Below are 40,934 nucleotides of genomic sequence, written 5' to 3'. Positions count from 1 at the left end.
ATCATTCCGCCGCGCAAGAACGCCAAGCCATGGAAACCCGACACTCCTGGCGCGATCGCGCGGAACGAGGCCCTCCGCGCGTCGAAACGCTTCGGCCGGACGATATGGCGACGATGGAGCGGCTATCACCGCCGAAGCCGCGTCGAAACAAAGATGCACTGTGTCAAACTGCTGGGTCAGCGCCTTATGGCGCGGGACTTCGACCGTCAGGTCGCGGAGTTCCAAGTTCGTGTTGCCGTCCTGAACGGCTTCACCACTCTCGGCACGCCCATTACAGAAGTCGTGGGATAAGTCTGTCCGGGGATAGGGGAACCCTCACCGTCAGACCATTTGTGCAACAGAGCCAGTATTAATCATAAAAAAGAAGAGCCGCAACAGCGACTCCCCTTTCAACATTTACCGTAGGGGCTGGGGGTTAGGACGCCTTTTTTAATTCAAGGGCGTGGGGGTTAGCCGCCCCAAGAGCGAACCGGGCCGCAATCCATATGCACGAAGTTGGAGCGGCTGTATTTGCCAACCCCGCCAGAGGCACAGGCCGCAGCCGCCTTGGCCATTTGCCCGGTGGAGCGGGATTTCAAACGCAGATCGGCCGCTTGGCCTTTCATATGCAAGGAATTGCGCGCAACGCCACCAGATTTGGATCGCAGCATCGCGTTGGTTTTGGGGCTGCGATAGCCTGACAGCATCATATAAGGTTCGGACGCGTCCATCAGACGGTGCGAGGCGGCCATGATATCAACCGTGCGCGGGTCCATATTTACGGTATCACCCGACCGCCAATCGCGCATGAAGTGGTTGATTTCTTTCAACGCTTCTTTGATGTACTCGCCTTCGACCCAATAAATGGTGTCGATGCTTTCACCTGTGCGGCCCGAATACATCTTGATGCGCCGAATATCGCCGGCGCCGCGCAAAAACCCGAAAGCATTGCTGTAGGTGGGGGTCGCGATCAACGCTGTCGCTGCGAAAGCCCCAAGCAGCCCACGTCGCGTGATCATCGTTCCAGTATCATTCGTCATAAAAGCGCCTGTCCCGTCGCTGGTATTCTACCACTTATCGCGGTCTTTGCTGCACTTTGTCCCGAGTGCCCTTGCCTTATGGCACAGGTCGAATCGCAACCCAAGCAAAGATTGACTTGGTTCCCCAACATGCCACCCGATAGGCAAATACTTGCTTAAATTGTTCCGAGGTCGTTAAAACTGTGGCAAAAAAAAGCCATGTGCCTGGAATGTGACACTTGGCGCCCTTTCTACGGGTTTGTGAGTGGACAGACACATCATCTTGATGCCTTTTTTCCCAAACGCGCTGATGCTTGAGGTTTTTTATGGTTCTGTCTGCTGTCTCTCGTCCTGCGATTGTTCGCGGTGCTTCTATATTTATGCTTTCTGCCTTGATGTGTGGGACGGCCATGGTGCCGGGATTTGCGCAAACCAAGGTGGTGTTTTCAGCGCCGCAAACGATTGGGGCGTTCAGTCAGTCTGTTGCGGCGGCGGCATCTGACGATGAAGCGGTGGCAAGGTTTTACCGCGACAGCGATTACGCACCAATCTGGACGGGTCCGGGACAAGAGGCGCGGCGGTCTGCGTTGCTGTCTGCCTTGGCCGGGGCGCGCGCGCATGGATTGCCGACCAATCGCTATGATCCGGCGCAGTTGATAGCGCTTGCGGCGGCGGCGCGGACCGAAGGCGACCGGGGGCGGTTAGATGTGACCTTGACCCGCGCACTGCTGGATTACGCTCATGACGTGCAAACGGGTGCGTTGGAGCCGGGCAAAGTTATTCCGCTGATCAAGCGTGAGGTGCCGCTGCGCGACCGCCGCGCCAACCTAGAGGCGTTTTTGGCCGCAGAACCTGTGGCGTTTTTGAAATCACTGCCGCCGCGCAGCCCGGCCTATGCGCAATTGATGCGCGCCAAGTTTGAGCTGGAGGCCCAGGTGGCCGCTGGCGGTTGGGGGCCAAAAATTGCGGCGGCCAGCCTGAAACCGGGGGCAACGGGGCCCGCGGTGATCCAGATGCGCGACCGTTTGGTGGCGCTGGGGTATCTGTCACGTTCGGTCACCGCAAGTTATGATGGGACAATTTCCAAAGCGGTGCAGGCGTTTCAGACCGACATGGGGCTGGAAGCGAATGGCGTTGCCGTGGCCAGCACGATTGATGAGTTGAACATTGGGCCAAAGGCGCGGCTGGAATCGGTCGTGGTGGCGATGGAGCGCGAGCGTTGGATGAACATTCCGCGCGGCGACCGCCATATCTGGGTGAACATGACCGATTTCACCGCAAAAATCGTTGATCATGGGCGTGTGACCTTTAGCACCCGGTCGGTGATTGGCGCGTTGGACAAAGATCGCCAAACGCCAGAGTTTTCCGACGAGATGGAGTATATGGCGATCAACCCATCGTGGAACGTGCCACGGTCGATCACCACCCGCGAATATTTGCCGATGATGAAGCGCAATGCGGGGGCTGCGGGGCACCTAAAGATTATCGACAGCCGGGGCCGGGTTGTGCCGCGCAGCGCCATCAATTTTGCCAAATATACCGAACGCAGCTTTCCTTATTCCATGCGCCAGCCGCCATCCGACAGCAACGCGCTGGGGTTAGTGAAGTTCATGTTCCCGAACCAGTACAACATCTATTTGCACGACACCCCGTCCAAGTCGCTGTTTGCGCGTGAAGTGCGGGCGTTCAGCCACGGCTGTATCCGCCTTGGGGACCCCTTTGATTTCGCCTATGCGCTGCTGGCGGCCCAAAGCGATGACCCGGTGGGGATGTTCAAATCGGTGTTGGCGACAGGTGTTGAAACCAATTTGCGCCTTGATGTGCCGTTGCCGGTGCATTTGGTGTATTTCACCGCCTATCCATCGGCCAAAGGGCGGATGGAGTATCGGCGCGATGTTTATGATCGTGACGCAGCGATTTTTCGCGCCTTGCAAGAGGCCGGGGTGGTGCTGGAGGCGCGGGCGGGCTAAATCCCTTGTGATTGGCCCGGTTGGCCGTTGGTAAGGGAGCCGCGTGATGGCCCATACGATTGCGGAAATTGCGGCGGCCCTTGGCGCGCAAGCGGTGGGGGATGTAACGCTGCGGGTAAGCGGCGCGGCCGAGCCTGCGGCGGCGCAGGTGCATGAATTGGCGCTGGCGATGGACCCCAAATATGCGGGCGGATTGGCGCAAGGGGCTGCGGTGGCAGCGCTGTTGTGGCAAGGGGCCGATTGGCATGCGCTGGGGTTGAAGGCCGCGATATTTGCGCCGCGCGGTCGTTTGGCGATGGCGGGATTGTCGCGGATGATGGACGCGGGGCCAGCGATTGCGCCGGGTGTGCATGCGATGGCGATTGTGGATGCGTCCGCACAGATTGGTGCTGGGGCCGCGATTGGGCCGTTTGTGGTGATTGGCGCAGGCGTGGTGATTGGCGCTGGCGCGCGGATTGCCAGCCATGTGAGCATTGCGGACGGTGCGCGGATTGGCGTTGATGCGTTGATATTGCAAGGTGCGCGGATTGGCGCGCGGGTTGTGATTGGCGACCGCTTTATTTGCCAGCCGGGTGCCGTGATTGGGGCGGATGGGTTTTCGTTTGTTACGCCCGAAAAATCGGGGGTGGAGGAGATCCGCGAAACGCTGGGGCAGCGCGATGTTGGCACCGCGCAATCTTGGACGCGGATACATTCACTTGGCGCTGTAACCATCGGGGATGATGTGGATATTGGCGCGAATGCCTGTGTGGACCGCGGCACCATTCGGGATACGATGATTGGCAGTGGCACCAAGTTGGATAACATGGTGCATATCGGGCATAATGTGCAAATTGGCCGCGATTGTTTGCTGTGTGGGCAGGTTGGGATTGCGGGCTCCAGCCGGATTGGTGACCGCGTGGTGTTGGCGGGGCAATGCGGGGTCAATGACAATATCTTTGTGGGCGACGATGTGATTGCGGGCGGTGGCACCAAGATTTTCACCAATGCGCCTGCCGGGCGGGTGTTGCTGGGTTATCCTGCGGTCAAGATGGAGACGCATCTGGAAATGCAAAAAGCGTTGCGCCGCTTGCCACGCTGGATGAAGAACGTGGCGCAAGCCACTGATAAAGGGGAATAAAGCGTGACTGTGGAAGAGCGCGTGCGCGCGATTATTGCCGAGCAAGCGATGCTGGATGTGGCGGACATAAGCCTTGATTGCACGTTGGAAAGCTTGGGCGTGGACAGTTTGGCGCTGGTTGAGGCGATATTTGCGATAGAAGAGGCGTTTGATATTTCCGTGCCTTTCAACGCCAATACGCCTGAGGACAGCGGGTTTGACCTGACATCGGTGCGCACGATTGTGGCGGCGGTGCAGGGGTTGATTGACGCGCAAACCGCATGAGGCGGGTTGTTATCACCGGGGCGGGCACGGTCAATGCGCTGGCGCAGGATGTGGTGGGCACGTTTGCCGCCTTTGCCAATGGGCGCTGCGCGATTGGGCCGCTGGATGTGCCGGATGTGGAACGGTTGACCATTCGCATTGGCGCGCAAGTGCAGGGCTGGCAGCCGGAGGTGCATTTTTCGCGCGGTGAGCTCGGGCTGTTTGACCGATTTACGCAATTTGCGGTTTATGCTGCGCGCCAAGCGGTGGCGCAATCGGGGTTGGTGTTTCAGGGCGATCTGGCGCTGGAGGCGGGGGTGGTTTTGGGCACCGCTGGCGGTGGATTGATCACCCAAGATGAGAGTTTTCGCGCGGTCTATGCCGAAGGGAAAAACCGGGTGCATCCGTTTGTGGTGCCGCGCTTGATGCACAATGCGGCAGCAAGCCATGTGTCGATGGCGTTTGGGCTGCAGGGCCCGAGTTTCACGGTGTCGACCGCTTGTGCCAGTTCCAACCACGCCATGGGGCAGGCGTTCCATCTGGTGCAGTCGGGGGCGGCGCGCGTGATGGTCACCGGCGGGTCCGAGGCGATGCTGAGTTTTGGCGGTATCAAAGCGTGGGAGGGCTTGCGCGTGATGTCCAAGGATGGATGCCGCCCGTTTTGCGCAACCCGCAATGGCATGGTGCAGGGCGAGGGGGCGGCGGTGTTTGTGTTTGAGGACCGCGACCATGCGGTGGCACGCGGGGCCGAGATTTTGGCGGAAGTTGTCGGGTTTGCAATGACTTCGGATGCCAGTGATATTGTGATGCCAAGCGAGGCGGGGGCGGCGCGGGCGATTGCGGGGGCGTTGCGGGATGCGAAACTCGCCCCCGGTGATGTGGGCTATATCAACGCGCATGGCACGGGGACGGCGGCGAATGACCGGACCGAATGTGCGGCAATTATGCGCGTGTTTGGGGCGGATACGGATGGTTTGATGGTGTCATCGACCAAAGCCGCGCATGGGCATATTATTGGCGGGACGGGGGCGGTGGAATTGCTGGCCTGCATCATGGCGTTGCGCGATGGGGTGATTGCGCCAACGGTTGGATATGTGGCGGCGGATCCGGATTGCCCGCTGGACGTGGTGCCGAATGAGGCGCGACAGGCGCGGGTGGCGGTGGCGCTGTCAAACGCCTTTGCCTTTGGCGGGATGAACGCAGTTTTGGCGTTGCGCCGGGGGTAACGCCGCGCGGATCAGGCGCGGCGTGTGTTGGCTTTAGTTGCCGTTTGCCGCGTTCACCGCGTCATAACCTGCGGTAAAGCCGGTCAATGGCACAGTCAATTCCACCTTTTGATCGGGGGCAACGGCGGGCACGATTGTTAGCTTTGCCTCATTCCCCTTTTTGAAACCATCCACTTCGGCTTGGGTAAACCCGATGCGCGCGATGCAGCCTGCGGGTGAACACCACGCAAAGGGATAATTGCGCGCCTTGCCAGTATCGACAGCCAAGACCAGATCGGCGGTGAGCAACGTTTCCAACGGCACGATCACAGTTGCACCTGCGGCCGCTTGTTGACCCTGTGGCAGACCAAACAACGAAATCTCGGCGACACTGGTGCCATCGCTGTCTTTCAGCAGGTGGTAAAGTTGGCAGGGGGCAGGGTTTTCTGTGTTGATGTCGCAGCGCTTTGTCCAAGTGCCAAACAATTCATCGGTGAATTGAGGCGCGGCGGCAGCACCCGTGCCCGCTTCGGTGCCCATCGACAGGCCATCGGCGGCGGCGGTGGTCCCAACCACTGGGGCGGCGGCTGCATCGGCGGCTGCATTGGCGGCGGGGGCATCTGCTGCGGGGGCAGCGGTGCCTTGGGCAAAGGTGGCTGTGCCCAGAAGTAAGCAAAGGGTTGTTGCAAAAAACGGTGTGGATTTGGTCATGCGTTTGGTCCTTTAACGACTGGCCTTTAACGACTGGCCTTAAATGGTCTGATGGTCGCATTAGCATGGCGGCCGGGTGAAGTCAGGCCCGAAAACGTCGCGCGATGGGGGTGCGATGGCAATATACCGCGCATACAAGGTGGGGTGCAAAATGCGTGTTTGGGATGTGCGGGGACGCATTTTCTGGGGAGGCGGGGAAAAAGCGAAAGGGCCAGCGAACCGGCCCTTTTCTTGAATTTTTTTGCTCCCTGTCGGACTGGCCGACTTCATTGGTAGAGAACTTAGGGCCTAATTGTGCATGCGTCAACAGGGGAAATTCACGGCTTTGTGCGGTGGGGAATGAAAAAAACCGCGCCTTTTCAAAGGGCGCGGCCAGTTTAACAGGGAGGAAGTCACACCAACCGGGCCTTTCGACTGGGTTGGTGACAACAGTTCTGGCACAGAACGGTTAACAATGTATTTTGACAGCGATGGGCGGCGCGGCGAGGCGTTGCACCTAAAGGTTGAAAGGGGTTTTTGTGACGGTTGAGAGCAGCATTTTTGTGGGCGGTGGCGGGGCGACTTATGGTGAGGCGCAAAACCTGTTGTTGGGGTTTGGCAACCGGCATGGATTGATCGCGGGGGCGACGGGGACGGGTAAAACCGTGACGTTGCAAATTTTGGCCGAGGGGTTTTCAGCGGCGGGTGTGCCTGTTTTCATGTCGGACGTGAAGGGCGATTTGTCGGGCGTGGCGCTGCCGGGGTCGGCGGATCACAAGCTGCACGCGGCGTTTGTTAAGCGTGCGGAAACAATCGGCATGGATTTGAAGTATTGTAGCTTTCCGGTGACGTTTTGGGACCTGTTTGGCAAGCAAGGCCACCCGGTGCGCACCACCGTGGCCGAAATGGGGCCACTGTTGTTGTCGCGGTTGCTGGAGCTGACGGAGCCGCAAGAGGGCGTGATGAACGTGGCGTTCCGGCTGGCCGATGATGAGGCGTTGCCGATGTATGATCTGAAAGATCTGCGCGCAATGCTGACGTTTATTGGTGAAAATGCCAGCAGCATCAGCACAGCCTATGGGTTAGTTTCGACCAGTTCGATCGGGGCCATTCAGCGGCGGTTGTTGGTGTTGGAGAATCAGGGTGGGGCCAATTTGTTTGGCGAGCCGGCGCTGGCGCTGTCTGACATGATGCAAGTGGACCCGGATGGGCGGGGGCGCATTAACATCTTGGCGGCGGACCAGTTGATGGGCGCGCCGCGGCTTTATTCGACGTTTTTGCTGTGGCTGCTGTCGGAATTGTTTGAGGAATTGCCCGAGGTGGGCAACCCGGACAAACCCAAACTGGTGTTTTTCTTTGACGAGGCGCATTTGCTGTTTGATGGCGCGCCCAAAGCGTTGGTTGATAAGGTTGAACAGGTGGTGCGCCTGATCCGGTCCAAAGGTGTTGGGATTTATTTTATCACGCAAAAACCGGCAGATGTGCCCAATGATGTGCTGGCGCAATTGGGCAACCGGGTGCAGCACGCGCTGCGGGTGTTCACGCCGCGCGACCAACGCGATTTGGTGTTGGCGGCGCAAACCTACCGCGAAAACCCGCGTTTTTCGACGGAGGATGCGATTAAAGAGGTCGGTACGGGGGAGGCCGTGACATCGTTTTTGCAAGATAAAGGGATACCGGGCGTGGTGGAGCGCACACTGATCAGGCCGCCGAGCAGCCAGTTGGGGCCGATTGATGCGGGCGTGCGGGCGATGTTGATGGCCGCATCGCCCATTGCCGGGAAATATGAAGCGGTGATTGACCGCGATTCGGCGTTTGAACGCCTTCGTGCGCGGGCCGAGGCGGCGGCAAAAGAAGTGGCGGCTGGTGAGGCGGCGGAAGCGCGGGCGGTGTTGGAGGCCAAGGAAGAGCGCGAGTTTAAAGCGGCGCGGCGGTACGATGGCGGGGCCGCAAAACCTGCAGCGCGGCGGCGGACTGCGGGCACATCTGGGTCGGCGGATTCGGTGGGGGAAGCGTTTGCAAAATCATTCGCGCGGCAATTGGGCACGCGGGGTGGCCAAGCGATTGTGCGCGGGATTTTGGGGTCGTTGTTTAAGAAACGCTGATGGTTGGGGTGATGTGCGCGCGCACATCACTCCCATTCGATAGTGCCGGGCGGCTTTGATGTAATGTCGTAAGTTACCCGGTTAATCCCTTGAACTTCATTGATAATCCGCGTTGCGGTTTCACCCAGAAAATCATGGGTGAAGGGATAGTAATCGGCGGTCATGCCGTCAACGCTTGTCACCGCGCGCAACGCGCAAGCGAAATCATAGGTGCGCGCATCGCCCATCACGCCCACGGTGCGGACGGGCAGAATTGCAACGAATGCCTGCCAGATGTCATCGTAAAGCCCGTGTTTGCGGATTTGGTCGATGAACACCGCATCGGCCTTTTTCAAGATCTCCAGCTTTTCGATTGTAATCTCGCCGGGGCAGCGGATGGCGAGGCCGGGACCGGGGAACGGATGGCGACCGATGAAGGAGGCGGGCAGGCCGAGTTCGCGGCCAAGCGCGCGGACTTCGTCCTTGAAGAGTTCGCGCAAGGGTTCGACCAGTTTGAGGCCCATTTTTTCGGGCAAGCCGCCGACATTGTGGTGGGATTTGATGGTGACTGAAGGCCCGCCAGAGAAGGAAACGCTTTCGATCACATCGGGGTAAAGGGTGCCCTGGGCAAGAAATTCTGCGCCTTCGATGCCGTTTGCGTATTTTTGGAACACGTCGATGAACAGGCCGCCAATGATTTTACGCTTGGTTTCGGGGTCTGACACGCCGTTGAGTTTGCCCAAGAACAATTCGGATTCGTCGGCATGGATAAGTGGGATTTTGTAGTTTTCGGTGAACATTTTAACGACCTCAGCCGCCTCATTTTCACGCAGTAACCCGTGATCGACGAACACGCAGGTGAGTTGGTCGCCGATCGCCTCATGTATCAAAACGGCGGCCACGGAACTGTCCACGCCGCCAGATAGGCCGCAGATTACGCGTTTGTCGCCGACCTGCTGCTTGATTTTGGCAATCGCATCCTCGCGGTAGGCGCCCATGGTCCAATCGCCGGTAAAGCCTGCGATGCGGATGAAGTTTTCATAGAATTTCGCGCCGTTCGGGGTGTGATGCACCTCGGGGTGGAATTGAACGGCGTAAAAGCGGCGCGCAGGATCGGCGATGATGGCAAAAGGCGCGTTGGGGGAGGTGCCATACACCTCAAACCCCGGGGCGATTTTGGAGACGTGATCGCCGTGCGACATCCAGACCTGTTCGCGGTCGGTTTGAAACCAGCCATCCAACAGGTCGGTTTTGGCAGGCGTCGGCGTGACAAACGCACGGCCAAATTCGGCGGTGCCGTGGCCGCGTTCAACATGGCCGCCCAAGCAATGCATCATCACCTGTTGGCCATAGCAGATGCCAAGGATGGGCACGCCATAATCCCACAGGCTGGCGGGGGGCATGGGCGCACCATCGGCGAACACCGAAGCCGGGCCGCCAGACAAGATCACCGCTTTTGGCGCGAAATCGGCCAGAAACGCGTCTGTCACCTTATTGAACGGGTGAATTTCGCAATAAACACTCAACTCGCGCAAGCGCCGCGCGATGAGCTGCGTGACCTGAGAGCCGAAGTCGATGATGAGGAGGCGTGCATGATGTGTCATGCACGGGGGATAAGCAAGGATAGGGCGAATCGCAAGGGGCCAAACGCGGGGCGCGGGGTCATGGTGGGGGTTGGATCCGGGGAATGTCGGTTTTGGGGGATATATGACGGAAATGTGGGACGCTTGGATGCAGAATGGCGGCATAAGGGCTGCGAATGGGCCGCGTGTTTGCGGGCAAAGATGGAGTGATCGTGATGAATGAAGCGGCAGGACGGCGGGCGCGGGGCGGTGGTGGGTCTGTGCGGCGGGCGGAACGGACGGCCGTTAGCTTTGACGTGGCGAAGTTTATCACACGCAACATTCCGAATTTTGAGATTCTGAATGAAGAAGCGTTGCAGATTATTGAATACAACGCGGAAACAGTGCTGGAGGAGATTGGTGTTAACTTCATCGACAATCCCGCAGCGTTGGACCGTTGGCGCGCGGCTGGGGCCGATGTGAAGGGCGAGCGGGTGCATATTCCGCGCGGGTTGGCGCGGCAGTTATGCGCCACGGCCCCGTCGATGTTCACGCAACACGCGCGCAACAGCGACCGCAACGTGGACATTGGTGGGCGCAATTTGGTGCTGGCCCCGGTCTATGGCCCTCCCTTTGTGCGCGACCGTGAAGGCGGGCGGCGTTACGCCACGATGCAGGATTTTGAGAAGTTCGTAAAACTGGGCTATATGTCGAAATGGGTTCACCATTCGGGTGGCACGGTTTGTGAGCCGACCGATATTCCGGTGAACAAGCGGCATTTGGACATGTTGCGCGCGCATATGGTGTTGTCGGACAAGCCCTATATGGGGTCGGTCACGGAGCCAGAGCGCGCGGCGGATTCGGTGGAGATGTCGAAGCTGCTGTTTGGCGCGGATTTCGTCGATCAAAACGTGGTGATGACCAGCCTGATCAACATCAACAGCCCGCTGACATTCGATTCGACCATGATGGGCGCGTTGGAAGTCTATGCAAAAGCGGGCCAAGCGGCGATTATTTCGCCCTTTATCGTGGGGGGGGCGATGGCCCCGGTGACGGTGGCGGGCACGTTGACACAAGTGTTGGCAGAAGTGTTGGCGGGGGTTGCCTATAGCCAGTTGGTGCGTGCGGGCGCCCCGGTGATTTTCGGGGCGTTTGTGACGTCGATTGACATGAATTCGGGTGCGCCGACGTTTGGGACGCCGGAGGCTGCGCATATCACCTATGGTGCGGGGCAGCTCGCGCGCAGGTTGAATTTGCCGTATCGTTCGGGCGGGTCGTTTTGCGGGTCCAAACTGCCGGATGCGCAGGCGGCGTATGAAACGGCGAACAGTTTGAACATGGCGCTGCTGTCTGGGGTGAACTTTATGCTGCATGCCTGCGGCTGGTTGGAAGGCGGCCTTGTGTCGTCGTTTGAGAAGTTCGTGATGGATGCGGACCAGTTGGGCACGCTGCATCATTTGGCCCAAGGGGTGATGATGGACGACAACGGGCAGGCGATGGACGCGCTGCGCGAAGTGGGGCCGGGCGGGCATTTTCTGGGCTGTGAGCATACGCAAAAGAACTTTAAATCGGCGTTCTGGCGGTCGGAACTGTTTGATTATAAACCGTTTGAGACGTGGTATGAGGAAGGCGCGCGCGATACCGAAACGCTGGCGGCCAACCGTGTTGCCAAGATGATTGGCGATTACCAAGCGCCTGTGCTTGATGAAGCCGTGCGCGATGCAATTGATGATTATGTCGCGCGCAAAAAGGCGAGTATGCCTGACGCGTTTGTTTGATGCGTGTGCCTGCGTTCACCTAAAACGGGTTTTGCGTTTATGTGACGTTAAGGTTTGACGGTAAAACGGCCCCTCCGGCAGCGGGGGGGCCTTTTTTGCATGTGGCGTTAGGCTGCGGGGCGCAGCAGCCGCGCCTCGGACATTATGGCGATGAGAAGTTCGATGTGTCGGGCGATGGAATAGCCGGCATCGCCGTTGCGGCGGGTTTCCTCGGTCTGTTCTTCGGCATCGAACAGGCGTTTTAGGGCGGATTCGGGGCTGGGCGGGGTGGCTGCGTTGATAAGGCGGCGCAAATCGCGGTCACGGCGGTAGTCGCCCATGCCATGGCGGGCAGCGCGGACCAAGAGGCGAGGGCGGCGCAAATTGGCGAGAATGGTGCTGAGATCGGACATAAAGCCTCCTGTTGAAATGTGATTGCATGTTGCATCAAGACAACCGGGCGTTGCGCGACTGTCCCTTTCAGCGCACGCTGCTTTTCCATTTGTTTATGATTTGGAAACAATTATGGGCGAAAGCGAAGATATTAACGAACAGGTAACCAATGCTCCGCAAAGTTGAAAATGTCCAAGACGGGATCAAAAGCTTGGCAAGAGCGGCACAGGACGGTGTGATGGGATCAAATCTGAGTTCGGAGTTTTCGCTGCCTGCATGGCTGCCCGATGCGGCACGCCTGTACCTGGACCACACAGAACAAGGGGTTTCCCTACGACAATTGGCAAAGCGTGAAGGCTGCCATGCGTCGACTGTGCTGCGACAGGTGCGCCGCACGGAATGCCGCCGCGACGACCCTTTGGTGGATGAAGCGCTGTGCGCGCTTGGGCGGGTGCAGGACAACGACCCTTGCAACTCCAGCGATAAGGAAGCCAGCCCCATGACCGCCCCGATCAGACAAGAGACAATGACGATGGATGAAGCCACAATTTTGCGCGAAGGCCGCACGGTGTTGCGCCGGTTGGCGGAGGTGGACACAGTGCTGGCGATTGCGCACGATATGGAAAAGGCGGCAGTGCTGCGCAGTTTTGCCGATGGGCGCACGGTGCGGCTGGCGGTGATTGACCGGGCCTTGGCGCAGGCGTTTGCGTTGAAGGAGTGGATCGGGTGCGAAAAGCAAGGGCGGATTTCCAGCTATCATATCACAGCGGTGGGGCGGGCGGCGTTGAAGCGGATGCAGGCGGGGCCGGAGGGGATGGCCGAGGCGCAAACGGCGTTTGGCGACCAGCATCGCGACTGGGAGCCTTTGGGTTCGGGGCGCGATACGGGGCGCGATCTGGGCGAGGACAAGCGTGGGCGGTATAATTCGGCGGAAAGCCCGGTGCAGGTTTTGGCGCGCCGGCGGGACCGCGATGGCAAGTCGTTCTTATCAGCCGAATTGGTGACGGCGGCCGAGCAGTTGCGGATGGATTTCGAGTTGGCGCAGATGGGGCCGCGCGTGACCCAAAACTGGGAGCGGTTTTTGACCGGGGGTGATCGGGGTGGGTTTGCGCCGGGGGGCGGCACGGGCGGTGCAGCGGATGCGCGCGAACGGGTGTCGGGCGCGTTGCGCGATTTGGGGCCGGGGCTGGGGGATATGGTGCTGCGCTGTTGTTGTTTTTTGGAGGGGTTGGAGGTGGCGGAGCAGCGGATGGGCTGGTCGGCGCGGTCGGGCAAGATTGTGCTGCGGATCGCGTTGCAACGCCTGCGGCTGCATTACGAGACGTTGTATGGCAAACACGGCCCGATGATTGGGTAAGGGGATAGGGGGGGCCGGGTTGGACCCCCCTTTTTTTGGGTTTAGGCCGGGTTGCGGGTGATGTTGGCCTTGTTCAAAAGGCCTGCCAGCGCGCCGCCCACCAAAGGTGCCACGATAAACAGCCACAGATCGGCCATGGCCTTGCCGCCGACAAACACTGCCGGGCCAAAGGACCGCGCGGGGTTCACGGAAACGCCGGTCATGTTGATGCCAACCAAGTGGATCGCAGCCAAAGTAAGGCCAATCGCCGACCCGGCAAAGCCTGCAGGTGCGTCTTTTTGGGTTGCGCCCAAGACCTCGGTGACGAAGATGAAGGTTGTGACGCATTCAAACGTCAGCGCCGCCATTATGGAATATTCGCCCAAATAGCTCGCGCCATAGCTGTTTTGGCCAAGACCGTTGGTGGCCAGATCATAGCCCGCCTTGCCCGATGCGATGATATAGATCACGCCTGCGGCCAGCACGGCGCCGATCAATTGCGACACGACATAGGCGGCGAAATCGGATGTCGACATCTGGCCAGCCATCAGCGCGCCCAAGGAGACGGCGGGGTTAAGATGTGCCCCCGAAATTGCGCCAAGCCCGTAAGCGGCGGCGACGATTGCCAGACCAAAGGCCATTGCAATGGCGTGGAAACCGATAAATTCGCCCATCAGCACAGCCGCGCCGCAGCCGAAAAACACCAGAATGAAGGTTCCCAAAACCTCTGCGATCATTTTGTTAAACTGTAAAACCTGCCATTTTTTAAGTTTGCGCCGAGTGCATAGGGCCCCGGCATTTTTGAGGGTGCGGTTATAGGCCGCACTGGTTGTTTGATCCCTGAAAAAAGGGTAATTGGGAAAAAGAATTTTTGTCAGGGGGAAAAATAGATGCGTGATCTCAAACTGCCGGAACAGCGCCACCCCGAAAAAGCGCATCGCGTCGACAATGCGCAGCCAAAAAAACCCGATTGGATACGGGTGAAAGCGCCCACGTCCGAGGGGTACAAGCGGACGCGTGACATTTTGAAAGAGCAAAAGTTGGTCACCGTCTGTGAGGAGGCGGGTTGCCCGAATGTGGGCGAATGTTGGGGGCAGGGCCATGCCACTATGATGATCATGGGCGAGATTTGCACGCGCGGCTGTACGTTTTGCAACGTGGCCACGGGCAAGCCGCAAACGCTGGATGCGTTTGAGCCGGGGCGCGTGGCCCATGCCGTGCAGCAATTGGGGTTGAACCATGTGGTGATCACAAGCGTTGACCGGGATGATTTGGCAGATGGCGGGGCCGATCACTTTGCGCAAACCATTCGTGCGATTCGTCACCGCAGCCCGGATACGACGATTGAGATTCTGACCCCCGATTTCTTGAAATGCGCGCCCGAGGTTTTGGAAAAAGTGGTTGAGGCGCGGCCCGATGTGTTCAACCACAATTTGGAAACCGTGCCCGGCCTGTACCCCACGGTGCGGCCCGGTGCGCGGTATTTCCATTCGCTGCGTTTGTTGCAGCGGGTGAAGGAGTTGGACCCTGCAATGTTCACCAAATCCGGCATTATGGTGGGATTGGGTGAGGATGCCCAAGGCGTGCGGCAGGTGATGGACGACATGCGCGCGGCGGATGTGGATTTTTTGACCGTTGGGCAGTATTTGCAGCCAACGCCAAAGCATCACCGGGTGGACCGCTTTGTGACGCCGGATGAGTTTAAGGCCTATGAAACCGCCGCTTATGGCAAGGGGTTTTTGATGGTGTCGGCGACGCCGCTGACGCGGTCATCCTATCATGCGGGGGATGATTTCGCGCAGATGCGCGCTGCGCGCTTGGCGAATCTTTCGCAGTAAAGTGCGCTGCGGGGTTAAATGGCGCGCGCCGGGGGCCAGCCCCCGGACCCCCGGGATATTTTCAAACAGAAAAAGCGCTAGTCTGCGATTGCGGGGACGCGCTTTAGGTAGGAGGAGATTGCTTGCACGTCGTCGAGTGGCAGGCGGGCCATGTTTTGGACCACATGCACCATATGGCCGCCTGCACTGTCATATTCGGGGGTGAAGCCGGTGGTGAGGTAGGCTGTGATGTCGTCTGTTGACCAATCAAGTGCGCCGGGGGTGATGTTGGGCACGCGGCCTTTGCCGGACGGGTCGGGGGCGCCAGCCATCCATTTTGCGCGGTCGAGCCCGCCAAGCGCGTTGCGTGGGGTGTGACATTCCGCGCAATGGGCGAGGGATTCTGCAAGGTAGCGACCGCGTTCCTCTTGTGGGGTTAGGGGGGTGGGGATGGTCCATTCATCCGTTGCGAACAGGAACTTCCAGCCGCCAAGGTTGCGCCGGATGTTGAAGGGAAAGCCGATGTCATGCGGTTGGCTGGGTGTTGTGCTGGGGGGCAGCGTGTCCATGAAGGATTTGAGGTTGGCCACGTCTTGCAGTTTCATCTTGTTATACGAGGTGTAGGGGAAGGCGGGGTAGTAGTGTTGCCCCGTGGGCGAGACGCCGCGCGTTACCGCGTTGGCGAAGGTTTCCAAGGACCAACCGCCGATGCCGTGGATGGGATCTGGGGAGATGTTGGGGGCGATAAAGGTGCCGAAATTAGACGGGAATTTTTGCCCCCCCGCAAGGATGAGTTCGGCGTTGCTTGTTGCATTGGGGGCCATGTGGCAAGACGCGCAGCCCGCGGTCCAAAAGATGTCTTTGCCCGCCATTGCATCGCCCATGAGGCCCGCTGTGGCGACGGCGGGCAATGGGTTTGGTGTGGTGATCACCCAGAATGCAGCGCCACCAATAACGGTAAGCGTTGCGGCGGAGATAAGAAGGCGGCGCATGATGGGACTTTCCCCTAAGGAGTGGTCAGTTTGCTGTGTGCTGCGGCGTGGTGCAATGGGGCCAGCGGTATTGTGATTGGCGTGGGTTGTCAGGGCAATCTGTGGGCGCGGCCGCCGCCGTTGGGGGTGAGCCATTCGGGCCAGCCGAACATATATTCAAAGCCAAAGATCAACAAGCTGACGGCGATCACGCCGATGACCAGTTTGACCATTTGCGGTGAGGGCGGGTTGCGGACCCAGCGGGCCATGCGCAAAAACCAGATATAATTCATGTGAGGTGCCTGATGTGGGTGGCGAGGTCGTGCCACGGGGTCGCGGTAAAGGTGGCGCGGGCGGCGCCGGAGGGCGAGGGGAGGACCCAGATGGGGATGTTGGAAAGTGCCGGATGGGTGGTTTTGCCTGCGGGATGGCGGGCGCCTAGGGCTATTTTAGCGGCGGTAAGGCTGGTGAAAGCAAGGGTTTGCGGGCGCAGGGTGGTGATGAGTTGGTGGAGGCGGTTCGGTGTGTAGGCCGTGCGCGGGATATCGTGGTCCATGCCGGAGGCGGTTTTGGCGAGATCGGTGAGCCCGATGCCAAGGCTGGGCAGCAGGTGATCATCTGCGGGTTGGAACAGGCGGGGGGTGAGGCCGGTGTCAAACAAAAGGGGCCAAAAGCGGTTGCCGGGGCCTGCGTAATAATGGCCGCGTGTGGCGGACGCGTGGCTGGCGGCGGTGCCGCAGAAAATGAGTTTTAAGCCCTTGGTGACAAGGTCGGGAAGGATCATGGCGTGTCGGTAAAGCGCACTTTGCCGATATAGGGCAGGTTGCGGTTGCGTTGGGCAAAATCAATGCCGTAGCCCACGACAAATTCATCGGGGATGGTGAAGCCGGTCCATGTTGCCGATACTTCCACCTCGCGGCGGGTGGGTTTGTCGAGCAGCACGCACACCTCCATCCTTGCTGGGTTGCGCGATTGCAAAAGGTGCAGGACATGGGTGAGGGTGTGGCCCGTGTCCACAATATCTTCGACCACAAGCACATCGCGGCCTGCGATTTCACCGCGCAAATCTTTCAGGATGCGAACCTCGCGGCTGCTGTGGGTGGCGTCGCCATAGCTTGACGCCTCAAGAAAATCGACCTCGACGGGCAGGTCGAGTTCGCGCACGAGATCGGCGATGAACACGAAAGAGCCGCGCAGCAGGCCCACGACGACCAGTTTGTCAGTACCGTGAAAATGGTCGCGGATTTGGGTGGCGAGCGCTTCGATTCGCGCGGCGATGGATTTGGCGGAGATCATCTGATCTATGACATAAGGTCTCGGTTGCATGCTGGCCCCTTGATTTCTGGGGCTTGTTTATCCAAAACCAAAGGCCAAGTCACGAAAAAGCCTGAGCCACGGGAAAGCCTGATTATGCCACGCCACAGTGAGACAAAGCGCCTGCCCTATACCGCCGACCAGATGTATGGGTTGGTGGCCGATATTGAGAGTTACCCGCAATTCTTGCCGTGGAATTCGGCGGCCCGTGTTCGGTCGCGCAAGGCGGTGGGCGAGAGTGAGGTGCTGGAGGCGGATTTGGTGATCAGCTTTAAGGTGTTTCGGGAACGGTTTGGCAGCCGGGTCGTGTTGTGGCCGGGCGCGCGCAAGATTGACACGGAATATCTGGATGGGCCGTTTCGGTATATGCGGTCAAACTGGGCATTTCGCGATGCGGAGGGCGGTGGTTGCGAAGTTGATTTCATGGTGGATTTTGAATTCAAGAACGCGATTTTGCATGGAATCATTGGGGTGGTGTTCAATGAGGCGATGCTGCGGGTGGTGCGCGCGTTTGAGCGGCGCGCGGCGGCCCTTTACGGGTCAGCTTAGGGCGGCGGCGATCAGGGCAAGGGCGTGGCTGGTGGCGGCTTGGCGGATGTTTTCGCGGCCCAAGGGGCCAAATTCCACGGTTTCAGTGCGGGTGGCATGCCCGCGCATTGCGAGGCCAAAGCACACGCGCCCTTCGGGTTTGTGGTCTGACCCGCCGGGGCCTGCGATGCCTGTGATCGACAGGGCAATGCCCGCGCCCGAATGGTGCAGCGCGCCTGCCGCCATTTCCACGGCCACCCCTTCGGACACCGCGCCATAGGTGGCAAGGGTTTCGGGCGACACGCCGAGCATGTCGATTTTGGCGGCGTTGGAATAGGTGATATAGCCGCGATCATACACATCGGATGAACCGGGCAAGTCGGTAAGGGCGGCGCTGAGCATGCCACCTGTGCAGCTTTCGGCGGTGGCGATGCGCAAGCCGCGCGCGCGGGCGGCGGTAAGGATGCGCGCGGCGGTTGCGGTCACATCAGCACCAAATGGGCGAAAATGGCGAGGACGACCACGCCGAGGCCTGCAAACAGCCCCGCCCACAGATCATCCAGCATCACCCCATCGGCATCGCCACGCGCATCGGCGCGGCCCACCAGCCAAGGTTTCCAAATATCGAACAGACGGAACAAAAGGAAGGCGGCGACCCAGCCGGGATAGGGGAAGTTATCGCTTGGAGAGCCTACATACCAAAAGGCAAAGGAGGGAAAACACAGCGCAATCCATTGGCCTGCGACCTCATCAATCACGATTTCAGACGGGTCATCACCCGGTTTGTCCGCCAATTCGCGGCGGCAGGCCCAAAAGCCAACGGCGGTGACCAATAGGGTGGCGACCAGCAGCAAAGGAAAATGGCCGATGCGGTGCAAGATCAGGCCCACGCCGATGGCCGCCGCAGACCCCCATGTGCCTGGGGCAGGGCGCAACAGGCCAACGCCAAAAAAGGTTGAGATGAGGCGAGAGAGGGTCATGGTTTCACCAAGGTGGCTGTGGCGAGGGCGGCGATGCCTTCCTCTCGGCCCGTAAAGCCGAGTTGTTCGCTGGTGGTGGCTTTGACGGAAATGCGGGTGATGTCGACGCCCATGATGTCGGCCAAGGCCGCGCGCATTTGCGCTGCGTGGGGGCCGATTTTGGGGCGTTCACAGATCAGCGTCACATCGGCGTTGCCCAAACTGTATCCGCGCGCGCGGGCGGTTGCCATGGCGTGGCGTAGGAAGATGTGGCTGGCGGCGCCTTTCCATTGCGGGTCGCTGGGCGGAAAATGCTGGCCGATATCGCCATCGGCCAAAGCGCCGTAAATCGCATCGGTCAGCGCGTGCATGCCCACATCGGCGTCCGAATGGCCCAACAGACCGCGCGCGTGAGACAGGTTTACGCCACACAGCCAAACATGATCACCATCGCAAAAGGCGTGTACGTCAAAGCCATTGCCAAGCCTTACATCCATTTTTACGCCTGCTTTCTGTGCTGTAATATCTGTTCTGCGCGGGCCATATCGCCGGGCAGGGTGATTTTTATGTTGTCTTCATCGCCCGCGACGATGGCAACTGCAAGCCCTGCGGCACGCGCCACCTCTACATCATCGGCAGCATTTCCGGGATGGATGCGGTGCGCGGCGAGAATGGCAGCGAGGTGAAAGGCTTGCGGGGTTTGGGCGCGAAACAGGTTGGTGCGTTCAGCGACACCGGTGACAAGGCCATTTTCGCCGCGCCACAGGGCATCGGTGACGGGCAAAGCGGGGGCTGCGGCGGGCTGGGTTTGCAGGGCGGTTTGCAGGCGGGCGATGAGGGCTGCCGTGACGAAAGGGCGCGCACCGTCATGGATGAAAACTTGGGATATGTGATTTATATCAATCGACTCCAGCGCGTTCTTAACAGATTTGGCGCGGGTGTCGCCGCCGATAATCAGGCGCACATCGGGGCCAAGGTAGGCTGCGTGCGGCGTGTCATCGGGGTGGATTGTGACCAGAATTTGCGTAAATCCCAGCGTTTGAAACGCCGCAACCGTGTGAGCCAGCACAGGTTTGCCGCCCAAGTGCTGCCATTGCTTTGGGATTTTGCCCCCGGCGCGAAGGCCACGCCCGGCGGCAGTGATGATGACGGCGCTGGTCATTTTTGCGTCCTTTGGCTGGGGGATTGTTTAGGCGATGCGCTTTGCAAGGGCAATCGGGTGCTTTGACAATTGCGGTTGATTAAATTTTAGGCAGTTGCGGTTTTCGATTATTTTTTGGGCCGGGGCGTTTGTGTTTTGGTCGCGGCGCGGGTATTTGTTGACCTTGTTCAGCCAAAGGCAACCATCCGTCGTGCAAATAGGTCCTTTTACCATCGCGCCCCCTGTGCTGCTGGCCCCCTTGGCCGGGATTACAGATTTACCGTTTCGCCGTTTGGTAGCGCGGTTTGGCGCGGGGTTGGTCGTGTCCGAAATGGTAGCCAGCCAAGAGGTGGTGCAGGCCGGGCCACTTGCGCGTGCGCGCGCCGAGTTGGGGTTTGAGGAACAGGCGACATCGGTGCAATTGGCCGGGCGCGAAGCCTATTGGATGGCCGAGGCCGCGCGGTTTGTAGAGGCCAATGGTGCGCAAATCATTGATATCAATATGGGATGCCCGGCCAAAAAGGTTACAAACGGTTATTCCGGGTCGGCGTTGATGAAGGACCCGGACCATGCGCTGTCGCTGATTGCGGCGGTTGTGGGGGCGGTAAAAGTGCCTGTGACGCTGAAAACCCGGCTGGGCTGGGATGACGGGATGCTGAACGCGCCCGACATTGCGCGGCGCGCGCAGGATGCGGGCATTGCGATGATCACCATTCACGGGCGCACGCGCTGCCAATTTTACAAAGGGGCGGCGGATTGGCGGGCGATTGCGCGGGTCAAGGCTGCCGTGACGATTCCAGTGGTGGCGAATGGCGATATTGTGGACGCGGCATCTGCGCGCGCGGCCCTGGCACAATCTGGGGCGGATGGGGTGATGGTGGGGCGCGGGGCGCAAGGGCGGCCTTGGGTGTTGGCGTCGATTGCGGCGGACCTGTTTGGCGCTGCGGCCCCGGTGATCCCGCAAGGGGCGGCGCTGGCCGATATAGTTTTGGGCCATTATCACGATATTTTGCAGTTTTATGGGGTGGATTTGGGGGTGCGGGTCGCCCGCAAGCATCTGGGCTGGTATTTGGAGGTGGCGGGGCTGGCGGCGGCGCGCGCCGAAATTATGGTTTTGAATGACCCGGCGCAGGTGGCCGTGCGTGTGCGCGCAGCCTTTGCCGATGCGCGGCAGGTGGCGGCATGAGGGATGCGGGTGTGATTTGGGCGGCGCTGCCTGTTCCAGCGCTGGTGATCACTGCCCAAGGGCAGATATTGGATATAAACCCCGCTGCAGAGGTGTTTTTAAACATGTCAGCGCGCAGCCTGACGGGCCAAAGCCTGTTGGAGCGATTGCACATCAACGCCCCGATGGAGGATGCGATGGCGCGGGTGCGGACCAATCAATCCGCGCTTGTTATCAACGACATAGAGCTGACCACGGGAGAACGTGCGCCAGTGCATTGCAGCATCCAATTGGCCCCGATGCAAGATAAAACCGATCTGTTGCTGCTGCTTATTCCGTTGGAAATTGCGGATAAACTGGGGCGCGCGTCGGCTGCAAAAACCGCGACAAAATCGGCGATTGGTATGGCAGAAATGCTGGCGCATGAAATTAAGAACCCGCTGGCGGGGATTTCTGGGGCGGCGCAATTGCTGGCCATGAACCTGTCGGCGGAGGACCGCGAGTTGTCGGACCTGATTGTGGAGGAAACCCGGCGCATCGTGAAATTGTTGGAGCAGGTGGAGCAGTTTGGCAACTTGCGCCCCCCCGAACGCCGCGCGGTGAACATCCATGATGCGCTGGACCGGGCGCGGCGGTCGGCAGTGGTGGGCTTCGCGCGGGGGCGGGTCATTCACGAATCCTATGACCCGTCCTTGCCCAATACATTTGCCGATATGGATCAGTTGATGCAGGTGTTTTTGAACCTGATCAAAAACGCGGTAGAGGCGGGGGCGCAGACCATCAAACTGCGCACGTTTTATGATTTGTCGCTGCGGTTGCGGCGCAAGGATGGGTCGGGCAGCCCGCTTGCCTTGCAGATTGAGGTTATAGACGATGGGCCGGGGATTGCGCCCGAACTTGCGGGCCACATCTTTGACCCGTTTGTGTCAGGGCGCGAAAACGGCACGGGGCTGGGGTTGGCCTTGGTGTCCAAGATCATCGCGGATCATGACGGCTGGATCGCGGTGGACAGTGTGCCGGGGCGCACGGTGTTTCGCGTATCGCTGCCGCTGGCCCCAAAAAATAGTGTTAGTACAGGAGATTGACCAATGGATGGAACGGTTCTGGTTGCCGATGATGATCGCACAATCCGCACGGTTTTGACCCAAGCGCTGACGCGGGCGGGATGCAAGGTGCATGCCACGGCCAGCCTGACCACGCTGATGCGCTGGGTGGAGGAGGGCAAGGGCGATCTGGTGATTTCCGATGTCATCATGCCAGATGGCAACGGGCTGCAGGCGCTGCCGCAAATTGCCAAGCTGCGGCCGGGCTTGCCGGTGATCATCATATCGGCGCAAAACAATATTATGACGGCAATACAGGCGGCGGAGGCGGCGGCATTTGATTATTTGCCAAAGCCGTTTGATTTGCCGGACCTGATGAAACGGTCGGCGCGCGCGTTGGAGATGAAGCGGCGGGTGTCGCAATCCGCACCCATGCCCGCGCGCGAAGTGGGCGATGATTTGCCCTTGGTCGGGCGCACGGCTGGGATGCAAGCGCTGTACAGGCTGGTGGCGCGGGTAATGAACACCGATTTGGCGGTGTTGGTAACGGGCGAATCGGGGACCGGAAAATCGCTGATTGCGCGGGCGATCCATGATTTTTCAGATCGTCGCAGCCAGCCGTTTGTGGTGGTGCAGGCGGATGATTTGGCGGGGGTGGATGGGCCATCTGCGTTGTTGACGCGGGCCAAGGGCGGCAGTTTGGTGTTTGATGAAATTGCCGATTTTGACGATGACACCCAATCGCGGATCGTGCGGATGCTGGATATGTTTGGGGACAACGCGCCACGGGTTATGGCAACATCGCAATCGGATTTGACCGCCGGCATGGAAACCGGACGGTTTCGCCAAGATCTGTATTACCGGTTGGGCGGGGTCACGGTTCAGGTGCCCAGCCTGCGCGAACGGGTGGAGGATATTGACCTGCTGGCCGCGCATTTCCTGACACGCGGCGCGCGAGATACTGGGGTGATGCGCAAATTGTCGGGCCAAGCGCGTGATATGTTGCGCAATTACAGCTGGCCCGGCAATGTGCGGCAATTGGAAAATGCGATGCGCCGCGTGCTGGTTACCGCAACCGAGCCGGAGATTGCGCGCGCAGAGGTGGAGGCGATTCTGAGTAATCAACCCTTGATGGAGCCGTTGCGCGAGGGCGGTGAAGGGGAAAAGCTGTCGGCATCGGTGGCGCGGCATTTGCGGCGGTATTTCGATTTGCACGGGGCGGCCTTGCCTGCGCCGGGGGTGTACGGGCGTATTTTGCGCGAGTTTGAAGCACCGCTGATTGAAATAGCGCTGGATGCGACGGCGGGAAATCAGGCTAAATGTGCTGATCTTTTGGGAATCAACCGCAATACCTTGCGTAAAAAGATCACAGATCTGGAAATTAGCGTGACACGGCGGCGCAAACTGATGTAAAAGCGCCACAGAGGCGTGTCTTTCAGGTTTTGCTTGACTGATCTGCTCTGTGTTTTGATTTTGCAGCGGGGTTTTGGGTTTGTCGGCAGTCATGCGAAGCAACACTTGGCTGCGACTGTCCCGCTTGCGGCGGCAACGGCGTTTTCAGACGATTATGACTTTGGTCTTGGTGACGTTGGGGCCGGTTTTGGCGTTTGCGACGTTTATGGCGCTGGGGCCGTTTGACCAAGGGGCGGCGTCTGCCTATTTGCGGCTGATTTTGCTGGCAGATTTGGTATATGTGTTGGTCGTGGCGTCGCTGGTGTTGGCGCGGGTGTCGCGGATGATATCAGATCGACGCAGCCAATCGGCGGGGTCGCGGCTGCATTTGCGGATGTCGGGGATTTTCGCGCTGCTGGCGCTGACGCCGACCGTATTGGTCGCGGTGTTTGCGACGATTACCTTCAATGTGGGGCTGGAGGGGTGGTTTTCTGAGCGCGTGCGCGCGGTGGTGGGCAATTCGCTGGCTGCGGCCCAAGCCTATGACGGGGAGCATCGGCAGGATTTGACCGAGGATGCGCTGGCGTTGGCGGCCTATTTGAATGTGACCAAGCAAAGCACGTTTTTTCTGGATGATGACCAGTTGCGCCCGCTGTTGACCGAAGGGCAAGCGGCAATCCAGCGCGGGTTGAAAGAGGCATATTTGACGGATGGCACAGGCGTGCTGCAAACGCGGGGCGAACGGTCGTATCTGTTTGGGTTTGAGGCGCTGACGGCCGACGAAATCGCGCGGGCCAAAGCGGGTGAGACGGTTTTGATCGACGATTGGCAAAACAACGAGTTGCGCGCGCTGGTGTTTTTGACCGCTTATGTGGATCGGTTTTTATATGTGTCACGCGAGGTGGATGGTAATATCCTAAGCCTTTTGGACGAAACGCGTGAAACTGTGTCTCTTTATCAACAGCTTGAAGCAGAACGGGGGCGGTTGCTGTTTGAATTTGGGCTGCTGTACCTTGGGTTTGCGCTGATCTTGATCTTGGCCGCGATTTGGTTGGGGCTGTGGTTTGCGGAACGCCTGTCGCGGCCCATTGGGCGGCTGGCGGGGGCGGCGCAGCGCGTGGGGTCGGGTGATTTGAACGTACAAATCATTGAGGAGGAAGGCGACGACGAGATTGCGATGATGGGTCGTTTGTTCAACCAAATGACGCGGCAATTGAAAAGGCAGCGCGATGCGTTGGTCGACAGCAACGTGGAAACCGAAGGGCGGCGGCGGTTGTTTGATTCTGTGCTGTCGTCGGTGACAGCGGGGGTGATCGGGCTGGATGCGGATGGGCGCTTGGATTTTGTGAACCGCGCGGCAGAGCGTTTGTTGGACGTGAAAGGCGCGGGGCATGGGCTGGGGCTTACCTTGATCGTGCCCGAATTTGAAAGCCTTTTCATAAAGTTGCGAGACGGCCTTGGGGCATCTGTGCAAGAGGAATTGCGCCTGACGCGCAAAGGCCGCATGGAAAGCCTGTTGGTGCGGATGAGCGTGCGACGGTCTGATACGGGCGCGCTGGAAGGCTATGTGGTAGCGTTTGACGATGTGACCGACCTGGTATCGGCGCAGCGGATGGCGGCCTGGGGCGATGTGGCGCGGCGGATTGCGCATGAGATTAAGAACCCGCTGACGCCCATTCAACTGTCGGCGGAGCGCATTAAGCGCAAGTTTCGCGCCCAAGTGGCCGAGCCGGAGGATTTGGACCAGTATGCGGATGTTATTATTCGCCAAACCAATGACTTGCGCCGCATTGTTGATGAATTTTCCAAATTCGCGCGGATGCCTGAACCCGTGCGGCGCGAGGAGGATTTGGTGAAAATTCTGACCGATGCGGTTGTGTTGCAAGAGGCGGGACAGCCGAATGTGCGGTTTGTAGCGGACATTCCGCAAGGGCCGGTCTTGATGGATTTGGATGCGACAATGATTTCGCAGGCTTTGACAAACTTGTTGAAGAACGGCGGGGAAGCCATCGAAACCTATGTTGAAAAGCAAGGGGATGTCGCTGCGCAAATTCAGGTGGCATTGGTGTGGGCAGAGGATGAAGTGACCATTCGCATTGCGGATAATGGCATAGGCTTGCCACCCGACCGCGCGCGGTTGTTTGAACCCTATGTCACCACGCGCGAAAAGGGCACGGGGTTGGGCCTGCCGATTGTGAAAAAGATCATCGAAGAGCATGGCGGGACGCTGGCGCTGCTGGATGCTGAGGTTTTTGAAGGAAATACCCATGCTGGGGCGATGGCTGAAATCATCCTCCCCCGGCTTTGGGCCAAAAACGCGGGCCGTAAGGCCGAGGGGGAAAAATGAGCAGTATTTTGATCGTGGACGATGAACGCGATATCCGCGAATTGATCGGGGATATTTTGAAGGACGAAGGCTATGCCATTCGACTTGCAGGGAATTCTGATGATTGCATGGCGGAGATTGCGAGCGAAGCGCCATCGCTTATGATCTTGGATATTTGGTTGAAAGACAGCCAGATGGACGGGATCGACATTCTGAAAACCGTCAAGCGCGACAATCCGGATGTGCCTGTGGTGATTATTTCGGGCCATGGCAATATTGAAATTGCGGTCGCAGCGATAAAGCAGGGCGCGTATGATTTCATTGAAAAGCCGTTTAACATTGATCAGTTGATGGTCGTTGTCAGCCGCGCGATGGAAACCAGCCGGTTGCGCCGTGAAAACACCGATTTGCGCCGGCGTGATGTCACATCGTCTGAGATGATTGGATCAAGTACGGCCTATAAGACGTTGAAATCGCACTTGGATAAAGTCACCAAATCCAACGGGCGCGTGATGCTGTCTGGCCCTGCCGGATCGGGCAAGGAGCTGGCGGCGCGGTTCATTCACGGCAATTCCAACCGGTCGGCCGCGCCCTTTGTCACCGTTACTTCGGCCACGATTGAACCGGACCGGATGGAGGAAGTGCTGTTTGGCCGCGAAACGCCGGATCGGGGATTGGAAAAAGGGCTGTTGGAGCAGGCACATGGCGGCGTCGTTTACTTCGACGAGGTGGCGGAAATGCCACTGGGCACGCAATCCAAAATCCTGCGTGTGTTGGTGGACCAGCAGTTCACACGGGTGGGCGGCGTCGATAAAGTGCGGGTGGATTTGCGCGTTATATCTTCAACCACCCGCGATTTGCGCAGTGAAATCGCCGCAGGGCGGTTTCGCCAAGAGCTGTATGACCGCCTGAACGTGGTCCCGATCTCGGTGCCCAGCTTAGAGGATCGGCGCGAAGATATTCCCGAACTGACCGCTTATTTCATCGACATGTTCCACCGCACCCAAGGCCTGCCCGTGCGCAGCTTGACCACCGAAGCGGAGGCGATGCTGCAAACCATGCAATGGCCGGGCAACGTGCGCCAATTGCGCAATGTGATTGAACGGGTGTTGATTTTGGGCGATGCGGCGGGCCCGGTCGATGTCAAGGAACTGCCGGGGCATGAACCTGCCGGGCGCGAAGATGGGCGGCTGGTGCTGGGTGGCGCGCTGGCCACGTTGCCGCTGCGCGAGGCACGCGAGTTGTTTGAGAAGGAGTATTTGCTGACGCAAATCAACCGCTTTGGCGGCAATATCAGCCGGACCGCCAGTTTTGTGGGCATGGAACGCAGCGCGCTGCACCGCAAGCTGAAATCGTTGGGCGTGGTGACCACCAGCAAGTCGGGGTCGCGCATGGCCCGGTTGGAGGATTTGGACGACGAGGGCGACGAATAGAGCCCAGATTGACCATTCCGCCCGCATCTGCGACATAGGGCGATCAATGCCACGGAGTATAGGCCCATGAAAGTGATCATCTGCGGTGCGGGGCAGGTGGGGTGGCAAATCGCACGCCACTTGTCTGGAGAAAACAACGACGTAACGGTCGTTGATTTCAACGCCGATTTGGTGCGTCGGGCCACCGATACGCTGGATGTTCAGGGGATTGTGGGCTTTGCCAGTTACCCTGACGTTTTGGCGCGGGCGGGCGCGCGCGACGCCGACATGATTATCGCCGCCACCCATTCGGATGAGGTGAATATGGTGACCTGTCAGGTTGCCCATTCTGTGTTTTCGGTCCCGCGCAAAATTGCACGCCTGCGGTCGCAAAGCTATTTGGATGCGATTTATTCCGACCTGTACCGCCGCGATCACATGCCGATTGATGTGGTGATTAGCCCCGAAAAAGAAGTGGCGGAGGCGGCGTTGCAGCGGCTTGCGGCACCCGCGACCTTTGATACCGAAAGTTTCATGGGCGGGCGCGCGCAACTGTTGGGCATTGTGCTGGATGAAGATTGCCCCGTGCTGAACACACCATTGCGCCAATTGTCGGAGCTGTTTTCGACCCTGCGCGCAATCGTCGTGGCGGTGCGCCGGGACGAGCGGTTGTTTGCCCCAGAACCGGGGGACCAGTTGTTTGCAGGCGACCGGATTTATGTATTCGCCCATACCGAAGATCTAAACCGCACGCTGGAGATTTTTGGCAAAACCACCCGCAAGCAAGAACGCATTGTGATTGTGGGCGGTGGCAATGTGGGGTTGGCCGTGGCGCGGGCGCTGGAGGCGCGGACCGACCGTTTGCGCGCCAAGGTGATTGAGAAAAACCGCAGCCGCGCCGAAAAAGCCGCCGATGGTTTGGAACGTACCATCGTTTTGCATGGTGATGGCATGGATATGGACATTTTGCTGGAGGCGGGGATTGACCGGGCCGATGCGGTTTTGGCGGTAACCGATGATGACAAAACCAATCTTTTGGTCGCGGTGCGCGCAAAACAGGCGGGCTGTCCCATGGCGATTGCGCTGGTCAATGACCCGACATTGGTGCCACTTATGGGCGCGTTGGATATTGATGCGTTCATCAACCCGCGCGCGACCACAGTCTCGTCGATCTTGCGCCACATTCGCCACGGCCGGGTGCGCGCGATTTATTCGATTGGCGATGCGGAAGCCGAGATGATTGAGGCGCAAGTGCTGTCCACATCTCCGCTGGCGGGCAAGTTAATCCGCGACACGGAATTTCCCGAAGGCGTGTTGGTGGGGGCTGTGATGAAGGGCGACCGCGTGATGAAACCCACGGGCGATTTGCGGATGGAGGAGGGCGATGTGATCGCGCTGTTTTGCATGGCGAAGGACGTGCCCGAGGTAGAGCGTTTGCTGCAAGTTTCCGTTGATTTCTTTTGATCTGATATGATCCGCCGTATTTTGGAACTGCCGCTGCTGGTGATCCTTTCGGGGGTTGGTGCGCTTGCCATGCTGTTTCCGGCGGCGCATGCAGCGGTGTATTCCAACTTTGCGGTGGCGCGGCCGTTTTTTTACGGCGCGGTGATTTTTTTGCTGTTTTCAGTGTTGGTGGGGATTGCCACATCCAATCACAGACCGCGCCAAGCCGCGCGCAGCCAGCTTGCGGCGTTGTTGGGGGCCTATATCTGGCTGCCATTTTTGTTTGCGATCCCGTTCAATGAGGCGGTGCCGGACACGAGTTTTGGCAATGCTTGGTTTGAAATGGTGTCGTCTTTTACGACTACTGGCGTGACGCAATACGACACGCCGGGCCGCCTTGCGCCGTCGTTGCATTTGTGGCGCGCGCTGGTGGGCTGGATGGGTGGTTTTTTCGTTTTAATGTCGGCGGCGGCGATTTTGGCGCCGTTGAACCTTGGCGGGGTAGAGGTGCTGTCGGGGCGCGTGCCGGGGCGCGGCGCGCAAGGCGCCGACCAGATCACCCATGCGGCGGGCCCGGCGGAGCGGATGATCCGCCATTCGATGGTGCTGTTTCCGGCCTATTTCGGGCTGACAGTGATGTTGTGGGTGATGTTATTGATCGCGGGCGAACGCGGGATGACGGCGTTGTGTCTGGCCCTGTCAACGCTGTCAACCAGTGGGATTACCAATGGGCAAAGCCTTGCTGCAGCAGATGGGGGCCGGGTCGCAGAAATCTTGGTTTTTGCGTTTATGGCTCTGGCGTTGACGCGGCGCAGCCTGCCGGGGGCGGTGTTAACCGACCGCAATCGGCCCATTTTGGATGACCATGAGGTGCGGTTGGCGCTGTTTTTCTTGGCCGTCGTGCCGGGGCTGTTGTTCTTGCGCCATTGGGTTGGGGCCTTGGTGGTGGATGATGTTTGGAACGCATCGGCGGCGCTGCAAGCGTTGTGGGGCGGGCTGTTCACCACGATGTCATTCCTGACCACCACGGGGTTTGAAAGTGCCGATTGGCAAGATGCGCGGCTGTGGTCGGGGTTGAACAGTCCGGGTTTGGTGCTGCTGGGGTTGGCGATGATGGGCGGCGGAATTGCAACCACGGCTGGCGGGTTAAAGCTGCTGCGGGTCTATTCGCTGGCCCGGCATGGGGAGCGGGAGATGGACCGTTTGGTGCATCCAAGTTCCATTGGCGGGGGTGGCGACGGGGAACGCCAGTTGCGCCAAGGTGGGGCTTATGTGGCATGGATTTTCTTTATGCTGTATGCCGTGACATTTGCCATCGTGATTGCAGCCTTGTCGTTGCGCGGGATGGAGTTTGAGCAAAGCCTGATCTTGACCATCTCGGCTGTCACGACCACGGGGCCATTGACGGTGATGGCCGCCGAGGGGCCAATCCGCATGATCGAATTGTCGATGTCGGAAAAGGCCATTCTGGGGGCTGCGATGATCGTGGGGCGGGTGGAGATTTTGGCCATTCTAGCGCTTTTGTCGCCCGGGGTGTGGCGCAGGTAAGACGCTATCGGCGCGACATTGCGCATCGCCTTGCTTTTGGGCTGGAAACTCTGGGATTCCCATTACATACTTGGAGTGTGCTTGCGCGACCGGGCTGCAAGCACAAACGGTAACCAAAATAAAAAAAGGCAATGCAATAATGGCGTCCGATAAACAGAACCTTCAAGATGCATTTTTGAACCATGTCCGTAAGGCAAAGGTTCCGGTAACAATTTTTTTGATCAATGGCGTTAAGCTGCAAGGTGTAATCACTTGGTTTGACAATTTTTGTGTGTTGTTGCGCCGGGATGGGCAGTCGCAGTTGGTGTACAAGCACGCGATTTCAACCATCATGCCGGGTGCGCCAATCAGCCTGTACGAAGGCGAAGAATAAGCCTTGGGCGCGCAAGATCACGACGAGGACGATGGGTTTTCGGTAGAACTGCGGCTGGCAGGGCATGACACGCGCGCCGAGGCGACGCTGGCCTATGTTCTGCATCCTGACCTGAAATCGGTGCGTACGCGGCGTTTGCCCGAACATGGGCTGGCCGAAGCTGTGGCGCTGGCCGCCGCTTTGCCGGGGCTGGAGATGGTGGGCGCCGAGATTGTGCGCCTGCCCAAAATGCAGCCGGGCATGTTGTTTGGGTCTGGCAAAGTGGCTGAGTTGGGCGCGCGGATGAAAGCGTTGGATGTCGGGCTGGTGCTGATTGATGGCCCGGTGACGCCTGTGCAGCAGCGCAACTTGGAAAAGGAATGGGGCGTCAAGCTGCTGGACCGGACCGGGCTGATTTTGGAGATTTTCGCCGACCGCGCGCTAACCCGTGAAGGGGTGTTGCAGGTAGAACTGGCCGCACTTTCCTATCAGCGCACGCGGCTGGTGCGGGCGTGGACCCACCTTGAACGCCAGCGTGGCGGCCTTGGGTTTGTGGGTGGACCCGGTGAGACGCAGATCGAATCTGACCGCCGCGCGATTGATGACCAAGTGGTGCGCATCAAGCGCCAGTTGGATAAAGTGGCCAAAACCCGCGAATTGCACCGGGCCGCGCGGCGCAAAGTGCCGTTTCCGCTAGTCGCGCTGGTGGGTTACACCAACGCGGGCAAATCGACGCTGTTCAACCGGATAACGGGCGCGGATGTGTTGGCCAAGGATATGCTGTTTGCCACGCTGGACCCCACGATGCGCGGCATGGAATTGCCCGATGGGCGCAAGGTGATCTTGTCCGATACGGTTGGGTTTATTTCCGAATTGCCAACCCAACTGGTTGCGGCGTTTCGCGCCACGTTGGAAGAGGTTTTGGAGGCCGATCTGATTTTGCATGTGCGCGATATCAGCCATCCGGAATCGTCGGAACAAGCGGCGGATGTGCGCGATATTTTGACCAGTTTGGGCGTGCGCGCCGAAACCCCGCAGTTTGAAATTTGGAACAAGCTGGATTTGGTCGATGACACCGCGCGCGCAGCACTGGAGGCGCAGGCGGATAAATCAGCGCGGATATTTGCGCTGTCGTCGGTCACGGGGCATGGGGTGCAAACCTTGCTGGATGCAATTTCGCAAGCCTTTGAGGTGACGCGGAGTTCTGAGGAATTGCACTTGGATTTTGCGATGGGGCGCGCCCACGCTTGGTTACATGCCGAGGGCGTGATTGAGAATGAGGTGTTGACCGATACCGGCTGGACCTTGCATGTGCGCTGGACCGAACGGCAAGCCAAAGCCTTTGCAGCGGTTTAAGAACCGGCTGCAAAGGCATATTATTTAGGTGAAATTTTCGTGATGCCAACGGCTGCGGCGCGTGCAAGGCCGGGGTCCAGTGACATCGGGATATATTCGCCGCGCCGCCACAAGACACCCAAATCATCATAATGACGCGACAGCGGGTGGCCCGATTGCCCGGTGGCCGAGATGAACACCGAACTGTCAGGATCTGCGAAATCATAGACGCCGCGATAGCCCGCGCCATGCACGTTTTCATAGGGGTCGGGGCCAAAGCCGCGCGTCAATCCGCGCATCAAGGTGCTGTCGCCGCCTGATGTGGATTGGCGCAAGTTCACGAAATAACGCAGCACAGGCACGCTGCCCAGCACCGGATGGTCATGCGTGGCCTGATGCGCATCGCCCCAGCGCCATGTTTCCAAATTTCCGCCATAGCGTTCGGACAGGGTTAGCAACGCTTGATCAAGCGCCACGCGCGCAATGTCGGGGCAGGTTTCAATCGCGGCTGATTGGATCACATCACACCATTTTGCCGCGCCATCGGTATCGCGAAACACGCGTTCGATAAACACCGGATCGGCGTGGGTGAAACTGTCGGCCAGCGGCCCCAACTCATCGCGGATCAGGCGGTCCTGCACCGCGCGCACCCAGGCGGCATAGATCAGGGGTTCAGGCAGATGTTCGTTCATTTCCCCGGTCCATTCGGCCAGCAGGGTCAGCGCGCGTTCGCGCAGACGTTCTGGCGTGCCATCGGGGGATGGCGTTCCGGTGAACCACAGTTCCGCCCCGATCAGCGGCAGCACACTGCGCGCGATGGGGGATACAGTGTCCAGTTGTGCCTCGATAAAGCTTTCGCGGGTATGGACCTCGCGGGTTTTCATCAAGGTCAGCCAGCGTTGGATGCGGTGCGTGTCGCCCCAGGTAAAGCTGATGTTGTTGGGAAACGCGGCATCTGTGGTGTTGTTGTTGGTGTTGCCGATCAGACCCGATGTGGGGTCCAGCACGCGCAGGTTTTGGTCGTAAGGCTGGATGCCGTTCCAGCGGTTTTGCAGCTTGTCACCAAGGCTGGGCATACGCCCTTGGGTGGTGTGTGCGGGGTTGCGGTTGGGCACAGCGCCGATCAGTTGAAAACCGATGCCATCTTTATCGGCCAGCATCAGGTTTTGCGCCGGGGCGATGTACAAACGCCCCGCCTCAATCGCTTGCGCCACGGATTTTGATTTCATCAGGCGGATGGCGGCGGTCAGCGATGTGTCAGCGGGTGATAGCGCGGTCCATGACAGGGCCGCGACATGGCCCGCCGGGGTGACCGTGGCAAGATCATAATGCGAACCGGGCAGGATGGGCCCGGCATCGGACCAGCGCAGCGTGATGGTGACGGGATCTCGATCTTTGATCGTGATGATGGAGCGGCGTGTTTCAAAGGCTTTCCAGCCAGCCCCGCTGTCGTATTCTTCGGTATTGTCGGGATTAACGCGTTCCATCACCACGTCTTGATCATCAAGATAAGCGGAGGTGAGGCCCCAGCCCAAAGCGGCAGAGCGCCCGATTAGCACAGTAGGGATGCCGGGGATGGTGGCACCGATCACGCCGCCAGACAGAAAATCAAGCCGCGCTAGATACCACAGTGTCGGCGCGGTAAAGGCCAGATGCGGGTCGTTGGCCAGCAAAGCACCGCCTGCGGCAGAGCGTTCGGGGGCAGCGGCCCAAGCGTTGGACGCGCCTGCAAACACGCTGGCCACAAAGGGCGACAGCGGGTCTGCGGCCACGCGGGTGGGAAAGCCGCCCGGCGGCGGGCTGGGCATAAGGCTGGCGTAATCAGGCAGGGCGGTGAGGGCAGCACCCGGGGCATCGGGCAGAATGTCGCGCAAACGATCTTCGGACAACAGCATGGAGGTGCGGGCGCGCAGCACTTCGGCATCCAAATGCCCCGACAGTTGCAGCGCCATCAGTTTGATCAGGGCCAAGCTGTCGGCGGGTTGCCACGCGGCGATTTCATTGGTGAAAAAGAAAAATTCAGGGGCCCCGCGCCCGCGCGCCTTCAGGTTCACCTCCCCAATCCACGCGTTCACGCCGCGCGCATAGGCGTCGAGGGCAATGCGCGTGTCATCATCTTGGGCCGCGATCGATTGGCTGGCGAGGGTGTAAAGATCATAGCGGCGCAGCAATTCGTCTATTTTCAGCGTGCGTTCGCCGAACATTTCAGACAGCCGCCCTTGGGCGGTGCGCCGCAGCATGGTCATTTGCCACAAACGATCTTGGGCATGGGCAAAGCCAAGCGCGAAATACACATCCGCATCGGTACTGCCGAAAATATGCGGCACATTGGCGTTGTTGCGCACGATTTCAACATCGGCGCTGACCCCGTCCAGCGTGAAGTTTTCGGAATAATCGGGCAAGGAGCGCGACAAGAAAAAGTAAGTGATCAATAGCACAAGCGCCGCAAGGGCCAAAAGCGCGATAAGAATACGGGTGAGCCAGCGGAAGGCAGTGATCATGAATGGTCTTTTCTTGACGTCAGGGTTTGGGTGGTTACCTATGCCATCCAGAAGCGTGAGGCAATTGGAAGGGTTACGGCAATGGCGAAAGTGGCATTTTTGGGCTTGGGCGTGATGGGGTTTCCCATGGCGGGGCATTTGGCGGCGGCGGGGCATGAGGTGACGGTGTACAACCGCACGGCCGCCAAGGCCAACGCTTGGGTTGCAAAGCATGGCGGACGGGCAGCGGCCACCCCGCGTGAGGCGGCATTAGGCCAGGATTTTGTGATGGCCTGCGTGGGCAATGATGACGATTTGCGCGGGGTTTGTGTGGGCGCAGATGGCGCGTTTGCAGGCATGACCAAGGTCGCTGTGTTTGTCGATCACACCACCGTTTCAGCCCTTGTCACGCGTGAGATGTTTGCGGCCGCAGCGGCCGTTGGGGTTGGGTTTGTCGATGCGCCCGTATCTGGCGGGCAAGCAGGGGCCGAAAATGGTGCGCTGTCTGTGATGTGCGGCGGGGTGGCGGGTGATTATGCGGCCGCTGAGGCGGTGATCGCCGCCTATGCCAAAGTGTGCAAGCATTTGGGTGATAGCGGGTCTGGGCAGATTGCCAAGATGATGAACCAGATTTGTATTGCCGGATTGGTGCAGGGTTTGGCCGAGGCGCTGGCCTTTGGCGAAAAGGCCGGGATGGACGGCAAAGCGGTAGTGGAGGTGATTTCGGGCGGTGCCGCAGGATCGTGGCAGATGAACAACCGCCACAAGTCCATGCTGGACGAACATTTCACCCACGGGTTTGCGGTGGATTGGATGCGCAAGGATTTGGGGATTTGTCTGGCAACGGCGAATGAAATTGGCGCAAGCCTGCCCGTGACTGCATTGATCGATCAATTTTACAAAGATGTGCAAAACATGGGCGGTGGGCGTTGGGACACATCCAGCCTGATCAAACGGTTGAAATAAAGGTTTTTGCAAGAACGGGATGCCCGGCATTGGTTGGGCATCCCGTTTTTGTTTACCATAAAACAGCATTGGCGGGCCATGCTGTTAAAACCAATTTCAGACGCTTCAATAAATCTTTAATCTGTATTAGGCTGCTAACTGCGCGCTGGACAGGCTGTGGCGCAAAGGTTAGAAAACGGCTGACTGCCTATAGTTAGCGCTAACAACTCTATCCATCCCAGAGAGGTATCCCAATGGTTTCGCGCGTTATTCCGGTAGAGCCGTTTGATCTTGTGGTGTTTGGCGGCACGGGGGATTTGGCGCAGCGCAAGATTATTCCAGGCCTGTATCGGCGGTTTTGGGCGGGGCAAATTCCGGCCGACAGTGTGATCATTGGGGCTGCGCGATCGGGTATGGATGATGACGGGTATCGCGCCTTGGCCCGCGCCGCGATTGATGAATTTGTAACGGCCGACAAGCGTGACGTGGCGGTGATCGATGCGTTTTTGGCCACGCTGGGCTATGTTGCGATTGATGCCAAAGGGACGGGCGGCTGGGACGCGTTGAAGGGCCGGGTGCGCAAGAATGTGGTGCAGGCGTTCTATTTCTCGGTCGCACCGTCGTTGTTTGGCGATATTGCGGAACGGCTGCATGCGCATGACATCGCAGGCCCCAACAGCCGCATTGTGGTGGAAAAGCCGTTTGGGCGCGATTTGGCATCGGCGCAGGCGTTGAATGGTGTGCTGGCCAAACATTTCAATGAGGCGCAGATTTACCGGATTGACCATTATTTGGGCAAAGAAACTGTGCAAAACCTGATGGCTGTGCGCTTTGCCAATATGCTGTTTGAACCGCTGTGGAAGGCGGAATATATCGACCATGTGCAGATCACGGTGGCCGAAACCGTGTCGGTCGATGGGCGCGGGGCCTATTACGACAAATCGGGCGCGATGCGCGATATGGTGCAAAACCACATGATGCAGCTGTTGTGCCTTATCGCGATGGAACCGCCCTATCACTTTGACCCCGACGCGGTGCGCGACGAAAAGCTGAAGGTCATTCGCGCGCTGGACCCGGTGAAGCCCGAAGATATCGTGCGCGGCCAGTATTTGGCGGGGGACGGGCAGGGGGGATATTTGGCCCATGCCGAGAATAAGGACAGCAAGACCGAAAGCTATATCGCGCTGAAGGTGAATATTTCCAATTGGCGCTGGAAAGGCACCCCGTTTTATCTGCGCACGGGCAAGCATTTGCGGGCGCGCACATCGGAAATTGCGATCACATTCCGCGCGCCCCCCCATTCCATCTTTGACGATGCGGATGGGTGGCGTGAAAACGTGTTGGTTATCCGGTTGCAGCCGAATGAGGGCATGAACTTGATGGTGATGATCAAAGAACCGGGGCCGGGGGGTATGCGCCTGACCCAAGTGCCGCTGGACATGTCCTTTGCCGAGGCGTTGGGCGAAGAGGGTGCGGATATTCCCGATGCTTATGAACGCCTGATTATGGATGTCATTCGTGGCAACCAGACCTTGTTCATGCGCGGAGATGAGGTGGAGGCGGCGTGGCGTTGGACCGATCCGATCATCCAAGGCTGGGAAGCACGGGGTGATAAGCCAAAAGGGTATGATGCGGGATCTTCAGGGCCGGAGGATGCGTTGATGTTGATGCACCGCGATGGGCGGCGCTGGCGGGAGATACGCGAATGAACATCGTAGAATATGCTGATCGGGAAATGATGATGATGGCGCTGGCCAATATCATCGCGGGGGAATTGGGCGATGCGCTGCGCCAACACGGGCGCGCCACGCTGTGCGTGCCGGGTGGGACAACGCCGGGGCCGGTGTTTGATTTGCTGTCAGCGGTTGATTTGGACTGGGCGCATGTGGCCGTGGTTTTGAACGATGAACGCTGGGTGGGTGAAGATAGCCCGCGATCGAACACGCGGCTGTTGCGCCAACGTTTGTTGCAAGGCCACGCAGCGGCGGCGCAGCTGATTCCGCTTTATGCGCCGACCAACACGCCAGAGGAGGCGCTGGAGGCACTTGCCGACGGGTTGACCCCGCATTTGCCAATATCGGTTTTGCTGTTGGGCATGGGGGCGGATATGCACACCGCGTCCTTGTTTCCGCGGGCCGACAAATTGAATGAGGCGTTGGCCGATGATGCGCCGCCTTTAATGGCGCTGCGTGCGGATGAGGCGGGGGAGCCGCGGATCACCCTGACAGCGCCCGTGCTGCGCGATGCGCAAAACATCCATATTCTGATCACTGGGGCGGATAAGCGCGCCGCGATCACAGCAGCGGCAGGTTTGCCGGTCGCGGACGCCCCGGTGCGGGTGGTTTTAGGCGATGCAACAATCCATTGGGCGGAGTGACGGTATGAAAACCTTGTGGCAGGGATTGCGGGACCATCAAGCCAGCGTGGCAGGGCGCAGCATTGCGGGGCTGTTGGACAACCCTTTGCGGGCGGCGGAATTTTCGCAAACCCACGGGGATATGCTGTTTGATTTTTCAAAAACCAATATTGATGCGGTTGGGTTGTCGCAGTTGTTGGAACTCGTTGCCGCCTCTGGGTTGGACGCGAAGCGCGATGCGATGTTTTCGGGCCAATTGATCAATGAAACCGAAGGGCGGGCGGTTTTGCACACTGCCTTGCGCAATTTGAACGCTGGCGTTCAAGTGCAAGGGCAGGCGGTGATGCCTGCCGTGCGCGCGACCTATGCGCGGATGGTGGCATTTGCGCGCGACTTGCGCGAAGGGCGGATTGTGGGGCAAGGCGGCGCTTATACTGATGTGGTGAACATCGGGATTGGCGGGTCCGACCTTGGGCCAGCGATGGCGTGTTTGGCGCTGGCGCCTTACAGCGACGGGCCACGCTGCCATTTTGTTAGCAATGTCGATGGGGCGCATATCCATGATGTGTTGCGCGGGTTGGATCCCACAACCACTTTGATTATTGTGGCATCGAAAACCTTCACCACCATTGAAACGATGACCAATGCGCAGACCGCGCGTGATTGGATGGCGCGGGTTGTCACCGACCCTGCGGCGCAGTTTGCGGCGGTATCGACGGCGGCGGATAAAACGGCGGCGTTTGGCATTGATCCGGACCGCGTGTTTGGGTTTGAAGATTGGGTTGGCGGGCGCTATTCGCTGTGGGGGCCGATTGGATTGTCGTTGATGCTGGCGATTGGGCCTGCGGGGTTTGATGACTTTTTGGCCGGTGCTGCCGATATGGACGCGCATTTTCGCGATGCGGTCCCAGCGCATAACTTGCCGGTTTTGTTGGCGCTGGTGGGGATTTGGCACAACCAAATCTGCGGATATGCCACCCGCGCCGTGCTGCCTTATGAACAACGCCTAACGCGCCTGCCCGCATATTTGCAGCAATTGGAGATGGAGAGTAACGGCAAGCGCGTGTCGATGGATGGGGCGGATTTGGCTGAACATTCGGGCCCTGTGGTGTGGGGGGAACCCGGCACCAATGGGCAGCACGCGTTTTATCAACTGATCCACCAAGGCACGCGGGTGGTGCCTTGCGAGTTTATTCTGTCACGCACGGGGCATGAGCTGGATTTGGCGCATCAGCATTTGTTGTTGGTGGCAAACTGTTTGGCGCAGTCCGAGGCGTTGATGCTCGGACGGTCGTTGGCCGAGGCGACGGCGATCATGGCCGCCAAAGGGCTTGCGGGGGCCGAGCCGGACCGCCAAGCGCGCCACCGCGTGTTTCCCGGCAACCGGCCTAGCACCACATTGGCAATTCCCAAACTGACATCCTTTGCGCTGGGGCAAATCCTTGCGCTTTATGAACACCGCGTGTTTGTGGAAGGGGTGATTTTGGGCATCAACTCCTTTGATCAATGGGGGGTGGAGTTGGGCAAGGAATTGGCCGTGGCGTTGCAACCGATCCTTGAAGGCACACAATCGGCGGCGGGCAAGGATGCATCGACGCGGATGCTGCTGGATTATGTGATGGCAGCGCCAAAGGCGTAAGTTTGGGGGGCGATTGCCCCCCAAGTCGCAAGTTACGGCAGCGCCGCAACCACAATGATTTCAACGCTATAGGCCGGGGTGGCCAGCGCGGACTCGCCCGTGGCGCGGGCAGGCGCGTGGCCGGGGGCAACCCATGCATCCCAAACCGTGTTCATATCCGCGAACTGTGCCATATCGGCCATCCAGATTTGCGCGGTCAGAATGTTGGTTTTGTCGCTGCCCACCTCTGCCAGCAAGCTGTCGATTTTATCCAAACAATCTTGGGTTTGCTGCGCGACGGCCGCGCCTGCCGTGCCAACCTGACCTGCCAGATAGACGATGCCATTGTGGACAACTGATTGGCTCATCCGTGGGCCAGTGTGATTGCGGGTGATGTTTGCCATGAAAACGCTCCTTACATTTTGGGATGGCCTTGCCTAACGCGGCGGCGTTGCCATTGAAAGGGGCGTAGGGAGTTTTATAAGGATTGGAGCGGATCCCCCAGTGTCAGGGAAGTTATCCGCCGCTCTACTTTTCCTCTAATTCTCAGGTGGGCGGGATAGGACGATGACGTGGGATATTCACCGGAACGAAAAGCGTCTGTGCTGAAGTGGATGCTTCCGCCGAACACCATGGCCATTCGGCAGCTGTCGCAGGAGGAAGGTATTTCCGAAGCGACGCTACACAAGTGGCGTGCGGAGGCACGCGGCAAGGGTCAGCTTCTGCCCGATGCTGACGTGGGCCCCCAGGGCTGGTCGTCGCGCGACCAGTTCGCGGCGGTCTTGGAAACGGCGGCGCTGAACGAGGCCGATTTGGCCGAATACTGCCGCAAGCGCGGGCTCTACCTGACGCAGATCGCGGCGTGGCGACCGGCTTGCGAGCAGGCAAATGATTGGGACCGTGCGAGCACGGCGCGTCTGGGTCAGGCGACCAAGGAAGAGAAAAAACGGATCAAGGATCTGGAGCGGGAGTTGGCGCGCAAGGACCGCGCATTGGCCGAAACCGCAGCGCTTCTGGTTCTGCGAAAAAAGGCGTCAGTGATCTGGGGGGGCGGCGAGGACGCATGATCAGCACCCCACATCGCGAAACCGCCATTGCTTGTCTGTGGTGGTGGTTGGATCGTTTAGAGCTTGGTCTTTGAGGACCGTATCAGAGTAAGATCAACCACCACCTTCGCCACAGGCCTGAACGGATACAGAGCGGCACGAAGCCCTCTAGGACAAGCATAGGATATGACGAAGATGCCCGATGATACCATTGGTATAGATATTTCTAAAGCCACTTTAGACATTCACCGGCTGAGCGACGGGAAGATGATGTCGTTTAGCAATTGCCCTGCAGGATTTAAGGCGCTTTCCAAGCTCTGCGCACAGACGACGGTAACACGCGTTGTTTATGAAGCAACAGGCGCTTACCACGGTGGGCTGGAGC

39 protein-coding genes and 1 pseudogene are annotated in these 40,934 nt (G+C 59.1%); 25 read left to right on the top strand and 15 right to left on the bottom strand.

From position 1 onward, the window contains the following. The coding region (locus BMY36_RS13180) for a transposase (RefSeq protein WP_139194050.1) at positions 1 to 291 on the top strand (291 nt) is incomplete at its 5' end. A gap of 158 nt (positions 292 to 449) precedes the next feature. Here BMY36_RS13180 and mepK read toward each other — a convergent pair. Next, on the bottom strand, positions 450 to 1,019 hold the full coding sequence (mepK, locus tag BMY36_RS13175; RefSeq protein ID WP_050519234.1) for a peptidoglycan L,D-endopeptidase MepK: 570 nt from the start codon (positions 1,017 to 1,019) through the stop codon (positions 450 to 452). Positions 1,020 to 1,393: 374 nt separating this feature from the next. Between mepK and BMY36_RS13170 the strand changes: the two genes are divergently transcribed. From BMY36_RS13170 to BMY36_RS13155, 4 genes are read left to right on the top strand one after another with little or no spacing between them, the layout of a single operon-like run. Beyond that, positions 1,394 to 2,968, top strand: a complete 1,575-nt coding sequence (locus tag BMY36_RS13170) for a L,D-transpeptidase family protein (protein ID WP_419186869.1) — start codon at positions 1,394 to 1,396, stop codon at positions 2,966 to 2,968. A 46-nt stretch (positions 2,969 to 3,014) separates the two neighbouring features. Further along, complete coding sequence (gene lpxD, locus BMY36_RS13165; protein ID WP_050519233.1) at positions 3,015 to 4,088, top strand: UDP-3-O-(3-hydroxymyristoyl)glucosamine N-acyltransferase; 1,074 nt, start codon at positions 3,015 to 3,017, stop codon at positions 4,086 to 4,088. A gap of 3 nt (positions 4,089 to 4,091) precedes the next feature. Then, positions 4,092 to 4,352, top strand: a complete 261-nt coding sequence (locus BMY36_RS13160; protein ID WP_074818800.1) for an acyl carrier protein — start codon at positions 4,092 to 4,094, stop codon at positions 4,350 to 4,352. Continuing rightward, positions 4,349 to 5,557: a beta-ketoacyl-[acyl-carrier-protein] synthase family protein gene (locus tag BMY36_RS13155; protein ID WP_050519232.1), complete on the top strand. Its 1,209-nt coding sequence runs from the start codon at positions 4,349 to 4,351 to the stop codon at positions 5,555 to 5,557. Before BMY36_RS13160 ends, BMY36_RS13155 begins: the two co-directional genes overlap by 4 nt. A 33-nt stretch (positions 5,558 to 5,590) precedes the next feature. Here BMY36_RS13155 and BMY36_RS13150 read toward each other — a convergent pair whose 3' ends face one another. Then, positions 5,591 to 6,247 (bottom strand): invasion associated locus B family protein, encoded by a 657-nt coding sequence (locus BMY36_RS13150; RefSeq protein ID WP_050519231.1) that lies wholly within the window; start codon positions 6,245 to 6,247, stop codon positions 5,591 to 5,593. A gap of 518 nt (positions 6,248 to 6,765) precedes the next feature. Here BMY36_RS13150 and BMY36_RS13140 point away from each other — a divergent pair. After that, positions 6,766 to 8,331, top strand: coding sequence for a helicase HerA-like domain-containing protein (locus tag BMY36_RS13140; RefSeq protein WP_050519241.1), 1,566 nt, complete (start codon positions 6,766 to 6,768; stop codon positions 8,329 to 8,331). A gap of 26 nt (positions 8,332 to 8,357) precedes the next feature. On the opposite strand, the gene guaA is transcribed toward BMY36_RS13140, so the two are convergent. Continuing rightward, a complete protein-coding gene (gene guaA, locus BMY36_RS13135; protein ID WP_050519240.1) occupies positions 8,358 to 9,914 on the bottom strand; it encodes a glutamine-hydrolyzing GMP synthase in 1,557 nt (518 codons plus the stop codon). 194 nt (positions 9,915 to 10,108) lie between these two features. On the opposite strand from guaA, the gene BMY36_RS13130 reads away from it, so the two are divergent. Continuing rightward, on the top strand, positions 10,109 to 11,650 hold the full coding sequence (locus BMY36_RS13130; RefSeq protein ID WP_050519239.1) for a trimethylamine methyltransferase family protein: 1,542 nt from the start codon (positions 10,109 to 10,111) through the stop codon (positions 11,648 to 11,650). 107 nt (positions 11,651 to 11,757) lie between these two features. Here BMY36_RS13130 and BMY36_RS13125 read toward each other — a convergent pair whose 3' ends face one another. Beyond that, a complete protein-coding gene (locus BMY36_RS13125) occupies positions 11,758 to 12,042 on the bottom strand; it encodes a DUF6477 family protein (protein WP_050519229.1) in 285 nt (94 codons plus the stop codon). 218 nt (positions 12,043 to 12,260) lie between these two features. Here BMY36_RS13125 and BMY36_RS13120 point away from each other — a divergent pair, with 218 nt between their 5' ends. Next, positions 12,261 to 13,379, top strand: coding sequence for a DUF6456 domain-containing protein (locus BMY36_RS13120; RefSeq protein WP_050519238.1), 1,119 nt, complete (start codon positions 12,261 to 12,263; stop codon positions 13,377 to 13,379). Positions 13,380 to 13,420: 41 nt separating this feature from the next. On the opposite strand, the gene BMY36_RS13115 is transcribed toward BMY36_RS13120, so the two are convergent. After that, a complete protein-coding gene (locus BMY36_RS13115; protein WP_050519228.1) occupies positions 13,421 to 14,095 on the bottom strand; it encodes an aquaporin in 675 nt (224 codons plus the stop codon). A gap of 153 nt (positions 14,096 to 14,248) precedes the next feature. On the opposite strand from BMY36_RS13115, the gene lipA reads away from it, so the two are divergent. After that, positions 14,249 to 15,196 (top strand): lipoyl synthase, encoded by a 948-nt coding sequence (gene lipA / locus BMY36_RS13110; RefSeq protein ID WP_050519227.1) that lies wholly within the window; start codon positions 14,249 to 14,251, stop codon positions 15,194 to 15,196. Positions 15,197 to 15,273: 77 nt separating this feature from the next. Here the strand turns inward: lipA and BMY36_RS13105 are convergent, their stop codons facing one another. The 4 genes from BMY36_RS13105 to hpt form a co-directional block, all read right to left on the bottom strand. Next, on the bottom strand, positions 15,274 to 16,167 hold the full coding sequence (locus BMY36_RS13105; RefSeq protein WP_050519226.1) for a cytochrome c: 894 nt from the start codon (positions 16,165 to 16,167) through the stop codon (positions 15,274 to 15,276). An 89-nt stretch (positions 16,168 to 16,256) separates the two neighbouring features. Next, entirely contained in the window at positions 16,257 to 16,439 is a 183-nt protein-coding gene (locus BMY36_RS13100) for a hypothetical protein (RefSeq protein ID WP_050519225.1), read from the bottom strand. Continuing rightward, the gene (locus BMY36_RS13095) at positions 16,436 to 16,930 is read right to left on the bottom strand and encodes a mismatch-specific DNA-glycosylase (RefSeq protein WP_050519224.1); all 495 of its coding nucleotides are present in this window, start codon (positions 16,928 to 16,930) and stop codon (positions 16,436 to 16,438) included. The genes BMY36_RS13100 and BMY36_RS13095 overlap by 4 nt, the downstream gene beginning before the upstream one ends. Next, the gene (gene hpt, locus BMY36_RS13090) at positions 16,927 to 17,472 is read right to left on the bottom strand and encodes a hypoxanthine phosphoribosyltransferase (protein WP_050519223.1); all 546 of its coding nucleotides are present in this window, start codon (positions 17,470 to 17,472) and stop codon (positions 16,927 to 16,929) included. The genes BMY36_RS13095 and hpt overlap by 4 nt, the downstream gene beginning before the upstream one ends. Positions 17,473 to 17,556: 84 nt before the next feature. On the opposite strand from hpt, the gene BMY36_RS13085 reads away from it, so the two are divergent. Then, the gene (locus BMY36_RS13085) at positions 17,557 to 18,009 is read left to right on the top strand and encodes a type II toxin-antitoxin system RatA family toxin (protein ID WP_050519222.1); all 453 of its coding nucleotides are present in this window, start codon (positions 17,557 to 17,559) and stop codon (positions 18,007 to 18,009) included. On the opposite strand, the gene BMY36_RS13080 is transcribed toward BMY36_RS13085, so the two are convergent. From BMY36_RS13080 to ispD, 4 genes are read right to left on the bottom strand one after another with little or no spacing between them, the layout of a single operon-like run. Then, a complete protein-coding gene (locus tag BMY36_RS13080) occupies positions 18,001 to 18,474 on the bottom strand; it encodes a CinA family protein (RefSeq protein ID WP_050519221.1) in 474 nt (157 codons plus the stop codon). The two genes, BMY36_RS13085 and BMY36_RS13080, sit on opposite strands and share 9 nt — an antisense overlap. Next, the gene (locus BMY36_RS13075) at positions 18,471 to 18,968 is read right to left on the bottom strand and encodes a phosphatidylglycerophosphatase A family protein (RefSeq protein ID WP_050519220.1); all 498 of its coding nucleotides are present in this window, start codon (positions 18,966 to 18,968) and stop codon (positions 18,471 to 18,473) included. The genes BMY36_RS13080 and BMY36_RS13075 overlap by 4 nt, the downstream gene beginning before the upstream one ends. Beyond that, positions 18,965 to 19,444, bottom strand: a complete 480-nt coding sequence (gene ispF / locus BMY36_RS13070; protein ID WP_050519219.1) for a 2-C-methyl-D-erythritol 2,4-cyclodiphosphate synthase — start codon at positions 19,442 to 19,444, stop codon at positions 18,965 to 18,967. The genes BMY36_RS13075 and ispF overlap by 4 nt, the downstream gene beginning before the upstream one ends. Before the next feature lie 2 nt (positions 19,445 to 19,446). Further along, entirely contained in the window at positions 19,447 to 20,109 is a 663-nt protein-coding gene (gene ispD / locus BMY36_RS13065) for a 2-C-methyl-D-erythritol 4-phosphate cytidylyltransferase (protein WP_050519218.1), read from the bottom strand. A 190-nt stretch (positions 20,110 to 20,299) separates the two neighbouring features. Between ispD and dusB the strand changes: the two genes are divergently transcribed. The 9 genes from dusB (at position 20,300) to hflX (ending at position 32,125) form a co-directional block, all read left to right on the top strand. Beyond that, positions 20,300 to 21,274, top strand: coding sequence for a tRNA dihydrouridine synthase DusB (dusB, locus tag BMY36_RS13060; RefSeq protein ID WP_050519237.1), 975 nt, complete (start codon positions 20,300 to 20,302; stop codon positions 21,272 to 21,274). Beyond that, positions 21,271 to 22,338 (top strand): two-component system sensor histidine kinase NtrB, encoded by a 1,068-nt coding sequence (locus tag BMY36_RS13055; RefSeq protein ID WP_050519217.1) that lies wholly within the window; start codon positions 21,271 to 21,273, stop codon positions 22,336 to 22,338. Before dusB ends, BMY36_RS13055 begins: the two co-directional genes overlap by 4 nt. Positions 22,339 to 22,341: 3 nt before the next feature. Then, complete coding sequence (locus BMY36_RS13050; RefSeq protein ID WP_050519216.1) at positions 22,342 to 23,709, top strand: sigma-54-dependent Fis family transcriptional regulator; 1,368 nt, start codon at positions 22,342 to 22,344, stop codon at positions 23,707 to 23,709. Between the two features lie 91 nt (positions 23,710 to 23,800). Further along, positions 23,801 to 26,035 carry a sensor histidine kinase NtrY-like gene (locus tag BMY36_RS13045; protein WP_050519215.1) on the top strand — a complete coding sequence of 745 codons (2,235 nt, stop codon included), beginning with the start codon at positions 23,801 to 23,803 and terminating at the stop codon, positions 26,033 to 26,035. Next, positions 26,032 to 27,447 (top strand): nitrogen assimilation response regulator NtrX, encoded by a 1,416-nt coding sequence (gene ntrX / locus BMY36_RS13040; protein WP_050519214.1) that lies wholly within the window; start codon positions 26,032 to 26,034, stop codon positions 27,445 to 27,447. Before BMY36_RS13045 ends, ntrX begins: the two co-directional genes overlap by 4 nt. A 66-nt stretch (positions 27,448 to 27,513) precedes the next feature. Then, positions 27,514 to 28,890, top strand: a complete 1,377-nt coding sequence (gene trkA, locus BMY36_RS13035) for a Trk system potassium transporter TrkA (RefSeq protein ID WP_050519213.1) — start codon at positions 27,514 to 27,516, stop codon at positions 28,888 to 28,890. Between the two features lie 6 nt (positions 28,891 to 28,896). Next, on the top strand, positions 28,897 to 30,417 hold the full coding sequence (locus BMY36_RS13030; RefSeq protein WP_231579688.1) for a TrkH family potassium uptake protein: 1,521 nt from the start codon (positions 28,897 to 28,899) through the stop codon (positions 30,415 to 30,417). Between the two features lie 139 nt (positions 30,418 to 30,556). Continuing rightward, positions 30,557 to 30,790 carry an RNA chaperone Hfq gene (gene hfq, locus BMY36_RS13025; RefSeq protein ID WP_022704857.1) on the top strand — a complete coding sequence of 78 codons (234 nt, stop codon included), beginning with the start codon at positions 30,557 to 30,559 and terminating at the stop codon, positions 30,788 to 30,790. 54 nt (positions 30,791 to 30,844) lie between these two features. Then, a complete protein-coding gene (gene hflX, locus BMY36_RS13020; protein WP_231579689.1) occupies positions 30,845 to 32,125 on the top strand; it encodes a GTPase HflX in 1,281 nt (426 codons plus the stop codon). Positions 32,126 to 32,145: 20 nt separating this feature from the next. Here hflX and BMY36_RS13015 read toward each other — a convergent pair whose 3' ends face one another. Continuing rightward, positions 32,146 to 34,605 carry a penicillin acylase family protein gene (locus BMY36_RS13015; protein ID WP_050519212.1) on the bottom strand — a complete coding sequence of 820 codons (2,460 nt, stop codon included), beginning with the start codon at positions 34,603 to 34,605 and terminating at the stop codon, positions 32,146 to 32,148. An 81-nt stretch (positions 34,606 to 34,686) separates the two neighbouring features. Between BMY36_RS13015 and BMY36_RS13010 the strand changes: the two genes are divergently transcribed. The 4 genes from BMY36_RS13010 (at position 34,687) to pgi (ending at position 39,524) form a co-directional block, all read left to right on the top strand. Continuing rightward, positions 34,687 to 35,550, top strand: a complete 864-nt coding sequence (locus tag BMY36_RS13010) for an NAD(P)-dependent oxidoreductase (protein WP_050519211.1) — start codon at positions 34,687 to 34,689, stop codon at positions 35,548 to 35,550. Positions 35,551 to 35,783: 233 nt separating this feature from the next. Then, a complete protein-coding gene (gene zwf, locus BMY36_RS13005) occupies positions 35,784 to 37,238 on the top strand; it encodes a glucose-6-phosphate dehydrogenase (protein WP_050519210.1) in 1,455 nt (484 codons plus the stop codon). Further along, positions 37,235 to 37,906 carry a 6-phosphogluconolactonase gene (pgl, locus tag BMY36_RS13000; RefSeq protein ID WP_050519209.1) on the top strand — a complete coding sequence of 224 codons (672 nt, stop codon included), beginning with the start codon at positions 37,235 to 37,237 and terminating at the stop codon, positions 37,904 to 37,906. The genes zwf and pgl overlap by 4 nt, the downstream gene beginning before the upstream one ends. Positions 37,907 to 37,910: 4 nt before the next feature. After that, entirely contained in the window at positions 37,911 to 39,524 is a 1,614-nt protein-coding gene (gene pgi, locus BMY36_RS12995) for a glucose-6-phosphate isomerase (RefSeq protein WP_050519208.1), read from the top strand. A gap of 32 nt (positions 39,525 to 39,556) precedes the next feature. Here the strand turns inward: pgi and BMY36_RS12990 are convergent, their stop codons facing one another. Continuing rightward, positions 39,557 to 39,907, bottom strand: coding sequence for a RidA family protein (locus tag BMY36_RS12990; protein ID WP_050519207.1), 351 nt, complete (start codon positions 39,905 to 39,907; stop codon positions 39,557 to 39,559). 168 nt (positions 39,908 to 40,075) lie between these two features. Between BMY36_RS12990 and BMY36_RS19535 the strand changes: the two genes are divergently transcribed. Both BMY36_RS19535 and BMY36_RS12980 read left to right on the top strand, forming a co-directional pair. Further along, entirely contained in the window at positions 40,076 to 40,570 is a 495-nt protein-coding gene (locus tag BMY36_RS19535; protein WP_050519206.1) for a transposase, read from the top strand. 165 nt (positions 40,571 to 40,735) lie between these two features. Next, a pseudogene (locus BMY36_RS12980) lies at positions 40,736 to 40,934 on the top strand (IS110 family transposase); the annotation flags it as partial.

It is taken from the genome of Pseudorhodobacter antarcticus (assembly GCF_900110135.1).
GTDB lineage: Bacteria > Pseudomonadota > Alphaproteobacteria > Rhodobacterales > Rhodobacteraceae > Pseudorhodobacter > Pseudorhodobacter antarcticus.
The sequence above is the reverse complement of the archived record's forward strand: the minus strand, read 5'-3'. Positions and strand labels throughout refer to the sequence as shown.

What these genes read in the sequence shown, in the direction of transcription:
- BMY36_RS13120 (WP_050519238.1), top strand. Translation starts at nt 12,261, where the DNA reads ATGGGATCAAATCTGAGTTCGGAGTTTTCGCTGCCTGCATGGCTGCCC.
- BMY36_RS13050 (WP_050519216.1), top strand. Translation starts at nt 22,342, where the DNA reads ATGGATGGAACGGTTCTGGTTGCCGATGATGATCGCACAATCCGCACG.
- zwf (WP_050519210.1), top strand. Translation starts at nt 35,784, where the DNA reads ATGGTTTCGCGCGTTATTCCGGTAGAGCCGTTTGATCTTGTGGTGTTT.
- trkA (WP_050519213.1), top strand. Translation starts at nt 27,514, where the DNA reads ATGAAAGTGATCATCTGCGGTGCGGGGCAGGTGGGGTGGCAAATCGCA.
- BMY36_RS13125 (WP_050519229.1), bottom strand. Translation starts at nt 12,042, where the DNA reads ATGTCCGATCTCAGCACCATTCTCGCCAATTTGCGCCGCCCTCGCCTC.
- hpt (WP_050519223.1), bottom strand. Translation starts at nt 17,472, where the DNA reads ATGCAACCGAGACCTTATGTCATAGATCAGATGATCTCCGCCAAATCC.
- BMY36_RS13095 (WP_050519224.1), bottom strand. Translation starts at nt 16,930, where the DNA reads ATGATCCTTCCCGACCTTGTCACCAAGGGCTTAAAACTCATTTTCTGC.
- pgl (WP_050519209.1), top strand. Translation starts at nt 37,235, where the DNA reads ATGAACATCGTAGAATATGCTGATCGGGAAATGATGATGATGGCGCTG.
- BMY36_RS13010 (WP_050519211.1), top strand. Translation starts at nt 34,687, where the DNA reads ATGGCGAAAGTGGCATTTTTGGGCTTGGGCGTGATGGGGTTTCCCATG.
- mepK (WP_050519234.1), bottom strand. Translation starts at nt 1,019, where the DNA reads ATGACGAATGATACTGGAACGATGATCACGCGACGTGGGCTGCTTGGG.
- BMY36_RS13030 (WP_231579688.1), top strand. Translation starts at nt 28,897, where the DNA reads ATGATCCGCCGTATTTTGGAACTGCCGCTGCTGGTGATCCTTTCGGGG.
- BMY36_RS13150 (WP_050519231.1), bottom strand. Translation starts at nt 6,247, where the DNA reads ATGACCAAATCCACACCGTTTTTTGCAACAACCCTTTGCTTACTTCTG.
- BMY36_RS13015 (WP_050519212.1), bottom strand. Translation starts at nt 34,605, where the DNA reads ATGATCACTGCCTTCCGCTGGCTCACCCGTATTCTTATCGCGCTTTTG.
- lpxD (WP_050519233.1), top strand. Translation starts at nt 3,015, where the DNA reads ATGGCCCATACGATTGCGGAAATTGCGGCGGCCCTTGGCGCGCAAGCG.
- BMY36_RS13115 (WP_050519228.1), bottom strand. Translation starts at nt 14,095, where the DNA reads ATGATCGCAGAGGTTTTGGGAACCTTCATTCTGGTGTTTTTCGGCTGC.
- ispF (WP_050519219.1), bottom strand. Translation starts at nt 19,444, where the DNA reads ATGGATGTAAGGCTTGGCAATGGCTTTGACGTACACGCCTTTTGCGAT.
- BMY36_RS13045 (WP_050519215.1), top strand. Translation starts at nt 23,801, where the DNA reads ATGCGAAGCAACACTTGGCTGCGACTGTCCCGCTTGCGGCGGCAACGG.
- hfq (WP_022704857.1), top strand. Translation starts at nt 30,557, where the DNA reads ATGGCGTCCGATAAACAGAACCTTCAAGATGCATTTTTGAACCATGTC.
- BMY36_RS13130 (WP_050519239.1), top strand. Translation starts at nt 10,109, where the DNA reads ATGAATGAAGCGGCAGGACGGCGGGCGCGGGGCGGTGGTGGGTCTGTG.
- lipA (WP_050519227.1), top strand. Translation starts at nt 14,249, where the DNA reads ATGCGTGATCTCAAACTGCCGGAACAGCGCCACCCCGAAAAAGCGCAT.
- BMY36_RS13105 (WP_050519226.1), bottom strand. Translation starts at nt 16,167, where the DNA reads ATGCGCCGCCTTCTTATCTCCGCCGCAACGCTTACCGTTATTGGTGGC.
- BMY36_RS13085 (WP_050519222.1), top strand. Translation starts at nt 17,557, where the DNA reads ATGCCACGCCACAGTGAGACAAAGCGCCTGCCCTATACCGCCGACCAG.
- BMY36_RS13055 (WP_050519217.1), top strand. Translation starts at nt 21,271, where the DNA reads ATGAGGGATGCGGGTGTGATTTGGGCGGCGCTGCCTGTTCCAGCGCTG.
- BMY36_RS13075 (WP_050519220.1), bottom strand. Translation starts at nt 18,968, where the DNA reads ATGACCCTCTCTCGCCTCATCTCAACCTTTTTTGGCGTTGGCCTGTTG.
- ntrX (WP_050519214.1), top strand. Translation starts at nt 26,032, where the DNA reads ATGAGCAGTATTTTGATCGTGGACGATGAACGCGATATCCGCGAATTG.
- guaA (WP_050519240.1), bottom strand. Translation starts at nt 9,914, where the DNA reads ATGACACATCATGCACGCCTCCTCATCATCGACTTCGGCTCTCAGGTC.
- ispD (WP_050519218.1), bottom strand. Translation starts at nt 20,109, where the DNA reads ATGACCAGCGCCGTCATCATCACTGCCGCCGGGCGTGGCCTTCGCGCC.
- pgi (WP_050519208.1), top strand. Translation starts at nt 37,911, where the DNA reads ATGAAAACCTTGTGGCAGGGATTGCGGGACCATCAAGCCAGCGTGGCA.
- BMY36_RS12990 (WP_050519207.1), bottom strand. Translation starts at nt 39,907, where the DNA reads ATGGCAAACATCACCCGCAATCACACTGGCCCACGGATGAGCCAATCA.
- BMY36_RS13170 (WP_419186869.1), top strand. Translation starts at nt 1,394, where the DNA reads ATGTGTGGGACGGCCATGGTGCCGGGATTTGCGCAAACCAAGGTGGTG.
- BMY36_RS13155 (WP_050519232.1), top strand. Translation starts at nt 4,349, where the DNA reads ATGAGGCGGGTTGTTATCACCGGGGCGGGCACGGTCAATGCGCTGGCG.
- BMY36_RS13100 (WP_050519225.1), bottom strand. Translation starts at nt 16,439, where the DNA reads ATGAATTATATCTGGTTTTTGCGCATGGCCCGCTGGGTCCGCAACCCG.